Annotated in this window: 45 protein-coding genes and 2 pseudogenes (1 of these 47 only partly in view); 32 read left to right on the forward strand and 15 right to left on the reverse strand. The window is 72.1% G+C overall.

The genetic code is table 11. The annotated features are described in order from the left end of the window. Positions 1 to 571, reverse strand: the 5' end (the start) of a protein-coding gene (locus ACIRFL_RS25830; RefSeq protein WP_404032875.1) for an OmpL47-type beta-barrel domain-containing protein. Its footprint begins 1577 nt before the window's first position; the window shows 571 of its 2148 coding nt (coding positions 1-571); the start codon lies at positions 569 to 571; the stop codon falls past the left edge of the window. A 47-nt stretch (positions 572 to 618) separates the two neighbouring features. Further along, a complete protein-coding gene (locus ACIRFL_RS25835; RefSeq protein ID WP_404032760.1) occupies positions 619 to 3099 on the reverse strand; it encodes a ThuA domain-containing protein in 2481 nt (826 codons plus the stop codon). A gap of 189 nt (positions 3100 to 3288) precedes the next feature. Between ACIRFL_RS25835 and ACIRFL_RS25840 the strand changes: the two genes are divergently transcribed. Both ACIRFL_RS25840 and ACIRFL_RS25845 read left to right on the forward strand, forming a co-directional pair. After that, on the forward strand, positions 3289 to 4272 hold the full coding sequence (locus ACIRFL_RS25840; RefSeq protein WP_404032763.1) for a multicopper oxidase domain-containing protein: 984 nt from the start codon (positions 3289 to 3291) through the stop codon (positions 4270 to 4272). Between the two features lie 172 nt (positions 4273 to 4444). Continuing rightward, entirely contained in the window at positions 4445 to 5482 is a 1038-nt protein-coding gene (locus ACIRFL_RS25845; protein WP_404032766.1) for a LacI family DNA-binding transcriptional regulator, read from the forward strand. 117 nt (positions 5483 to 5599) lie between these two features. On the opposite strand, the gene ACIRFL_RS25850 is transcribed toward ACIRFL_RS25845, so the two are convergent. Beyond that, positions 5600 to 6391, reverse strand: coding sequence for a VOC family protein (locus ACIRFL_RS25850; RefSeq protein ID WP_404032878.1), 792 nt, complete (start codon positions 6389 to 6391; stop codon positions 5600 to 5602). Between the two features lie 269 nt (positions 6392 to 6660). On the opposite strand from ACIRFL_RS25850, the gene ACIRFL_RS25855 reads away from it, so the two are divergent. Both ACIRFL_RS25855 and ACIRFL_RS25860 read left to right on the forward strand, forming a co-directional pair. After that, the gene (locus ACIRFL_RS25855; protein ID WP_404032769.1) at positions 6661 to 6906 is read left to right on the forward strand and encodes a WhiB family transcriptional regulator; all 246 of its coding nucleotides are present in this window, start codon (positions 6661 to 6663) and stop codon (positions 6904 to 6906) included. A 60-nt stretch (positions 6907 to 6966) separates the two neighbouring features. Beyond that, complete coding sequence (locus tag ACIRFL_RS25860; RefSeq protein ID WP_404032772.1) at positions 6967 to 7458, forward strand: peptidylprolyl isomerase; 492 nt, start codon at positions 6967 to 6969, stop codon at positions 7456 to 7458. A 67-nt stretch (positions 7459 to 7525) separates the two neighbouring features. Here the strand turns inward: ACIRFL_RS25860 and ACIRFL_RS25865 are convergent, their stop codons facing one another. The 4 genes from ACIRFL_RS25865 to ACIRFL_RS25880 form a co-directional block, all read right to left on the reverse strand. Further along, positions 7526 to 8500, reverse strand: coding sequence for an acyl-ACP desaturase (locus tag ACIRFL_RS25865; RefSeq protein WP_404032774.1), 975 nt, complete (start codon positions 8498 to 8500; stop codon positions 7526 to 7528). 228 nt (positions 8501 to 8728) lie between these two features. After that, the gene (ddaH, locus tag ACIRFL_RS25870; protein WP_404032777.1) at positions 8729 to 9505 is read right to left on the reverse strand and encodes a dimethylargininase; all 777 of its coding nucleotides are present in this window, start codon (positions 9503 to 9505) and stop codon (positions 8729 to 8731) included. A 101-nt stretch (positions 9506 to 9606) separates the two neighbouring features. Further along, a complete protein-coding gene (locus tag ACIRFL_RS25875; RefSeq protein ID WP_404032781.1) occupies positions 9607 to 11223 on the reverse strand; it encodes an ABC-F family ATP-binding cassette domain-containing protein in 1617 nt (538 codons plus the stop codon). Between the two features lie 303 nt (positions 11224 to 11526). Further along, complete coding sequence (locus tag ACIRFL_RS25880; RefSeq protein WP_404032783.1) at positions 11527 to 11940, reverse strand: SsgA family sporulation/cell division regulator; 414 nt, start codon at positions 11938 to 11940, stop codon at positions 11527 to 11529. A 189-nt stretch (positions 11941 to 12129) separates the two neighbouring features. Between ACIRFL_RS25880 and ACIRFL_RS25885 the strand changes: the two genes are divergently transcribed. The 5 genes from ACIRFL_RS25885 (at position 12130) to ACIRFL_RS25905 (ending at position 17968) form a co-directional block, all read left to right on the forward strand. Further along, positions 12130 to 12852 carry an endonuclease V gene (locus ACIRFL_RS25885; protein ID WP_404032786.1) on the forward strand — a complete coding sequence of 241 codons (723 nt, stop codon included), beginning with the start codon at positions 12130 to 12132 and terminating at the stop codon, positions 12850 to 12852. Positions 12853 to 12984: 132 nt separating this feature from the next. Continuing rightward, on the forward strand, positions 12985 to 13131 hold the full coding sequence (gene mmpA / locus ACIRFL_RS25890; protein ID WP_404032789.1) for a morphogenic membrane protein MmpA: 147 nt from the start codon (positions 12985 to 12987) through the stop codon (positions 13129 to 13131). A gap of 101 nt (positions 13132 to 13232) precedes the next feature. Next, the gene (locus ACIRFL_RS25895) at positions 13233 to 14387 is read left to right on the forward strand and encodes a CaiB/BaiF CoA transferase family protein (protein ID WP_404032792.1); all 1155 of its coding nucleotides are present in this window, start codon (positions 13233 to 13235) and stop codon (positions 14385 to 14387) included. A 130-nt stretch (positions 14388 to 14517) separates the two neighbouring features. Then, on the forward strand, positions 14518 to 15732 hold the full coding sequence (locus tag ACIRFL_RS25900) for an acetyl-CoA C-acetyltransferase (protein ID WP_404032795.1): 1215 nt from the start codon (positions 14518 to 14520) through the stop codon (positions 15730 to 15732). 40 nt (positions 15733 to 15772) lie between these two features. Beyond that, the gene (locus ACIRFL_RS25905; RefSeq protein WP_404032798.1) at positions 15773 to 17968 is read left to right on the forward strand and encodes a 3-hydroxyacyl-CoA dehydrogenase NAD-binding domain-containing protein; all 2196 of its coding nucleotides are present in this window, start codon (positions 15773 to 15775) and stop codon (positions 17966 to 17968) included. Here ACIRFL_RS25905 and ACIRFL_RS25910 read toward each other — a convergent pair. After that, positions 17952 to 18664: pseudogene (locus tag ACIRFL_RS25910) on the reverse strand (MerR family transcriptional regulator). The gene ACIRFL_RS25905 and the pseudogene ACIRFL_RS25910 sit on opposite strands and share 17 nt — an antisense overlap. A gap of 253 nt (positions 18665 to 18917) precedes the next feature. Here ACIRFL_RS25910 and ACIRFL_RS25915 point away from each other — a divergent pair. Together ACIRFL_RS25915 and ACIRFL_RS25920 are read left to right on the forward strand one after the other, a co-directional pair. Further along, positions 18918 to 20384 carry an amino acid permease gene (locus ACIRFL_RS25915; protein WP_404032801.1) on the forward strand — a complete coding sequence of 489 codons (1467 nt, stop codon included), beginning with the start codon at positions 18918 to 18920 and terminating at the stop codon, positions 20382 to 20384. 94 nt (positions 20385 to 20478) lie between these two features. Continuing rightward, on the forward strand, positions 20479 to 21396 hold the full coding sequence (locus tag ACIRFL_RS25920) for a PfkB family carbohydrate kinase (RefSeq protein WP_404032804.1): 918 nt from the start codon (positions 20479 to 20481) through the stop codon (positions 21394 to 21396). 56 nt (positions 21397 to 21452) lie between these two features. Here ACIRFL_RS25920 and ACIRFL_RS25925 read toward each other — a convergent pair whose 3' ends face one another. Together ACIRFL_RS25925 and ACIRFL_RS25930 are read right to left on the reverse strand one after the other, a co-directional pair. Next, positions 21453 to 22946 (reverse strand): M1 family metallopeptidase, encoded by a 1494-nt coding sequence (locus ACIRFL_RS25925; RefSeq protein ID WP_404032807.1) that lies wholly within the window; start codon positions 22944 to 22946, stop codon positions 21453 to 21455. A gap of 494 nt (positions 22947 to 23440) precedes the next feature. Then, positions 23441 to 24355, reverse strand: coding sequence for an FAD-dependent oxidoreductase (locus ACIRFL_RS25930; protein WP_404032880.1), 915 nt, complete (start codon positions 24353 to 24355; stop codon positions 23441 to 23443). Between the two features lie 121 nt (positions 24356 to 24476). Here ACIRFL_RS25930 and ACIRFL_RS25935 point away from each other — a divergent pair, with 121 nt between their 5' ends. Both ACIRFL_RS25935 and ACIRFL_RS25940 read left to right on the forward strand, forming a co-directional pair. Further along, positions 24477 to 25517: an oxidoreductase gene (locus tag ACIRFL_RS25935; RefSeq protein ID WP_404032810.1), complete on the forward strand. Its 1041-nt coding sequence runs from the start codon at positions 24477 to 24479 to the stop codon at positions 25515 to 25517. A 41-nt stretch (positions 25518 to 25558) separates the two neighbouring features. Then, positions 25559 to 27199 carry an ABC-F family ATP-binding cassette domain-containing protein gene (locus tag ACIRFL_RS25940; RefSeq protein ID WP_404032813.1) on the forward strand — a complete coding sequence of 547 codons (1641 nt, stop codon included), beginning with the start codon at positions 25559 to 25561 and terminating at the stop codon, positions 27197 to 27199. Between the two features lie 146 nt (positions 27200 to 27345). Here the strand turns inward: ACIRFL_RS25940 and ACIRFL_RS25945 are convergent, their stop codons facing one another. After that, a complete protein-coding gene (locus tag ACIRFL_RS25945) occupies positions 27346 to 29748 on the reverse strand; it encodes a Tex family protein (RefSeq protein WP_404032816.1) in 2403 nt (800 codons plus the stop codon). A 169-nt stretch (positions 29749 to 29917) separates the two neighbouring features. Between ACIRFL_RS25945 and ACIRFL_RS25950 the strand changes: the two genes are divergently transcribed. Together ACIRFL_RS25950 and ACIRFL_RS25955 are read left to right on the forward strand one after the other, a co-directional pair. Beyond that, complete coding sequence (locus ACIRFL_RS25950) at positions 29918 to 30877, forward strand: GlxA family transcriptional regulator (protein ID WP_404032818.1); 960 nt, start codon at positions 29918 to 29920, stop codon at positions 30875 to 30877. Between the two features lie 102 nt (positions 30878 to 30979). Continuing rightward, on the forward strand, positions 30980 to 31630 hold the full coding sequence (locus ACIRFL_RS25955) for a DJ-1/PfpI family protein (protein ID WP_404032821.1): 651 nt from the start codon (positions 30980 to 30982) through the stop codon (positions 31628 to 31630). Here ACIRFL_RS25955 and ACIRFL_RS25960 read toward each other — a convergent pair. Continuing rightward, on the reverse strand, positions 31602 to 32357 hold the full coding sequence (locus tag ACIRFL_RS25960; protein WP_404032824.1) for an enoyl-CoA hydratase/isomerase family protein: 756 nt from the start codon (positions 32355 to 32357) through the stop codon (positions 31602 to 31604). The two genes, ACIRFL_RS25955 and ACIRFL_RS25960, sit on opposite strands and share 29 nt — an antisense overlap. A 223-nt stretch (positions 32358 to 32580) precedes the next feature. On the opposite strand from ACIRFL_RS25960, the gene ACIRFL_RS25965 reads away from it, so the two are divergent. After that, positions 32581 to 33075, forward strand: a complete 495-nt coding sequence (locus ACIRFL_RS25965; protein WP_388720664.1) for an ATP-binding protein — start codon at positions 32581 to 32583, stop codon at positions 33073 to 33075. A 6-nt stretch (positions 33076 to 33081) separates the two neighbouring features. Here ACIRFL_RS25965 and idi read toward each other — a convergent pair whose 3' ends face one another. The 3 genes from idi to galE all read right to left on the reverse strand — a co-directional run bounded on the left by idi (position 33082) and on the right by galE (position 35980). Further along, positions 33082 to 33675 carry an isopentenyl-diphosphate Delta-isomerase gene (gene idi / locus ACIRFL_RS25970; protein ID WP_404032826.1) on the reverse strand — a complete coding sequence of 198 codons (594 nt, stop codon included), beginning with the start codon at positions 33673 to 33675 and terminating at the stop codon, positions 33082 to 33084. Positions 33676 to 33938: 263 nt separating this feature from the next. After that, positions 33939 to 34871: a cation diffusion facilitator family transporter gene (locus tag ACIRFL_RS25975; RefSeq protein ID WP_404032829.1), complete on the reverse strand. Its 933-nt coding sequence runs from the start codon at positions 34869 to 34871 to the stop codon at positions 33939 to 33941. Positions 34872 to 35005: 134 nt separating this feature from the next. Then, entirely contained in the window at positions 35006 to 35980 is a 975-nt protein-coding gene (gene galE / locus ACIRFL_RS25980; RefSeq protein WP_404032832.1) for a UDP-glucose 4-epimerase GalE, read from the reverse strand. Positions 35981 to 36292: 312 nt separating this feature from the next. Here galE and ACIRFL_RS25985 point away from each other — a divergent pair, with 312 nt between their 5' ends. The 16 genes and pseudogenes from ACIRFL_RS25985 to ACIRFL_RS26060 form a co-directional block, all read left to right on the forward strand. After that, positions 36293 to 38122, forward strand: a complete 1830-nt coding sequence (locus ACIRFL_RS25985; RefSeq protein WP_404032834.1) for a DUF5941 domain-containing protein — start codon at positions 36293 to 36295, stop codon at positions 38120 to 38122. Continuing rightward, on the forward strand, positions 38119 to 38880 hold the full coding sequence (locus ACIRFL_RS25990; RefSeq protein WP_404032837.1) for a sugar phosphate nucleotidyltransferase: 762 nt from the start codon (positions 38119 to 38121) through the stop codon (positions 38878 to 38880). The genes ACIRFL_RS25985 and ACIRFL_RS25990 overlap by 4 nt, the downstream gene beginning before the upstream one ends. Further along, on the forward strand, positions 38868 to 39929 hold the full coding sequence (locus tag ACIRFL_RS25995) for an iron-containing alcohol dehydrogenase family protein (RefSeq protein ID WP_404032840.1): 1062 nt from the start codon (positions 38868 to 38870) through the stop codon (positions 39927 to 39929). The genes ACIRFL_RS25990 and ACIRFL_RS25995 overlap by 13 nt, the downstream gene beginning before the upstream one ends. Then, a complete protein-coding gene (locus ACIRFL_RS26000; RefSeq protein WP_404032842.1) occupies positions 39907 to 40686 on the forward strand; it encodes a CDP-alcohol phosphatidyltransferase family protein in 780 nt (259 codons plus the stop codon). The genes ACIRFL_RS25995 and ACIRFL_RS26000 overlap by 23 nt, the downstream gene beginning before the upstream one ends. Before the next feature lie 50 nt (positions 40687 to 40736). Then, positions 40737 to 41582, forward strand: a complete 846-nt coding sequence (locus tag ACIRFL_RS26005) for a glycosyltransferase family 2 protein (protein ID WP_404032883.1) — start codon at positions 40737 to 40739, stop codon at positions 41580 to 41582. 61 nt (positions 41583 to 41643) lie between these two features. Beyond that, on the forward strand, positions 41644 to 42573 hold the full coding sequence (locus ACIRFL_RS26010; RefSeq protein ID WP_404032845.1) for an ABC transporter permease: 930 nt from the start codon (positions 41644 to 41646) through the stop codon (positions 42571 to 42573). Next, complete coding sequence (locus ACIRFL_RS26015) at positions 42566 to 43354, forward strand: ABC transporter ATP-binding protein (RefSeq protein WP_404032848.1); 789 nt, start codon at positions 42566 to 42568, stop codon at positions 43352 to 43354. Before ACIRFL_RS26010 ends, ACIRFL_RS26015 begins: the two co-directional genes overlap by 8 nt. Positions 43355 to 43715: 361 nt before the next feature. Beyond that, positions 43716 to 44618: a squalene synthase HpnC gene (gene hpnC / locus ACIRFL_RS26020; protein ID WP_404032851.1), complete on the forward strand. Its 903-nt coding sequence runs from the start codon at positions 43716 to 43718 to the stop codon at positions 44616 to 44618. After that, the gene (gene hpnD / locus ACIRFL_RS26025; protein ID WP_404032854.1) at positions 44615 to 45565 is read left to right on the forward strand and encodes a presqualene diphosphate synthase HpnD; all 951 of its coding nucleotides are present in this window, start codon (positions 44615 to 44617) and stop codon (positions 45563 to 45565) included. The genes hpnC and hpnD overlap by 4 nt, the downstream gene beginning before the upstream one ends. Further along, entirely contained in the window at positions 45565 to 45711 is a 147-nt protein-coding gene (locus tag ACIRFL_RS26030) for a DUF6380 family protein (protein ID WP_404032856.1), read from the forward strand. Before hpnD ends, ACIRFL_RS26030 begins: the two co-directional genes overlap by 1 nt. Beyond that, complete coding sequence (hpnE, locus tag ACIRFL_RS26035) at positions 45708 to 47135, forward strand: hydroxysqualene dehydroxylase HpnE (protein WP_404032858.1); 1428 nt, start codon at positions 45708 to 45710, stop codon at positions 47133 to 47135. Before ACIRFL_RS26030 ends, hpnE begins: the two co-directional genes overlap by 4 nt. Beyond that, a complete protein-coding gene (locus ACIRFL_RS26040) occupies positions 47135 to 48268 on the forward strand; it encodes a polyprenyl synthetase family protein (RefSeq protein WP_404032860.1) in 1134 nt (377 codons plus the stop codon). The genes hpnE and ACIRFL_RS26040 overlap by 1 nt, the downstream gene beginning before the upstream one ends. A gap of 116 nt (positions 48269 to 48384) precedes the next feature. Further along, positions 48385 to 50412, forward strand: a complete 2028-nt coding sequence (gene shc, locus ACIRFL_RS26045) for a squalene--hopene cyclase (protein WP_404032862.1) — start codon at positions 48385 to 48387, stop codon at positions 50410 to 50412. Beyond that, positions 50412 to 51053 carry a 1-hydroxy-2-methyl-2-butenyl 4-diphosphate reductase gene (locus ACIRFL_RS26050; protein ID WP_404032864.1) on the forward strand — a complete coding sequence of 214 codons (642 nt, stop codon included), beginning with the start codon at positions 50412 to 50414 and terminating at the stop codon, positions 51051 to 51053. The genes shc and ACIRFL_RS26050 overlap by 1 nt, the downstream gene beginning before the upstream one ends. 5 nt (positions 51054 to 51058) lie before the next feature. Continuing rightward, entirely contained in the window at positions 51059 to 52081 is a 1023-nt protein-coding gene (gene hpnH / locus ACIRFL_RS26055; protein WP_404032867.1) for an adenosyl-hopene transferase HpnH, read from the forward strand. A gap of 4 nt (positions 52082 to 52085) precedes the next feature. After that, positions 52086 to 52226 (forward strand): annotated as a pseudogene (locus ACIRFL_RS26060) (4-hydroxy-3-methylbut-2-en-1-yl diphosphate synthase); the annotation flags it as partial.

The following is a 52226-nucleotide window of genomic DNA, read 5'->3' on the forward strand; positions in this document are numbered from 1 at the left end:
TGACCACGGGGGCGGTGTACGGCTGCCAGGCGCCCTCGGCACCGATCGCGTACTCGACGCGGTCCACGCCGGAGCCCTCGTCGGTGGCCGCGATCGACACGCTCGCCGAACCCACGTACTCGCCCTGCGCGTTGCGGGCGCCGTCGACCGTCGCCGAGGTCTCGGGCGCCGTCGTGTCCGAGCCGCCACCCTCGGTCACCACCAGGACGCCCTGCATCTGGCCGTGGCCGGGGATGGTGCAGTGGTAGAAGTAGCGGCCCGGCGTCAGGGTGACCTCGGCGGTGTGCCGGCCGCCCTGGTCGTCGAACGGGTTGGCGAGGATGTTGACCTGGACGTCGCTGTTGTACTCCGGGTCGGTGGTCACGAAGGTCAGCGTGTGCGGCATTCCGGTGGTGTTGCCGGTCGCCGCGCTGTTCTCGAAGACGATCGTGGCCTGCCCCGCGACGGCCGTCGTGGGCGCCGAGAGGTACTTGGTGATGTCGTCGCCCGCGGTCCAGGTGAGCACCTGCTCGGCCGCCGCCGCGGGGGCGTCGTCACGTCCGGCGGCGGGCGTCGCCTGGAGCCCGAGCATCACGAGGACGGCGGCCAGCAGCGCCGTCAGGATTCTTCGTGGTCGTATCACTGTGCCCCCCTGGCGAGTTGGTCGGCGGGCGGCGTCGGACCGCCGCCGGTGTACGTCACCCGCCACAGCGCCGACTTGCCGTCCGAGGTGAAGAAGCCGCGCCCGTAGTCGAGGACGTACAGCGCGCCGTCCGGACCGAACTTCCAGTCCATGAGGTTCTTGATGCCGTCGTTGCCGACCGGCACGATCTTCTTCAAGGTCTCGGAGTGCACAGGCAGCCCGCCGTCGCCCTGGGTCTTCGGATCCATGAGCACGGCGTTGCGCGGCTGGTCGGCGTCGTAGAAGTCGCCGATGAACCACTTGCCGTCCCAGTACGCGGGCCACTTCACGGCGCTGTCGCTCGTCGCGTCGTAGCGGTAGACGGGACCGTTCATCGCGGCCTGCCCGCCGCCCTTGAGCCACGGCAGCCGGTAGGTGGCCTCCTCCTTCTTGTACGAGGGGATCCCGTTCGCGTCACGCGGGTAGTCCGGGCCGCCGCCCTGGGGCGAGTACCAGACGTTGTTGCCGGTGACCGGCGGGATGTTGACGAGTCCGTCGTTGTTCGGCGACTCGTTCTTCGGGTGGTCGCAGTCGTACCAGCCCAGCGGCTTCGACGGGTCGGGCAGGTTGCGGTCCCGGTAGGGCTGCTTGTTGCCCATGCAGTACGGCCAGCCCCGGTTGCCCGCCTCGGTGATGACGGCGAACGTGTCGTACTTGGCCGGACCCCAGGTGGTCGACGGCTCGCCCGCGTCCGGGCCGACCCAGCCCGCGTACAGGATGTCCGTCGTCCTGTCGACGAAGATGCGCGCGGGGTTGCGCACACCCATCACATAGATCTCACCGCGCGTCTTGCCGCCGCCCTCGTCGGTCTCCTTGCCGGTGAAGAGATTGCCCTGCGGCAGCGTGTACGTCCCGTCGGGCTCCGGGTGGATGCGCAGGATCTTGCCGTTGAGGTTGTTGGTGTTGCCCGCGGTACGGCGCGCGTCGGCGAACGACACGCCCTTGTAGCTCGGCTGCGGGTTGTTGCCGGAGTACCCGTCGCTGAACCCGCTGGAGTTGTTGTCACCGGTGGCGATGTACAGGTTGCCCTTGGAGTCCCAGGTCATCCCGCCGCCCGCGTGGCAGCAACTGTGCACCTGCACCGGCCACTTGAGCAGCACCTTCTCACTGCCCAGGTCGAGCTTGTTCGTGGCCGGGTCGAGGGTGAAGCGGGAGACGCGCCGCTCCGCCATCTGTGTGTCGCGGTTGAGCTGCGCGTGGGGTGTGTAGTGCAGGTACACCCAGCCGTTCTGCTCGAAGCCCGGGTCCAGCTCGATTCCGAGCAGGCCTTCCTCGACCTTCGTCAGCTCGTCGCCGCCGCCCTTGTTGCCGAAGACGGTCAGCTCCCCGGCCAGGGTGACCTTCTTGGTCTTCGGGTCGTAGACGTGGATCTGCCCCTTGCCCTTGCCCACGTCCGGGTTGTTCCAGTCGGTGATCACGGGCTGCGAGGAGTCCGCGCCGCCGCGGCCGATGTACAGCACCCGGCCGTCGGGCGCGGCGACCAGGCCGTGCGGCTCGCCGATCTGGTCGTTCTGCCCGGGCTGGTTGGGCTGGGTGAGGCGTTCGGCCCGGTAGTTGGCGTTGATGGTCGCCTTGCAGTCGGCCTGGCTGAGCCGGGTCGTCCACAGCAGGGCGCCGCGCAGATGGGCACGGAAGTCGCTCTCGTCGTACGACGAGACGGTGCCGCCCATGCCGGTGTAGAAGGACCGGCCGCCGTCGTAGTCCCGGCACCAGCTGACCGGGTGGTCCGCGCCGTTGGCGCTCGCCCCGGGCTGGTACGTCGACTCGCGCACCCGGGCCACCGTGTGCACGGCGCCGGACGGGTTCTTCACCCAGTTGAACCACTGGTCCGGCCGCTTCCACTGCAGCGGCAGGTCCTTGGTGGCCGGATGCCGGCGGTCGCCCACCTCGACCGTGGCCCGCTGGACCGCCGCCGGGCTGGAGGCGGCCGGGCGCGCGCCGATCAGACCGGTGAACCAGTCGGAGTACGGCTCGGCGCGGGCCGCGTCATGGATGCCGACGAAACCGCCGCCCGCCTCCATGTAGGCCTCAAGACCCGCCTCCTGGTCCGGATCGAGGACGTCACCACCGCCGGTCAGGAAGACGACGGCGTTGAAGCGGCCGAGTTTCGTCGCGTTGGTGAACACGGCGGCGTCGTCCGTCGCCTCGACCGCGAAGCGCTCCTTCGTGGGGCCGGACAGACCGATCTTCTCGATCGCCTCGATCCCGGCGTTCACCAGCGGTGACTCGTCCCCGGCGGCTGCGGAGCCGTAGAAGAGCAGCACTTTTACGTTCGCGCCGCCCGGTGGCGACTTGATCGACATCGTTGTCAGGGACGGGTCCGGCCGCGCGCTCGCGACCGGACCCGAGAGCAGTCCGGCCGCGACGATCCCCGCGGTCACGGTGGCCGCCCAGGTCCGTCTCCTCCTGCTTGTGGCGCTCAACCCTCGTAAGTGCATGGGCACCTCCTCGGTCACGGCAACAGCGCCAAGAAAGCTAGGCCCCTTTGCATGGCTCGCCAATACCTATGACCGCAATCAAACGAACTTTGTCCTGAGAGTGGATAAACGGGCGCGGGGCAGGTACCGTCGCACAGGTTCATCACAGGTACGCCTCCGCAAAGTCCTTACCAGGGTGGGGAGTTCCGCATGGACAGACGCGCGTTCAACCGGAGGGTGCTGCTGGGTGGCGCGGCGGTCGCGACATCGTTGTCCCTGGCGCCCGAGGCGGTCAGCGCGGCCACGCCGCCGCGCACCGCACCGGCCGGCGGCGAGGTCAGACACATCAAGCTGTACGCCGAGAAGCTGGCCGACGGGCAGATGGGCTACGGCTTCGAGAAGGGCAAGGCGACGATCCCCGGGCCGCTCATCGAGCTGAACGAGGGCGACACGCTGCACATCGAGTTCGAGAACACCATGGACGTGACCGCGAGCCTGCATGTCCACGGCCTCGACTACGAGATATCCAGCGACGGCACCAAGCTGAACAAGAGCGACGTCGAGCCCGGTGGCACCCGCACCTACACCTGGCGCACCCATGCGCCCGGCCGCCGGTCGGACGGCACCTGGCGCTCCGGCAGCGCCGGCTACTGGCACTACCACGACCACGTCGTCGGCACCGAGCACGGCACCGGCGGCATCCGCAAGGGCCTGTACGGTCCGGTGATCGTGCGCCGCAAGGGCGACATCCTGCCCGACCGCACCCACACGATCGTCTTCAACGACATGACCATCAACAACCGTCCGCCGCACACCGGGCCCGACTTCGAGGCGACGGTGGGCGACCGGGTCGAATTCGTGATGATCACGCACGGCGAGTACTACCACACCTTCCATATGCACGGTCACCGCTGGGCGGACAACCGGACCGGCCTGCTCACCGGGCCCGACGATCCGAGCCAGGTGATCGACAACAAGATCGTGGGACCCGCCGACTCCTTCGGGTTCCAGGTGGTGGCGGGGGAGGGCGTCGGCGCGGGCGCCTGGATGTACCACTGCCATGTCCAGAGCCATTCCGACATGGGGATGGTCGGGCTGTTCCTGGTGAAGAAGCCGGACGGGACGATTCCCGGATACGAGCCACACGGGCCCCATGCGGGGGGCTCGGCGGACGGGGACCACTCCGCCCACTGAGCGCTCCGCTATGGGGGCCGCTGGTCCGTCGTTGTTCGTCCGCGGCTGGGTTGGGGCCGGGCGCGCAGTTCCCCGCGCCCCCTTCGGGGCGCGTATGGGCTGGGGGCGGGTGCGGGGAGAGCGCTCTCGGGGCGGGGCTATTCTGAGGTGGAGTCGCCGAGGGAGGCCCGTCGTGACCGAGACAGCGCCGCGTCCGACGCTGGAGGCCGTCGCCGCGCTCGCCGGGGTGTCCAGGGCCACCGTGTCCCGGGTGGTCAACGGCGGTGACGGGGTCAGGGAACCGCTCGTCCAACGGGTCCGGCGGGCGGTCGAAGAACTCGGCTACGTCCCCAACCGGGCCGCGCGCAGCCTGGTGACCCGGCGGCACGACGCCGTCGCCGTGGTCATCGCGGAACCGGAGGCCAGGGTCTTCGCCGACCCCTTCTTCGGCCTTCAACTCCGCGGGATCAGCAAGGAGCTGACGGCCCACGACAGTCAGCTGGTGCTGCTGCTGACGGAGGGCCGGGACGACCACGCGCGCGTGGCCCGCTATCTCGCCGGCGGCCATGTCGACGGGGCGCTCGTCTTCTCGCTGCACCTCGACGACCCGCTGCCCGGTCTGATCCGGGGCGCGGGGGTGCCCACGGTCTTCGGCGGGCGGCCCGGCTGGAGCGACGCGTCGGGCAGTTCGGTGTACGTCGACTGCGACAACCGCGGCGGGGCCAGCGCGGCCGTACGCCATCTCGTCGGTCTCGGCCGTACCCGGATCGCGCACATCACCGGCGCCCTCGACCAGACCTCCGCGGTGGACCGGCTCGACGGCTTCCGGGACGTCATGGGGGACACCGATCCACGGCTGATCGTGGAGAGCGACTTCACCCCCGCCGGCGGGGAGCGCGCCATGCGGGAACTCCTCGACCGCAGCCCGGACGTGGACGCCGTGTTCGCCGCCAACGACCTCACCGCCTCCGGTGCCCTGCGGGTGCTGCGCGAGCGCGGCCGGCGCGTGCCCGAGGACGTCGCGGTGATCGGCTTCGACGACATGCTGCCCGTCGCCGAGCAGACCGACCCGCCCCTGACGACGGTCCGTCAGGACATCGAGGAGATAGGCCGGCTGATGGCGAACCTGCTGCTGACCGGTCTGGACCGCGGCCACCGCGAGGAGCCCGCGCCGGACGCGCCACCCGGCGTGATCCTGCCGACGACACTGGTGCACCGCGGCTCGGCCTAGGTCCTGTCGTCAAACTCCCGTCGTTCGCCCGGAGGGCGGGCCCTGCGGCGAGAGTGCGTGCATGGCGTCGCGGGGCAGGCGGGGGTTTGACGACAGGGCCTGGCATCGACCGGCCGCTCACTCCGTGGGGGGCTCACCGCGGATCACCGCGAAGCGGGCGCCCTGGGGGTCGGCGAGCCGGGCGATGCGGCCGACGCCCTCCACCGTCACGGCGGGCACCCGCACCGTGCCGCCCAGCTCCAGCGCCCGCGCGACCACCGCGTCCGGGTCCTCGACCCCGAAGTAGGGCAGCCAGTACGGGCCGGCCGCCGCCTCCGTGGGGTCGTCGGCCAGCGGGACCAATCCGCCGAACATCGCCTCCTCCCCGCCCTCGGCCGGATTGACGCAGGTGTACGTGCCGCCGGGGAAGGGCACGGCCGACGTCTCCAGGCCGAGCGTGCGGTGGTAGAACGCGGCGGCCGCCGCGACATCCGGTGTGTACAGCTCGACCCAGCACAGCGAACCCGCCTGACCCGCCAGGTCCAGGCCCTTCAGACGCTGGGGCTGCCAGATCCCGAAGGGCACACCCGCGGTGTCGACCAGCACCGCCATGCGGCCCTGCCCCATCACGTCCATCGGCGGGCTGGACACCTGGCCGTGCGCCCGTTCGGCCGCGTCCGCTGTGGCCTGCGCGTCCTCGCTGCGGAAGTACACCGTCCAGGACGGCGGGCCCTGCTCCGCCGCGACGGGCGCGCCGCCGGCGACGGTCTGGCCGTCCAGCTCGAAGAAGCCGTAACCGCCGGCGTCGGGGCCCGCCGAACGGAACCGCCAGCCGAAGAGGCCGCCGTAGAAGGCGGCGGTGCCGTCGATGTCGGACGTGGTGACGTCGATCCAGTTCGGAGCGCCGTCGACGAAACGGGTGGTGAGCATCATCGCCCTCCTCGGAAGGGTCCCGTCCTGTGCACAGCCGAGTCTCGCACCGCCCACTGACAAGCGCCGCCCGGCGCCGCCGCCCGCCGGGACGGTTTCCCGGTCACCCAGCGTGAGCGGCGGCGATCCCGTTGTTTTCGTCCGGCTCCCGCGCGCCGCCGTGCGCCACACCGGGACCGTGGCGCATCATCGGGGCGGCCCAGGGCCCCGGCCGCGGCGTTGAGCCGGCGTTGATCGAACGTTTTTCGCCGGACGGCACCATCCTGGCCATGCACTTCGACACGATCACCGCGCCCGACCTGGCCTGGCAGGAGGGGGCGTTGTGCGCGCAGACCGGGGCCGACTTCTTCTTCCCCGAGCCCGGCAGCTCCGTGCGTGAGGCGAAACGGATCTGCGGCCTGTGCCCGATCCGCTCCGCCTGCCTGGACTACGCGCTGGACCACGACGAGCGCTTCGGCGTCTGGGGCGGCCTGTCCGAGAAGGAACGCCTGGAACTGCGGCGCACCCCCCGCTGACAAGCAGCCGGCGAGACCGTCGGCGCGGGTCGGGCGCCGCCGGGCGATAGATTGATCGCCATGAGTGACAACGTGTACTTCGACATCACGATCGACGAGCAGCCCGCCGGCCGGATCGTGTTCCGGCTCTTCGACGACGTGGTGCCCCGCACCGCGGAGAACTTCCGGCAGCTCGCCACCGGCAAGCCCGGCTTCGGCTACGCCGGATCGGCGTTCCACCGGGTGATACCCGACTTCATGCTGCAGGGCGGCGACTTCACCGCGGGCAACGGCACCGGCGGCAAGAGCATCTACGGCGGCACCTTCGAGGACGAGAACTTCACCCTCAAGCACGACCGCCCCTACCTGCTGAGCATGGCGAACAGGGGCCCCGACACCAACGGCTCGCAGTTCTTCATCACCACGGTCGTCACGGACTGGCTGGACGGCAAGCACGTGGTCTTCGGCGAGGTCGTCGAGGGACAGGAGATCGTGGGCCGGGTGGAGGCCCTGGGCAGCCACACCGGCCGGACCCGGGCCACCATCAAGATCGCCGAGAGCGGCGTCTGCTGAACACGGCCCCCGGGCACGGGCCGCGGACAGGGCGCACCGGCAGGCCGGTGCGCCCCGGCGGTGCCGGTCAGCCGGCCGCCCGTGCCGCCATCCGGGCCTTGCGCGCGGCCAGCTTCTCGTCGAACTTCGCGGCCTCCGCGTCCAGGCCGCCCATGAACAACCCCAGTTCCTCCTGCGCCCGAAGCCCCTCGGGGCCGAGCCCGTCGATCTCCAGGACCTTCAGGAAGCGCAGGACGGGCTGCATCACGTCGTCGTGGTGGATGCGCAGGTTGTAGACCTCGCCGATCGCCATCTGGGCGGCGGCCCGCTCGAAGCCGGGGATGCCGTGGCCGGGCATGCGGAAGTTCACGACGACGTCCCGGACGGCCTGCATGGTCGGGTCGGGCGCGATCTCGAAGGCCGCCTTCAGCAGATTGCGGTAGAAGACCATGTGCAGGTTCTCGTCGGTCGCGATCCGGGCCAGCATCCGGTCGCAGACCGGATCGCCCGACTGGTGACCGGTGTTGCGGTGCGAGATACGGGTCGCCAGTTCCTGGAAGGCGACGTAGGCGATCGAGTGCAGCATCGAGTGCCGGTTGTCGGACTCGAAACCCTCGCTCATGTGGGCCATCCGGAACCGCTCCAGCTTGTCCGGGTCCACCGCGCGTGAGGCGAGCAGATAGTCGCGCATCACGATGCCGTGCCGGCCCTCCTCGGCGGTCCAGCGGTGCACCCAGGTGCCCCACGCGCCGTCCCGGCCGAAGAGGGTGGCGATCTCGTGGTGGTAGCTGGGGAGGTTGTCCTCGGTCAGCAGGTTCACCACGAGCGCGATCCGGCCGACCTCGGTCACCTTCGACTGCTCCTTGTCCCAGGGCTCGCCGTCGGCGAAGAACCCGGGGAAGTTGCGGCCGTCGCTCCAGGGCACATACTCGTGCGGCATCCAGTCCTTGGTGGCCTTCAGATGGCGGTTGAGTTCCCTCTCGACCACGTCCTCCAGTGCGTACAGCAGTCGTGCGTCGGTCCACACGGACGGGCTGGCGAGGTGGGGAGAGGTGAGCGTCACAGGAACTCCAGGGGGACGGCGATCAGGGGGGAGTGGAACGGCTCGTGCCGGCGAGCGGCGCCGGAAACCTACGTGATCGTAGGCTACGAGACCGTAGGTTACGAAACCGTAGGTTAAGCGCGCCGTAAAGAGCGCTGCTCAGGTGCGTGTCCCGGGCAAAGGGGGGACAACGAAAAGGCTCTGGTCACCCGAAGGGCCCCGGAGCCGACGCGGTTGCGGGGCCGCGGATCAGGCGTACAACTCCCGCAGCCGCACCGACAGACACGTCACACAGCCCTCCAGTTTCTCGAACTCGCCGATGTCCACCGGGACCACCTCGTGACCGAGGTCGGTCAGCAGCTCACGGGTCTTCGGCGCACTCGACGCCATCAGCAGCTTGCCCCCGCCGAGCAGCACCACATGGGCTCCGGACTCCTCGGGCACCGCCAGAACACGGGGAAAGAGCGAGGGCCGGTCCACGTGCGGTATGTGCCCGAGCACCGTGCCGTCGGGCAGGGCGGTCACCGCGGACTTCAGATGCAGCACCTTGCTCACCGGAACGGCGATCACCCGTGCGCCCAACGGCTCGAAGGCGGCCCGCAGTTGCTGCACCCCGGCGGCGTTGGTGCGTCCGCCGCGGCCGACGTAGACCGTGTCCCCGACCTTGAGGACGTCCCCGCCGTCCAGGGTGCCGGGTTCCCAGATCCAGTTCACCGAGCAGCCGAGGCGGGCCACGGCCTCCTCCACACCGAAGGTCTCGGCGCGCCGTGACTCGGCGCCGGGCCGGGCGATCAGCGCCACGTTCCGGTACATCACCACGGTGTCCTCGACGAACACGGAGTCCGGGCAGTCGTCGGCCGGGTCCACCTCGATGGTCTCCCAGCCGTGCGCGCGCAGCGTGCCGACGTACGCCTCCCACTGCTCGACGGCGAGCCCCACATCGACCGTCGTGCGCTCGATGTGTGTCACCAGACCCTCGGCGAGGCGCGGGCCGGGGCGGCGGACGAGGGCCTTCTTGCTGGGCACGGCTGGTCTCCGTATCGGCGGGGCGGTGTTCGGTCTCCATCATGCGGCGCCGGTCCGCCATGATGCAGGACGGGGCGGCCCGGCCGACACCCCCCGTCGGGTCACCCGACGGCCTCCGGTGTGATCTCCCGGAGTTCGCCGTCCGCCAGGAGCAGCCAGCGGGTGATGCCGGCCGACCTCAGGAACGGCACGTCATGACTGGCCACCAGCAGGGCACCCTCGTACGACTCCAGGGCCGTGGTCAGCTGCCGCACGCTCGCCATGTCCAGGTTGTTCGTCGGCTCGTCCAGCAGGAGCAGCTGCGGCGCGGGCTCCGCCAGCATCAGCGCGGCCAGCGCGGCCCGGAAGCGTTCCCCGCCGGACAGGGTGGCCGCCTTCCGGTCGGCCCGGGCGCCGCGGAACAGGAACCGGGCGAGGCGGGCCCGGATCCGGTTGGGGGTGGCGCCCGGCGCGTACCGGGCCACGTTCTCGGCGACGGTCAGCTCATCGTCGAGGACGTCGAGCCGCTGCGGCAGGAAGCGCAGCGGGACATGCGCCGTCGCCTCGCCCGCGGCCGGGGCCAGCTGCCCGGCGACGGTGCGCAGCAGCGTCGTCTTGCCCGTGCCGTTGCGTCCGAGCAACGCGATCCGCTCCGGCCCGCGCACGTCGAGTACGCCGCCGACCCGTGCTCCGTACGTCAGCTCCAGGTCCCGCAGGGTGAGCACGTCCCGGCCCGGTGGTACTGCCGTGTACGGCAGGTCGACGCGGATCTCGGCGTCGTCGCGTACGGCGTCCACCGCCTCGTCGAGCCGGTCCCTGGCCTCGGCCAGCCGTTCCTCGTGCAGGATGCGGTGCTTGCCCGCGGACTCCTGGGCGGCCCGCTTGCGCGCCCCCATGACGATCTTCGGCTCGCGCTTCTGCTCGAACATCTTCTGCCCGTACCGCCTGCGGCGGGCCAGCTTCGTCCGGGCGTCGGCCAACTCGCGCCGCTGCCTGCGCACATCGGCCTCCGCGACCCGCAGCATGCGCTCGGCGGCCTCCTGCTCGGCGGTGAGGGCCGCCTCGTACCCCGAGAAGTTGCCGCCGTACCAGGTGACCCGTCCGGCCCGCAGGTCGGCGATCTGGTCGACCAGGTCGAGGAGTTCGCGGTCGTGGCTGACCACGACCAGCACGCCCGGCCAGGACGCGACGGCCGCGTGCAGTCGCCGGCGCGCGTACAGGTCGAGATTGTTGGTGGGCTCGTCGAGCAGCAGCGCGTCCGGGCGGCGCAGCAGCAGCGCGGCCAGCCGCAGCAGCACCGACTCGCCGCCGGAGACCTCGCCGACGGTGCGGTCAAGGCCGATGTGGCCGAGGCCGAGTTCGCCCAGGGTGGCGAGCGCGCGCTCCTCGACGTCCCAGTCGTCGCCGAGCGTTTCGAAGTGCCCCTCGGCCGTGTCGCCGGCCTCGATGGCGTGCAGCGCGGCCCGGCGGGCCGCGATGCCCAGCGCCTCGTCGACGCGGAGCGCGGTGTCGAGCGTGACGTTCTGCGGAAGGTAGCCGATCTCGCCCGTCACCCGGACGGCGCCGGCCGACGGGGTCAGCTCCCCGGCGATCAGCTTCAACAGGGTCGACTTGCCCGATCCGTTGGCGCCGACGAGCCCGGTCCTGCCGGGGCCGAAGGAGATGTCGAGGCCGTCCAGGACGGGTGTGCCGTCGGGCCAGGCGAAGGACAGGGAGGTGCAGGTGAGGGAAGGTGACATGGAGCCTCGCGGTTGTTCGTGCGGTCGGGGCACATGCGCATCGAGGCACCGCGGGGCGGCAACCGGGGGACCGGGGCCGTGGAAAGGCCCTGTGCCGGAGGACGGCTCGGACGCCGAGGTCGCACGCGACGCCCACACCTCGGGTGTGGAACGCGGTGACTCAGGACCTCAGACGAGCAACGTCCTTCTCCTATCGACGGCAACAGAACCGCGGGAAACGCTACGAGGGGGCCGGAAGGCTGTCAACGCGATTAAACGCGCTCCATCGCCGACGCGCCGCCGCGCGGCGCGCAGCGGCGGCGCTCAGGCACCCCGCATCAGCTCCGCCAGATCGTGGTCGAGGTCGAACTGAAGGTGCTCGAGGCCGAGCGGCACCAACGCGCTGGTGGCGTCCAGGAACCGGCGGATCTCGGCGGAGTGGACGTGCACGACGGCCGTGCCCTCGGGCGCGTGGAACTCCAGGACGGTCCGGTCGTACCCGTACGGCCGCACGCGGACGTCGCCGTGCCCCTGCGGGCCGTGCAGGCCGTCCGTGAGGAGGTCGCGGGCGAACGTCCAGCAGACCTCCACCCCCTCCAGGGTGGCCGGGGCGGGGAACGACATGCGGATGGCGAACGGGTCGCGCCGGTCGTAGTGAAGCGTGGCGGGAATGCTGGGCATGCGCGGGGCGGCGGCGACGAGTCGGGCCTGTACGGAGTGCTCGATGACGATGGACAACGCCTTGCTCCCTCGTGACGGCTGGACGGACGTCCGGGTGGACGAGACCTGGCACTGGAAGAGACGACGGAACGGCCTCAAACGTGCACAGAGAATTCGAGTGACCTCTGTCACCGCTTTCATGCACGCACGTTTCGCCCGCGACCGGCCGGTGCCCAGCCGGGGGTGGCGCGTACCCTCGTGGCCACCATGACGACCGTACCGATGCCCGGGGACCGGCCCGTGACCGAGGAGCAGGCCCGCGCCGTGCAGGACGCACTGCGCGGGCGGGTGGTGCTGGACGAGGCCGGGCCGCCGCCCGGCACGGGCCGCATCACGGGGGTCGACGTCGCCTACGACGACGAGCGCGACCTCGTCGCGGCGGCGGCCGTCACGCTCGACGCGGCCACCCTGGACGTGCTCGCCGAGGCCACCGCCGTCGGCGAGGTCGCCTTCCCGTACGTGCCCGGACTGCTCGCCTTCCGCGAGATCCCCACCGTGCTGGCCGCTCTCGACAGGCTGCCCGGACCCGCGGGTCTGGTCGTCTGCGACGGCTACGGGCTGGCCCACCCGCGCCGCTTCGGGCTCGCCTGTCATCTGGGCGTGCTCACCGGCCTGCCCACGATCGGCGTCGCCAAGAACCCGTTCACCTTCGCCTACGACGCCCCGGCGGGCGAGCGCGGCAGCGCCTCGCCGCTGCGCGCGGGCGACGAGGAGGTCGGCCGCGCCCTGCGCACCCGGGACGCCGTCAAACCCGTCTTCGTCTCCGTCGGCCACCGGGTGAGCCTCGACAACGCCTGCGCCCACACGCTCGCGCTCACCCCGCGCTACCGGCTCCCGGAGACGACGCGCCGCGCGGACGCCCTGTGCCGCCGGGCGCTTCAGGAGGCGACGGTCCGCCGCTCCTCGGCCTCGCGCTCCCCGCGGTCGTAGACGACCGGGCCGTCTCCCGGGCCGAGCACGGTGAGAGGCAGCGCGGCACGGCCCCGGAAAACCCGAACGCCGGTACGCCGTCTGAGTATGTGTACGGATGTGGCGGCGGCGCCGCACCAGCAGGCTGGGCCCATGACGACGCACCACCGCCCGCGCACCCTGGTCCGACGCCCCGGCCCCACCGGCCGTCCCGCAGCGGTCGCGCTGGCCCTCGCCGTCCTGGCGGGGCTCGCCTGGACGGCCGGAATGATCTACACCCTGCTGCGGTGGACCCTGTAACGTGGCCAAGCGCTTGCTCTTTCGGGCCTTGTGCCGGGTGGAGCGCGTTCCTAGCATCGCTGGTGTTACATCGGTTGTGTCATATCGACTGGGGGCCGCCCATGACGACGGCAGGGACGCCGACGCGGGGAGCGGGCCCGCTCACGGGCGTGCGCGTGGCGGAACTGGCCGGCATCGGCCCCGGCCCGTTCGCCGCCATGCTCCTCGCCGACCTCGGCGCCGACGTCGTCCGCGTGGACCGGCCGGGCGGTCCCGGCATCGGCGTCGACCCCGCCCACGACGTCACCAACCGCAACAAGCGCTCGGTGATCGTCGACCTGAAGTCCGCGGAAGGCCCGGCCCGCGTCCTCGACCTGGCCGAACGCGCGGACATCCTGATCGAGGGCTACCGTCCGGGCGTCGCCGAACGGCTCGGCGTCGGCCCCGAGGACTGCCACGCCCGCAATCCACGGCTGGTCTACGGCCGGATGACCGGCTGGGGACAGCGGGGCCCGCTCGCCCAGCGGGCCGGCCACGACGTGGCGTACATCGCCGTCACCGGCGCCCTCGGCATGATCGGACAGCCGGACCGGCCCCCGGCGGTCCCCGCCAACCTGGTCGGCGACTACGCGGGCGGCTCCCTCTACCTGGTCGTCGGCGTGCTCGCCGCGCTCCACCACGCGCGCGTGACCGGCGCCGGCCAGGTCGTCGACGCGGCCATCGTGGACGGCACCGCCCACCTCACCGCCATGATCCACGGCATGCTCGCCGCCGGCGGCTGGCAGGACCGCCGCGCCGCCAACCTGCTGGACGGCGGCTGCCCGTACTACGGCACCTACGAGACCGCCGACGGCGGACACATGGCGGTCGGCGCCCTGGAACAGCGCTTCTACGAGGAGTTCCTGCGGCGGCTCGGCCTCGCCGACCTGATCCCGGCCCGCACCGACCCCACCCGGTGGGGCGAGCTGCGCGAGCGGATCGCCGCCCGCTTCAAGTCCCGCACCCGCGACGCCTGGACGGCCGTCTTCGAGGGCTCCGACGCGTGCGTGGCCCCCGTCCTGTCCCTGCGCGAGGCCCCCCGCCACCCGCATCTGGCCGCCCGGGGCACCTTCACCGAGCACGCCGGCCTCACCCAACCGGCCCCGGCACCCAGGTTCTCCGCGACCCCCACCGCCGTCCGCACCGCCCCCGCGCTGCCCGGCTCCGGCACCGCGGGCGTGGCCCGCGACTGGGACGTGCCGCGCCTCATCTGCGACCCCGCCGCGGACGACGCATGATGGAACCGCTGTTCCCCCTCGACCGCGTGCCGGGCCCGGCGCGTCCGGGCGAGCGAGCCGAGGACGGGCCGTGATCCCTGGCCGCCCCGATGACCCCAGCGCCGTGAAACCCTCGTGGAAAGGCTTGCCAGTGAGCACCGAAGCGTACGTGTACGACGCGATCCGCACCCCGCGCGGCCGCGGCAAGGCGAACGGCGCCCTGCACGGCACGAAGCCCATCGACCTGGTCGTCGGCCTCATCCACGAGATCCGTGCCCGCTTCCCCGGCCTCGACCCCGCGGCCGTCGACGACGTCGTGCTCGGCGTCGTCGGCCCGGTCGGCGACCAGGGTTCGGACATCGCCCGCATCGCCGCGATCGCGGCCGGGCTGCCGGACACGGTGGCGGGCGTCCAGGAGAACCGCTTCTGCGCCTCCGGCCTCGAAGCGGTCAACCTGGCCGCCGCCAAGGTCCGTTCCGGCTGGGAGGACCTGGTGCTCGCCGGCGGCGTCGAGTCGATGTCCCGGGTGCCGATGGCCTCCGACGGCGGCGCATGGTTCAACGACCCGATGACCAACCTCGCCGTCAACTTCGTGCCGCAGGGTATCGGCGCCGACCTGATCGCCACCCTGGAGGGCTTCACCCGGCGCGACGTCGACGAGTACGCCGCGCTCTCCCAGGAACGCGCGGCCACCGCCTGGAAGGAGGGCCGCTTCGCTCGCTCCGTCGTCCCGGTCCTGGACCGCAGCGGACTCGTCGTCCTCGACCACGACGAGCATCCGCGCCCCGGCACCACCGCGGACTCGCTGGCCAAGCTGAAGCCGTCGTTCGCCGACATCGGCGAGCTGGGCGGGTTCGACGCCGTGGCCCTGCAGAAGTACCACTGGGTCGAGAAGATCGACCACGTCCACCACGCGGGCAACTCCTCCGGCATCGTCGACGGCGCCGCCCTGGTCGCGATCGGCTCCCGGGAGGCCGGCGAGCGCAACGGCCTGACCCCGCGCGCGCGGATCGTCTCCGCCGCCGTCTCCGGTTCCGAGCCCACCATCATGCTCACCGGTCCCGCGCCCGCCACCCGCAAGGCCCTCGCCAGGGCCGGGATGACCATCGACGACATCGACCTCGTCGAGATCAACGAGGCGTTCGCGGCCGTCGTGCTGCGGTTCGTCAAGGACATGGGCCTGTCCCTGGACAAGGTCAACGTCAACGGCGGCGCCATCGCCCTGGGTCACCCGCTCGGCGCCACCGGCGCCATGATCCTCGGCACCCTCGTCGACGAACTGGAACGCCAGGACAAGCGGTACGGCCTCGCCACGCTGTGCGTGGGCGGCGGCATGGGCATCGCCACCATCATCGAGCGCGTCTGACCAGCCGGCGGATCACGAGACTTCTACGGAGACCCCTCACATGACCGAGAGCACCGCCATCCGCTGGGAGCAGGACGACACCGGAGTCGTCACCCTCGTCCTCGACGACCCGAACCAGTCCGCGAACACCATGAACCAGGCGTTCCGCGACTCCCTCGCCGCGATCACCGACCGGCTGGAGTCCGAACGGGACTCCCTGCGCGGCATCATCGTCACCTCCGCCAAGAAGACCTTCTTCGCCGGCGGCGACCTGCGCGACCTGATCCGGGTGACGCCCGAGACCGCGCAGGACCTGTTCGACGCGGGCCTCGCCGTCAAGCGTCACCTGCGGCGCATCGAGACCCTGGGCAAGCCGGTGGTCGCCGCGATCAACGGCGCGGCCCTGGGCGGCGGCTACGAACTGGCCCTGGCCTGCCACCACCGGATCGCCCTCGACACCCCCGGCACCAAGATCGGCTGCCCCGAGGTCACCCTGGGACTGCTCCCCGGAGGCGGCGGCGTCGTCCGTACCGTGCGCCTGCTGGGCATCGCCGACGCCCTGCTGAAGGTGCTGCTCCAGGGCACCCAGTACACCGCGCGCCGCGCCCAGGAGAACGGCCTCGTCCACGAGGTCGCCGGCACCTCCGGGGAACTGCTCGTCAAGGCCCGCGCCTTCATCGACGCCAACCCCGAGTCCCAGCAGCCCTGGGACCGGCCCGGCTACCGCATCCCGGGCGGCACCCCGGCGAACCCGAAGTTCGCCGCCAACCTGTCCGCCTTCCCGGCCACCCTGCGCAAGCAGACCGCGGGCGCCCCCTACCCGGCGCCGCGCCGCATCCTCGCCGCGGCCGTGGAGGGATCCCAGGTCGACTTCGAGACCGCCCAGGTCATCGAGGCCCGCTACTTCGTGGAACTGGCCGCAGGACAGACCTCGAAGAACATGATCCAGGCGTTCTTCTTCGACCTCCAGGCCGTCAACTCCGGCGCCAACCGCCCCCGGGGCGTCGACCCCCGCGAGGTGCGCAGGGTCGCCGTACTCGGCGCCGGGACGATGGGCGCCGGCATCGCCTACGCGTGCGCACGCGCGGGTATCGACGTCGTCCTCAAGGACGTCTCCCTCAAGGCCGCCCTCAAGGGCAAGGCCCACTCCGAGAAGCTGTGCGCCAAGGCCGTCGCCAAGGGCCGCACCACCAAGGAGAAGGCGGACGCGCTGCTCGCCCGCATCACCCCCACCGGCGACACCCAGGACCTCGCGGGCTGCGACGCGGTCATCGAGGCCGTCTTCGAGGACCCCGCGCTCAAGCACAAGGTGTTCCAGGAGATCGAGCACGTCGTCGCCCCCGACGCGCTGCTGTGCTCCAACACCTCCACCCTGCCGATCACCGCGCTCGCCGAGGGCGTCCAGCGCCAGGCCGACTTCGTCGGGCTGCACTTCTTCTCGCCGGTCGACAGGATGCCGCTGGTCGAGATCATCAAGGGCGAGCGCTCCGGGGACGAGGCGCTTGCGCGCGCCTTCGACCTGGTCCGGCAGATCAGGAAGACACCGATCGTCGTGAACGACTCGCGGGGCTTCTTCACCTCCCGCGTCATCGGCCACTTCATCAACGAAGGCGTGGCCATGGTGGGCGAGGGCATCGAGCCCGCGTCGATCGAACAGGCCGCGGCGCAGGCGGGCTACCCGGCGAAGGTGCTCTCCCTCATGGACGAGCTGACCCTCACCCTGCCCCGCAGGATCCGTGACGAGTCGCGGCGCGCCGTCGAGGAGGCGGGCGGCACCTGGAGACCGCATCCCGCCGAGGCCGTCATCGACCGCATGGTCGACGAGTTCCGCCGCACCGGCCGCGGCGGCGGCGCCGGGTTCTACGACTACGACGCGGAAGGCGGGCGCACCGGACTGTGGCCGGGGCTGCGGGAGCACTTCACCCGGCCCGGCCACCGGATCCCGTTCACCGACATGCAGGAGCGGATGCTCTTCGCGGAGGCGCTGGACACCGTGCGGCTCCTCGAAGAGGGCGTGCTGACCTCTGTCGCCGACGCCAACATCGGCTCGGTCTTCGGGATCGGCTTCCCGGGCTGGACCGGCGGTGTGCTCCAGTACATCAACGGCTACGAGGGCGGCACCGGGGCGGGCACCGGGCTGCCCGGCTTCGTGGCACGCGCGCGTGAACTCGCCGAGCGCTACGGCGAGCGGTTCGCGCCGCCCGCCCTGCTGATCGAGAAGGCAGAGAGGGACGAAACCTTCACCGACGCCAGCTGAGCCCAACGCCCTCGCCACCGAGCGGCCCCGCTCGGGCGTCCTCGTCGTTGGGCGGCCCCGCTCGGGAGGCCGTCAGCAGGGCCTGGACTGCCAGGGGCTGCATGTGCGCGGACAGCGACCGCACGTCCCGCGCGTCCCGCTGCCCCACCTCACCGCGCAGCAGCCGCGACATCTCCCGCGCCGCCGCGCAGGCACGCTCCAGCAGGACGGCGCGCGCGGCGAGTACCGCCTCCTGGGACAGCGGTACGCCGAGCAGTTCGACGCCGAGCCGCAGCAGCCCGACGTCGACCCGGAACGCGTAACCGGCCCGCTCGACGACGTCCAGCGCCGTCACAGCCGCTCCAGGTCGGCCCGTCCAGCGGGCGCCCCGCCCGGCGCTCCAGCTCCGCGCGCGCCAGGGTGTGCGGCGCGTCCGGGCCCCACGAGGACACCACCGCGCGGTGCACGGCCAGGTCCCGCGCGGTCAGGTCCGGCGGCAGCCGGCTCAGATGGCGCTCGATCGCGGCCAGCGTCATCCCCTTGAGCCGCAGTTCCTCGATCAGCGCCAGCCGCGCGAGGTGGCCGCGCCCGTAGCGGCCCACCCGGCGCGGGCCGATCACCGGCGGCAGCAGGCCCTTGGTGCCTAGAAGCGGACCGTGACGCCTGCCCGGCCAACTCGTCGATCGTGAGGGTCGCCTCATCGGCGTCGGTCGTCATGCGCGGCAGTATCGCTGTGCCACCACCGCGGTGAAACCCGGTGCCCAGGCCGGCCGAGGGGTGATGACGGGCTTGTGCGAAATCATCGCCTTTCGTGTGAGAAGTACCGCTCTGTGAGGTGAACCACCGCATGACGGGCGGCCCGGCTGGGAAGCTGCTGCCTTGGTCTGTGCCGCGACACCACGGTGGCGTGGACCGGGACCGTACCAGCCCGGGACCCCACGCCCGGACGCGCCAGAAAGTGGAACCACCCGTGAGCAAGGACGCCGTGGCACCGGCACAGGTCGCCGCCCCACCCCGGGCGACCGGAACCCCCGCGGACGTGGGCGACGCCGGCTACAGCAAGGCACTCAAGCACCGCCACGTCAACATGATCGCCATCGGCGGCGCCATCGGCACCGGACTCTTCCTCGGCGCCGGCGGCCGGCTGCACAGCGCGGGACCGGCCCTCGCCCTGGCCTATCTGGTCTGCGGCGTCTTCGCCTTCTTCGTCGTACGGGCCCTCGGCGAGCTGGTCCTGTACCGGCCCTCGTCCGGTTCCTTCGTCTCCTACGCCCGCGAGTTCCTCGGCGAGAAGGGCGCCTACATCGCCGGCTGGATGTACTTCCTGAACTGGTCCACGACCGGTATCGCCGACATCACCGCGATCGCGCTCTACACCCACTACTGGAGCCTGTTCACCAGCGTCCCGCAGTGGCTGCTCGCGCTGATCGCCCTGGCGGTGGTGCTCGCGGTGAACCTGATCTCGGTGAAGATCTTCGGCGAGATGGAGTTCTGGTTCGCGATCGTCAAGGTCGCCACCCTCCTCGGCTTCATGCTGATCGGCATCTTCCTGCTGGCCACCCGGCACGACGTCGGCGGCAGCACCCCCGGCCCGGGCGTCATCGCCGACCACGGCGGGATCTTCCCGCACGGCCTGATGCCGGTCGTCCTGGTGATGCAGGGCGTGATCTTCGCGTACGCCGCCCTGGAACTGGTCGGTGTCGCGGCCGGCGAGACCGCCGAGCCGGAGCGGGTCGTCCCGCGCGCGGTGAACTCGATCATGTGGCGGGTCGGTCTGTTCTACGTCGGCTCGGTCGTGCTGCTGGCCCTGCTGCTGCCCGGCTCCGCCTACTCGGCCGACCAGAGCCCCTTCGTGACGGTCCTGTCCCGGATCGGCGTCCCCGCGGCCGGCGACGTGATGAACCTGGTCGTGCTGACCGCCGCCATGTCCTCGCTGAACTCCGGTCTGTACTCGACCGGCCGCATCCTGCGCTCCATGGCCATGGCGGGCTCCGCACCGAGGTTCACCGCCCGCATGAACCGCAGCCAGGTACCCTACGGCGGCATCCTGCTGACCTGCGCGGTGTGCGTCCTCGGTGTCGGACTGAACTACCTGATGCCGAGCCAGGCCTTCGAGATCGTGCTGAACGTCGCCTCCCTCGGCATCATCAGCACCTGGGTGATCATCATGGTCTGCCATCTCGTCTTCGTCCGGCGGGCCGCGGCCGGACTGGTCGCCCGGCCCGCCTTCCGGCTCAAGGGCAGCCCCGTCACGGAGATCGCCACCATCGCCTTTCTGCTGGCCTGCCTCGGCATGATGGGCAACGACCCCGAGGTCGGCCGCAAGACCCTGCTGCTCGTCCCGGTGATCGCGGTCCTGCTGGTCGCCGGCTGGTTCGGGGTGCGCCGCCGGGTGCTGCGGCAGGCCGGCCGCGAGCCGGGCGACCGCACGACGTAGCAGCGTGCCGCCACTGTCAGTGGCATCGCCTACGGTGGGTCATCGATGGGGCGCGGCGGCGCCGTGACGGTGTACGACCAGGGGAGGGCGGCGGATGAGCGCGCAGACGGACGTGCTGGTGCTGGGCGGTGCGGGAGTGGACACCATCGTCCATGTCCCCGAGCTGCCGCTCCCGTACGCCGACAGCTACATGATCGACTCCGGGATCCGCACCCGGGCCGGACAGACCGGTGACTTCGTCGCGCTGGGCCTGAGCGCCCTCGGGCTGCGCACCCACCATCTCGACCTGCTCGGCGAGGATCCCGAGGGCGACCTGGTGCGCGCGCTGCACGAGGAGCGGGGCATCGCGCTCACCGCGCTCCCGCAGCCCGCCGGCACCAAGCGCGCGGTGAACCTGGTCGGCCCGGACGGCCGCCGCCTGTCCCTGTACGACACCAGCCGCGTGCACGCCGCCGACCGATTCCCCGAGCCGCTGGTGCGCAGCCTGGCCGCGGCGAGCCGGCATGTCCATGTGACCATCACCCAACCGTGCGCCCACGCGCTGCCCGTGCTGCGCGAGAGCGGCGTGCCGCTCTCCACCGACCTGCACGACTGGGACGGCGAGAACCCGTACCACGAGCCGTTCGCGCTCGCGGCGGACGTCGTCTTCCTGTCGGCGGCGGCCCTGTCCGATCCCGAGCGGACCATGCGGCGCATCGCCGAGCGCGGCCGGGCCGAGGTGGTCGTCGCCACCGCCGGGGCCGACGGCGCCCATCTGCTGGCCGGCGGCGAGCTGACCCGTATACCGGTCGCCGCGCCGCCCGGGCCGGTGGTCGACTCCAACGGCGCGGGCGACGCCTTCGCCGCCGCGTTCCTCTTCGGCCGACTCACGGGCGAGTCACCCGCGCGCTGCGCCTGGTACGGCGCGGTGGCCGGGGCGTACGCCTGCACGGTCCCGGCCACCCGGACGGCGGCGGTGGGCCGGGCGGAACTGCTGGCCGCGGCGGCCGGGCCGGCGCCCGCCGGGCGGTGAGGGACCGGGGCCCCACCCGGCCCCCCACCTCGGGCTCATCGCCCGTGCGGGGTCGTTCAGTGCCCGTGTACGTCGTTCGTGGCCTCGATCTTCTTCCATGACTTCGGCCGGACCGGGGCCGCGGCCGCATCGGCGACGGCCGCCGCGCGGGCCGCGGCGCCCGCGGGCCTGACCGGCTGGAACAGCCAGGTGTCGAACAACGCGGCCAGCGGCTTGCCGGACACCCGCTCGGCGTACCGCTGGAAGTCGGCCACCGAGGCGTTCCCGTACGCGTGTTCCTTCGGCCAGCCCTTCAGGACGGCGAAGAACGCGTCGTCGCCGATCTCGTTGCGCAGCGCCTGGACGGCCAGCGCGCCCCGGTCGTACACGGCGGTGTCGAACTGGTTGTCCGGCCCGGGGTCGCCGGGCGCGACGGTCCAGAACGGGTCGTCGGCCGGGTGCGAGGCGTACACGTAGTCCGCCAGGTCCTGCGCGGTGCCCTCGCCCTCGTGCTCGGACCACAGCCACTGCGCGTACCGGGCGAAGCCCTCGTTGATCCAGATGTCCTTCCAGCCCTTCAGCGACACGGAGTCGCCGTACCACTGGTGGGCCAGTTCGTGCACGACCACGGAGGTGTTGGAGCCGTTCGCGAACTGCCGGGGGCTGTAGTACACGCGGGTCTGTGTCTCCAGCGCGTACCCGGTGGTCGTGTTGGGCACATAGCCGCCGGCCGAGCCGAACGGGTACGGCCCGAGGCATCCGCTCAACCAGTCGACGATCTCCCCGGTACGCTCCACACTGGCCCGCGCCGCCCCGTCGTTGTCGCCGAGGTCCTTGCTGTAGGCGTTGACGACCGGGACGCCGCCCTCGGAGGTGCTGGTCGTGATGTCGAACCTACCGACCGCGAGGGTGGTCAGATAGGTGGCCTGCGGCTTGTTCTGCCGCCAGGTGTACCGGGTCCAGCCGAGCCTGGAACTCGTCGACTGGAGTGTGCCGTTGGAGATGGCCTGGGTGCCGTCCGGGACGGCGATCGACACGTCGTAGGTGGCCTTGTCGAGCGGGTGGTCGTTGCTCGGGTACCACCACCACGCCGCCTCGGGTTCGTCCGCGGCGACGGCGCCGTCCGGGGTGCGGTGCCAGGTCGAGAAGCCGTACGCGGTCTTCGTGGACGGCACCCCGCTGTAGCGGACGACGACCGTGACCGCGGTGCCCTTCGCCAGCGGGGTCTTCGGGGTGACGACCAGTTCGTGCTCGCCCGAGGTGGCGAAGGCGGCCTTGGCGCCGTTGACCCGGACCTCGCTCACGTCCAGCAGGAAGTCCAGATCGAACCGGGACAGGTCCTGCGTGGTACGCGCCAGGATCGTCGCCGTGCCGTCCAACTCGTCCGTCGCGGGCCGGTACTGCAGCCGCAGGTCGTAGTGGGAGACGTCGTAGCCGCCGTTGCCGTAGTTCGGGTAGTAGGGGTCGCCGATGCCCGGGGCGCCGGGGGCGTAGCTCGCGGCCGAAGCGGGGACGGCCAGCAGCAGGCAGGCCGCCGCGAGCGCGCCCGGCACGAAGATTCTGCGGTGCACGAGAACTCCAAGTCGTAGGGGCACGAAGTCTGTTCGGAGCCTATTCAGTCCCCGCCCTACCTGACGTGTCCACGCCCCCCACTGTCACACGATCGCCATTCAGCCGTCATTCCGATCACCGGACGGTATGGCACGGGCCTGTGTCGGCGCCCCGAAGGGGCGCGGGGAACTGCGCGCTCAGCCACGTCAATCCCGCACCCGGCCGCCGCCGCCCCGCGCCACGGCGAGCACCGGACCTGGCCCCGATGGCATGGCGCTGAGGTGGGTGGCGCCCCGAAGGGGCGCGGGGAACTGCGCGCTCAGCCACAACAAAGCCGCACCGGGCCACCGGCGCCCAGTGCCACGGCGAGCGCCCGCCCCGTGCGAGCGCCGCCGGCACGCCGCACCCGGCCGCCGGCACGCAGTGCCACGGCGAGCGCCCGCCCCGTGCAAGCGCCGCCGGCACGCCGCACCCACCCCGCCCAAGCGCCGCAGGCCCCCGCGGCAAGCGGTACTCAGGCATCGGCCAGCCCCGCGGCCTCCCGCGCGCACCCCCAGGCCACGGTCACCCCGGCCCCACCGTGCCCGTAGTTGTGCACCAGCGACCGGCCGTCCGGCAGCGGCCGGTGCTCCAGCCGCACCGCGGGCCGCGCCGGGCGCAGGCCCACCCGGTGCTCCAGCACCCGCGCCCCGGCGATCTCCGGCAGGAGAGCCGCGCACCGGGCGACGATCTCCTCCGCGGTGCGCGGATCCGGCTCCAGGGACCACGCGTCCTCCTGCGCGGTGCCGCCCAGGACCAGCCCGCCCGGCTGCGGGAAGACATAGGCCGTGGCGCCCCCGGCATCGTCGACCGAGGTGAGCCACGTGCTGATGCCCGGGTTCCGCACGACCACCAGCTGCCCGCGGACCGGCCGCACCGCCGGATCTGGCACCAGCGAACGGGCGCCCAGCCCGGTGCAGTTGACCACGACGGCGGCCGGAACCGCGGCCAGGTCCGACACCGTCCGCTCCTCGACCAGACCGCCCGCCGCCGTCAACCGCTCCCGCAGCCATGACAGATGAGCCGGCATGTCGATCAACGGCAGCCGCGCCCGCAGCCCTTCGCCGCCGTCGGCGACCCGCAGTCCCGGCACCCGCCCGGCCCACGGCCCCAACTCGTCCAGGCGCACCCCGAGATGTACGCCCTCGACCATGCGTACGCCCGTCCGCTCCGGCCGCCGCGCCAACTCCTCGTACACCACGAGAGAGGTGAGCGCCCAGTCGCCGACCAGCGGCTCCGGCTCGATGCGGTACGGCCACCACAGCGCGCCCGCCACCGCCGAGGTCGTCCGCCCGACGGGCTCCCGCGTCCACACCCGGACCCGCCGGCCGGCCTCCGCCAGCACCACGGCCGTCGTCAGCCCGATGACCCCGCCGCCGACCACGATCACTTCGTCACTCAGCCGATGCTCCACGCGGGGACGATAAGCCCTGCACGCCCCGGCGTGGCGCAGCCGAGCGGAACATGTCATGCCGTGCGCACATCCGTCCCGCTCTGGGGATACTCACACCATGTCTGGCGCATACGCGACCTTCGCCCTGGCACCGGCGACGCGGGCGGGCGCGGTCCTGGCCGACGGCGGCTACCAGGTCCACCGGGACTTCGTGGACTTCGTCGTGGACGGTCGCCCGCTGCTGTTCCGGCTCTCCGACCTGGACGCCGTCTCGCCGCTGGCCTCCGACATGCCACCCGCGATCTTCACCGCACAGGTGCGCGGCCTGCTGCTGGAGACCGGACCGCCGCTGCCCGGCGGCCGGTACGTGGTCTACGGCTGCCCCGAGTGCGCGGACCTGGCCTGCGGAGCGGTCACCGCAGTCATCGAGCGCGACGGCGACGACTACGTCTGGCGCGACTTCGCCTGGCAGACCGACGAGCACGCCGACCTCGAATTCAACGGCTACCACGGCATAGGCCCGTTCCGCTTCCACGGCCCCGGCTACCGCGCCGCCCTCACCGCGCTCCTGGACGACACCGCGCCCCCGGCCGCGCCCCGCCGGCGCGTCCTGCTGATCGGCGCCCGCGTCGCCGTCCTCGCCAAGCTGGCCGCCGCCCTGCGCGCCATCGGCATCGGCGCCGACATCACCCGTGACGCCACCGGCGTACCGGCCGAGGAACTGCGCGGCTACGGCGCCGTCGCCTTCGGCCGCGCGGTCGGCGAACCCGAACGGGCCGCCGTGCGCGGTGCGTTCGAGCGGGCCGGGGTCGACGTGGCCTACGTCGACGGCCTCGCCCCGATCGTCCCCCTGCTCGTCGCGCAGATCGAGCAAGCCCTGGACCGCGGCCCGCGCCGGCGGCACCGCCTCACCGCGCTGGCCGCCGCCGACGGCGAGGCGGGCATCGAGGTCACCTCGCCGTGCCGGGTCAGCCTCACCGCGTACCGGCTCGACCGGCTCTACCGCAGCCACGCCCGGGAGGTGTTCGACGGCGTCCTGGAGCCCGGCCGGCACCGCATCCCGCTGGACGCCCGAGCGGTGAAGGGCGAGTCCTTCGTCGTGGCCCGCACCGCCGGAGGAGTGCTGGTGGCGGCGGTGACCCACGGCAAACCCGGCTGAGCGGCACACCGCGGGACGACAGGGCCTAGGATCGCGCTCTGATGACTGCCACCCTCGTCGCCAAGAACCTCGCCGCCGGGCACGGCGACCGCTCGCTCTTCACCGGCCTCGACCTCGTCGTCGCGCCCGCCGATGTGATCGGGCTGGTCGGCGCCAACGGCGCCGGGAAGTCCACGCTGCTGCGGCTGCTCGCCGGGCTCACCCGGCCCGAACAGGGCGAACTGCGGCTGTCCCCGCCGACCGCGACCGTCGGCCATCTGCCGCAGGAGCCCGAGCGCAGGCCCGGCGAGACCCTGGGCGAGTTCCTTGCCCGCCGCACCGGCGTCGCCCGGGCGCAGCGGCTGATGGACGAGGCCACCCAGGCGCTCGTGGACGGGGCGCCCGGCGCCGACGACGCCTACGCCACCGCCCTGGAGCGCTGGCTCGGCCTCGGCGGCGCGGACCTGGAGGAGCGGGCCGAGGAGGTCACCGACTCACTCGGCCTGACCGTCGGCCCCGACGCTGCGATGACCTCGCTGTCCGGCGGCCAGGCGGCCCGCGCCGGCCTCGCCTCGCTGCTGCTGTCCCGCTACGACGTCTTCCTGCTCGACGAGCCCACCAACGACCTCGACCTCGACGGCCTGGAACGCCTCGAACGCTTCGTGACCGGACTGCGCGCGGGCACGGTCGTGGTCAGCCACGACCGCGAATTCCTCACCCGCACCGTCACCAAGGTCCTCGAACTCGATCTCGCCCAACGGCAGATCAACCTCTACGGCGGCGGCTACGAGGGCTATCTGGACGAGCGGGAGGTGGCCCGGCGGCACGCCCGCGAGGACTACGAGGAGTACGCCGACAAGAAGGCGGCACTCCAGGAGCGGGCCCAGACCCAGCGTGCCTGGATGGACAAGGGCGTGCGCAACGCGCGCCGCAAGGCGGGCAACGACAACGACAAGATCGGCCGTAAGTTCCGCAGCGAGGCCAGCGAGAAGCAGGCCGCCAAGGCACGCCAGACCCAGCGCATGATCGAACGGCTGGAAACCGTCGAGGAGCCGCGCAAGGAGTGGGAGCTGCGCATGGAGATCGCCGCCGCGCCCCGCTCCGGCGCCGTGGTCGCCACGCTCAGGGACGCGGAGGTGCGCCGCGGGGACTTCGTCCTCGGCCCGGTGACGCTCCAGATCGACTGGGCGGACCGGATCGCGGTGACCGGAGCGAACGGCGCGGGCAAGTCCACCCTGCTCGGCGCGCTGCTCGGCCGGGTGCCGCCGACCGCGGGGCACGCCGCGCTGGGCTCGGGCGTCCTGGTCGGCGAGGTGGACCAGGCCCGTGCGCTGTTCCACGGCCCGGAGTCACTTCTGGACGCCTTCCGCACGGCCGTCCCGGACACCGACCCGGCCGACGTACGCACCCTGCTGGCCAAGTTCGGTCTGAAGGCGGAGCATGTGCTGCGCCCCGCCGCGACGCTCTCCCCGGGCGAACGCACCCGGGCGGCCCTGGCGCTGCTCCAGGGCCGCGGCGTCAACCTCCTGGTCCTCGACGAGCCGACCAACCATCTCGACCTGCCCGCCATCGAACAGCTCGAATCGGCCCTCGACGCCTACCGCGGCACGCTGTTGCTGGTCACCCACGACCGCCGGATGCTGGACGCCGTCCACGTCACCCGCCGCCTGGAGGTGACGGCCGGCAAGGTCACGGAACGCTGACCGACCGACAGCGAGCCGCCGGGCCGACCCGGGCCCACACCTGCCGGGTGAGGACACGGGAAGCCGGCATCACCCCAGGGGCCCGTGCCGGGCCCGGCTCCTGTCCGCGCGGTGCGAGGAGCGGGCCCGGACGGTTCGCCGGCGGGTCAGCGGCGGTCGTTCTTCGCGGAGTCGAGCAGGCCGGCCCGCCGCAGCGCGTCCGCCATCGCGCTGTTGGCCGGCGGCGGCGCCTGGCGTCCACCCCGGTCACCGCCACGGCCCTGGCCCTGCCGCTGGCCCTGCCGCTGGCGCTGGCCCTGCCGCTGCTGCGGCGGACGGCCGCCGCCGCGCTGCTGCTGCCCCTGCGGCGCGGCCTCGTCGTCCAGCCGCAGCGTCAGCGAGATCCGCTTGCGCGGGATGTCCACGTCGAGGACCTTCACCTTCACGATGTCCCCGGGCTTCACGACGTCCCGCGGGTCCTTCACGAACGTCCGGGACATCGCGGAGACGTGCACCAGACCGTCCTGGTGGACACCGACGTCCACGAACGCCCCGAACGCCGCCACGTTCGTGACCACGCCCTCCAGGATCATCCCTGAGGCGAGGTCGGAGATCTTCTCCACGCCTTCCTTGAAGGTGGCCGTCTTGAACGCCGGCCGCGGGTCGCGCCCAGGCTTCTCCAGTTCCTTCAGGATGTCGGTCACGGTCGGCAGTCCGAACGTGTCGTCGACGAACTCCGTCGGCTTCAGCGAGCGCAGCAGCGCCGTGTTGCCGACCAGGGCGGCCACTTCCTGACCGCTGGTCTTCACCATGCGCCGCACCACCGGGTACGCCTCCGGGTGCACGCTGGAGGCGTCCAGCGGGTCGCTGCCGCCGCGGATGCGCAGGAAGCCCGCGCACTGCTCGTACGCCTTCGGGCCCAGCCGGGCCACGTTCTTCAGCTCGGCGCGCGAGCTGAACGGACCGTTCGCGTCACGGTGCGCCACGATGTTCTCGGCGAGGCCCGAGGAGATCCCGGACACGCGCGCGAGCAGCGGCACCGACGCCGTGTTGACGTCCACGCCCACGCCGTTCACACAGTCCTCGACCACCGCGTCCAGCGAACGGGACAGCTTCACCTCGGACAGGTCGTGCTGGTACTGGCCCACCCCGATCGACTTCGGGTCGATCTTGACCAGTTCGGCCAGCGGGTCCTGCAGACGGCGGGCGATCGACACCGCGCCGCGCAGCGACACGTCCATCTCCGGCAGCTCCTGCGAGGCGAAGGCGGAGGCCGAGTACACGGAGGCGCCGGCCTCCGACACCATCACCTTGGTGAGCTTCAACTCCGGGTGCCTGGAGATGAGATCGCCGGCGAGCCTGTCGGTCTCGCGGGACGCCGTGCCGTTGCCGATCGCGATCAGCTCGACCGTGTGCTGCTTCGCCAGCCGGGCCAGCGTGGCGATCGCCTCGTCCCACCGGTTGGCCGGGACATGCGGGTGGATGACGTCCGTCGCCGCCACCTTGCCGGTCGCGTCGACCACGGCCACCTTCACACCCGTACGGAAGCCGGGGTCGAGACCGAGCGTCGCGCGGGTGCCGGCCGGCGCGGCGAGCAGCAGGTCCCGCAGATTGGCGGCGAACACGTCGACCGCCTCGTCCTCGGCGGCCGTGCGCAGCCGCAGGCGCAGGTCGATGCCGAGGTGGACGAGGATGCGGGTGCGCCAGGCCCAGCGCACCGTGTCCAGCAGCCACTTGTCGCCCGGCCGGCCGCGGTCGGCGATGTCGAAGCGGTGCGCCACCATCTGCTCGTACGACGACGGGGTCCCCGGGGTCTCGGCCGGCTCCTCCGGCTCCAGGACGAGGTCCAGGACCTCCTCCTTCTCCCCGCGCAGCATCGCGAGCACGCGGTGCGAGGGCAGTTCGGTGAACGGCTCGGCGAAGTCGAAGTAGTCGGCGAACTTGGCGCCCGCCTCCTCCTTGCCCTCGCGCACCTTGGCGGCCAGCCGCCCGCGCACCCACATGCGCTCGCGCAGCTCGCCGATCAGGTCGGCGTCCTCCGAGAACCGCTCGGTGAGGATCGCCCGCGCGCCCTCCAGGGCGGCCTGCGGATCGGCGACGCCCTTGTCGGCGTCCACGAAGGCGGCGGCAGCGGCGAGCGGTTCGATGCCGGGATCGCCCAGCAGGCCCTCGGCCAGCGGCTGAAGACCCGCCTCGCGCGCGATCTGCGCCTTGGTCCGCCGCTTCGGCTTGTACGGCAGGTAGACGTCCTCCAGGCGCGCCTTGGTCTGCGCACCGCGGATCTGCGCCTCCAGCTCGTCGGTGAGCTTGCCCTGCTCGCGCACCGACTCCAGGATCGCCGTCCGCCGCTCCTCCAGCTCCCGCAGATAGCGCAGCCGCTCCTCGACGGTGCGCAGCTGCGCGTCGTCGAGCATCTCGGTCGCTTCCTTGCGGTAGCGGGCGATGAAGGGCACCGTCGAGCCGCCGTCCAGCAGCTCCACCGCGGCCTTCACCTGCCGCTCCCGCACGCCGAGCTCCTCGGCGATCCTGCCTTCGATGGACCCTACTGCGAGGGTCCCGGGTGTCGTCACGATCCCGTACCGCCTTCTCCACTGGGGTTGCGCGGCAATTGTGGCAGGTGGCACCGACAACAGGGGCTCAGGGCGCTTGCGCCGCGCGGTCGCGTCCACCGGTCCGATGGCAGAAAAGGTGGGGAAGTCGTCATTGCGGCCATCCCCGGGTCCGCGAAGAATCGAGGGCATGGCGCAGCGAACCGTCCTCGTCGTCCTCTTCGACGGCGTGCAGAGCCTGGACGTCAGCGGCCCGGTGGAGGTCTTCACCGGGGCCGAGTCGTGCTCTGCGGGGACGTACCGGATCCGCACCGCGTCCCTGGACGGGGCAGCGGTGCGCACCTCGAGCGGGCTCACCCTGGTGCCGGACCACTCCCTCGGCGAGGTACCCGATCCGCACACGCTGCTCGTCCCCGGCGGGGCCGGCACCCGCCCCTCCGATCCCCGGCTCATCGCATGGCTGGCCGCCCGCGGCCCGCGAGCCGAGCGTCTGGTGTCCGTGTGCACGGGCGCGATCCTGCTCGCCGAGGCGGGACTGCTGGACGGCCGCCGGGTCACCACCCACTGGGCGTACTGCGAGCGGCTGGCCCGCGACCACCCGGCCGTGCGGGTCGAACCGGACCCCGTCTACGTGCGCGACGGGCCGGTCGCCACCTCGGCCGGGGTCACCGCGGGCATCGACCTCGCCCTCGCCCTCGTCGAGGAGGATCTGGGCCGGGACGTGGCGCTCACGGTCGCCCGCCATCTGGTGGTGTTTCTGCGCAGGCCCGGCAACCAGGCCCAGTTCAGCGCCCAGTTGGCGGCCCAGACCGCCCGGCGCGAGCCCCTGCGGGAGGTGCAGCGGTGGATCACCGAGCACCCGGCGGACGATCTGGGCGTCGAGGCGCTGGCCGCCCGGGCCGCGCTCTCCCCGCGTCACTTCGCCCGCGCCTTCCACACCGAGACCGGCATGACGCCCGGCCGCTACGTCGACCGGGTGCGCCTGGAACACGCCCGCCGGCTGCTGGAGGACACCGGCGACGGCATCGAGGAGATATCCCGCGCGAGCGGCTACGGCACACCCGAGGCCATGCGCCGCGCCTTCACCAGAGCGCTGGGCGCACCCCCGGCCGAATACCGCCGCCGCTTCCGGCCCACCCCACCCCCCTGACCCACCGCCCCGCCCCGACGGCTCACCGGACCCGATCCAGCCCAGTGACGCGGCCGGCCGGCGACGCGCCCCTGTGGCGTGTCCGGAAAGGAAGGAACACCCGTGCAGATCGCCATCGTCCTCTTCGACCGCTTCACCGCCCTGGACGCCGTCGGACCGTACGAGACCCTGGGGCGCCTTCCCGGTGCCGAGACCGTCTTCGTCGCCGAACGCACCGGGCCCGTCCGCGACGCGTCCGGGAACCTCGCGCTCACCGCCGACCGGACGCTCGCCGACGTGCCGGACCCCGGCATCCTGGTCGTGCCCGGCGGCCCCGGCCAGAGTTCCCAGATGGACGGCGGGGCCCTTGTGGACTGGCTGCGGGCCGCCGACGCCACCAGCACCTGGACGACGTCGGTGTGCACCGGCTCGCTGCTGCTGGCCGCCGCGGGCCTGCTCGACGGCCGCCACGCCACCTCCCACTGGCTGGCGCTCGATGCCCTCAAGGGGTTCGGCGCGCGGCCGACGGGGGAGCGGGTCGTCTTCGACGGCAAGTACGTCACCGCGGCCGGTGTTTCCTCCGGCATCGACATGGGACTCGCCCTGCTGGGCCGGATCGCCGGCGACGAACATGCGCAGGCGGTGCAGCTGATGATCGAGTACGACCCGCAGCCGCCCTACGACGCGGGCTCCCCGGCGAAGGCGCCCACGCACCTCGTCGAGAGGTTCCGCGCCGACAGCAGGTTCAGCGTGGCACCAGAACGCTCCAGGTGAACCGCGGCGCCCGGCGCTCCAGGAACGCGGCGACCCCCTCCGCGGTGTCGCCGCTGCCGCGTGCCTGCCCGGCCCAGTGACCGTCCCGGTCGGTGCGCCCGTCGGCGAACTCCTTGGCCGCGGCCTGCGTCAGCTGCGAGCGGGCCGTCAGGATCCGGCCGAACTCCGCGACCCGCTTGTCCAGTTCGCCCTCGGGCAGCACCTCGTCCACGAGACCGGTGCGCAGCGCCCGCTCCGTGTCGATCAACTCGCCCGAGAACAGCAGGTACTTGGCGGTGGCCGGACCCACCAGCGACACCAGCCGCCGGGTGGCGGACGCCGGATAGACGATGCCGAGCTTGGCCGGGGTCACTCCGAACAGCGCGCCGGCCTCGGCGAACCGCAGATCGCAGGCGGCCGCGAGCTGCGCCCCGCCGCCCACGCAGTGGCCCCGGACGGCCGCCAGCGTCGGCTTCGGGAACGCGGCCAGCGCCTCCTCGGCGGCCACGGCGAGCCGCTGCGCCTCGTCGGGCGCCTCCCGCAGGGTGGAGATGTCGGCGCCGGCGCAGAAGGTCCCGCCCTCGCCGGTGAGCACCAGCGCCCGTACGCCGGGATCGGTGGCCAGCGCGTCGAGCAGCGGGGGCAGCGACCGCCACATCGCGCCCGTCATGGCGTTGCGTTTGGCCGGGTGGTGGACGACGACGGTGGCGACCGAGTCGATGACCGAGTGCAACAGCTGGGGCTCCATGCGCCGGATGCTATCGCGCGCGGTCCGACGAGCCGTACAACCCGAAGAGTTCGCGAAGACGGCCCGCGGGCGACAGGAGCAGTCCCGCACCCGACCGGGTCATGCGCAGGTGGTCAGAAACGCTCGATACCAGCTGACTTGTGTTCAGTTCCGTGGACGGCGGCGGCGCATTGCCAACACTCGACGTGTGGTGACAATCGAGCGCAAGGGCGGCGACCGGACCATGGACGACGACGGGCGCGGGTACGGCCCGCGCCCCGAGGAAGGCGACCGGCGACCGCCGGATCCACTGCCGTACGAAGGAGTGTGGCGGTTCACCGCCCCCGCCGTCGACGCCTCGGTGCCGCAGGCACGACGCGCCGTGCGGGACCTGCTCGCCCGCCAGGGCGTGCCGGTCTGTGAGGACCTGGTCCACGGCCTGCTGCTGATCGTGTCCGAACTGGTCACCAACGCGGTCAAGCATGCGGCGCTGCTGTCGCCGATACTCGCCGTGGAGGTCGCCGTCGGCGCCGAGTGGGTGCGCGTGTCCGTGGAGGACAACCATCCCTATCGGCCGAGCGCCCTGGAGGCCGACCACGGCAGGACCGGCGGACGGGGGCTGCTCCTGGTGCGCGAGGTGGCCCGGGAGGCGGGCGGCACGGTCGACGTGGCGCACACGGCGAGCGGCGGCAAGGTGATCTGGGCCGCCCTGCCGCTCAAGCCCGTATGGACCGTATAAGGCCGCTCACCAGCCGGCGTCCGGCCCCGTCAGCTCCCTGATCGCGGGCCGGGCCGCGTCCAGCACGGTCATGAACCAGGCGGAGAAGGGATCGCGCGCGTGCCGCTCGGCCAGCTCGGCCGGGGTCACGAAGGCCGTTGCCGCGACCTCTTCGGGGTCCGGCACCACGTCGGCCTGCACCAGGCCGACGAACAGGTGGTTGTACTCCTGCTCGACCAGCCCCGAGGCGGGATCCGGGTGGTTGTAGCGGACCGTGCCCGCCTCACCGAGCAGCGAGGGGGACGCCCCCAGCTCCTCGTACGTCCGCCGGGACGCCGCCGCGAACGGCGCCTCGCCCGGGTAGGGGTGACCGCAGCAGGTGTTGGACCACACACCGGGGGAGTGGTATTTGCCGAGCGCCCGCTGCTGGAGCAGCAGCCGGCCGCGCTCGTCGAACAGGAACACCGAGAACGCGCGGTGCAACCGCCCCGGCGGCTGATGGGCGGCGAGCTTTTCCGCGGTGCCGATCGTCACACCCTTCTCGTCGACCAGTTCCAGCAAAATCGCCTCTGCGGTGCCGTTCGACGCGCTGTGCGTCGCGCTGGCAGGTGTGATCGGCATACCCATCCTTCGCCTCGGTCTTCGCGCCCCAAGTCTGCCGTACTGATCCGGCACTCCCGGAACTCCCCGGCGCGTCCGCATGTCCCGCGCCCGGCGCGGGCCGCGACCGCCCCGGGCCGGCCGCCGGGAAGGGGACCCGGTAGAAGATCGTGCCCGAGCCGTCCGGCGCAGAACCGCCCGGGGGCCTCGCACACCCGGGCGAAGGGGCCCGCCGGGCCGCCCCGCCCGGAGTCCGGCGCTAGGTCTGGCCTAAGGGGTGTGCCTCAGTGGCACAGCCGGGCCTCGTGCTCCGCGTGTCCGCCCGGCTCCAGCTGGAACGTGCAGTGCGCCAGGTCGAAGTGGTGCCCGAGGCAGCCCTGCAACTCGTGCAGCATCTTCTCGTGCCCGATGGCGCTGAGCACGTCCGAGCGCACGACCACGTGCGCGGACAGCACCGGCAGGCCGGAGGTGATCGTCCAGGCGTGCAGGTCGTGGACGTCCTCCACGCCGTCGAGCGCCAGGATGTGCGCCCGCACCCGCGCCATGTCGACGTCCTTCGGGGCCGCCTCCAGCAGCACGTCCAGGGTCTCGCGCAGCAGCTTCACGGTGCGCGGGACGATCATCAGGCCGATGACCAGCGAGGCGATCGGATCGGCCGGCTGCCAGCCGGTGACCAGGATCAGCCCCGCCGAGACGAGCACCGCGAGCGAGCCCAGGGCGTCCGCGGCCACCTCCAGGAACGCGCCGCGCACGTTCAGGCTCTCCTGCCGGCCCCGCAACAGCAGCGTGAGCGAGATCATGTTCGCGACCAGACCGACCGCGCCGAACACGATCATCAGTCCGCCCTCGGTCTCGGCGGGCGCGAAGAACCGCTGGACCGCCTCGTACAGCACATAGCCGCCGACGCCGAGCAGCAGCAGACAGTTGGCGAGGGCGGCCAGGATCTCGGCGCGCGCATAGCCGAAGGTGCGGTGCGCGCTCGCGGGGCGGCCCGCGAAGTGGATGGCGATCAGCGCCATGCCGAGCCCCAGCGCGTCCGTCGCCATGTGCGCCGCGTCCGCGATCAACGCGAGCGAATCCGCGAGCACACCACCGACGATCTCGACCACCATGACGGCGAGCGTGATCGACAGGGCGATGCGCAGCCGCCCCCGGTACGCCGCTGCCGCCGTGCCGGTCGGCGCGTGCCCGTGCCCGTGATCGTGCCCAGCCCCCATGGAGACCGCCCTTCCGTGTTCCGCCCGGGAGCACAGTGAACTACGGGTGGGGGGTATCCGGCAACGCGGCATCGAACACCGTTGTCATATGCTCTGACCTGGGCAAACCAAGCCCAGGTCAGGGCGGCTGCCGGTCAGCGTGCCAGGCGTGCGCGCCAGCCCCGCCAGGCCGACTCCACCATCTCGGGCACCCCGAGCCGCGCCCGCCAGCCCAGCGTCTTCGCGGCCAGCTCCGCCGAGGCGACCGCGCGCGGCGCGTCCCCGGGGCGCCGGCCTTCCACCACGGGCGTGCGCCGGTCGCCGGTCACCTCGCCGATGACCGCGATCAGTTCGCGGACGGAAACGCCCTCCCCGCGGCCGATGTTCACGGTCAGGTCGTCGCCGGCCGGGCTCCGCCCGGTGAGCCCGCGCGCCGCCGCCAGGTGCGCCTCGGCCAGGTCGGCGACATGGATGTAGTCGCGGACGCATGTGCCGTCCGGTGTCGGGTAGTCGGCGCCGAAGATCCGCGGGGCCTCGCCCCGGGTGAGCCGGTCGAACACCATGGGCACGATGTTGGACACGCCCGTGTCGGCCAGTTCGGGCGCGCCCGCGCCCGCCACGTTGAAGTAGCGCAGGCACACCGTGGCGATGCCGTGCGCCCGCCCCGCCGCCCGCACCAGCCACTCCCCGGCGAGCTTGGTCTCGCCGTACGGGTTCACCGGCGCGCACGGAGTGTCCTCGGTGATCAGCTCCACGTCCGGGTTGCCGTACACGGCCGCCGACGAGGAGAAGACGAACCGCTCGACCCCGGCGCCAGCGACCGCCTCCAGGAGCGTGCCGAGGCCGCCCACGTTCTCCCGGTAGTAGCGGGTCGGCTGCGCCACGGACTCCGCGACCTGCTTGCGCGCCGCCAGATGCACCACCCCGGTCACCGCGTGCTCGGTGAGGACCCGCGCGACCAGCGCGCCGTCCAGCGTGGACCCCTCGACCAGCGGAATGCCCGCGGGCAGCCGCTCGGGCACCCCGGCCGACAGATCGTCCAGGGCCACCACGCGCTCCCCGGCATCCGCCATGGCCCGCGCCACATGCGCCCCGATGTATCCGGCCCCGCCGGTGATCAGCCACGTCATGGTCGCCCAGCCTATGCCGTCCCCCGCCGCCCGTCCGCTATGCCCTCGATGCTCTGTTTCTTGGGGTTTCCCGGGTGTCCCCCGTGGGCGGGCCCCCGGGGCGCGGTTTGTGGGCCGGGCCCCCGATCACTGATGATGATCTCGGCACAGGGCGAGCAGACCGCGTCGACCGGCCCGTGAACGGCCGGTGAACAAGGTCTTCCGGCTATCCGATAACCTCTGCCGACAATGCCGCCCGGGCGCCCGGACGAGCGGCGCCCCACCCAGCAGACGACCGGCGCGCACGCGCCGGCACCCAGGGAGTGAGTTCGGTTGTCGACCGCCATCGTCACCGGTCAGCCGGTGCCCGGATCGTCACTGGAGAACGATCTGCGGTCCCTCGGCTTCGAGGTGCGGTCGGCCGCCGACGCCGCCGATGCCGCGACGCTCCTCGCGGCCGTGCCCGCCGACCGCCGGGTGGCCCTGGTCGACGCCCGCTTCGTCGGCCACCCGCACGCGCTGCGCCTCGGCCTCACCGACCCCCGCTTCCCGCTCGCCGCCGTCACCGGCGCCGTCACCGCACGGCCCGCCGGCCGCGAGGCCCTGACCCGCGCCCTGGCCCGGCAGACCACGACGGGCGGCGGCACCGCGGTGGCCGTCGACAGCCTCGCCGACCGCCTCGTCACCGCCCTCGACGCCGAGGGCGCCGAGGTGCACCGTCCCGACCTCGGCAGCCTGGTCGCCGCCGTCCCCGCCGACCCGCAGACGCGCAACGAGGCGCGGCAGGCCGTCGCCGCCGTCGACGACGAGGCCGTCCGGCTGAAGTCGGCGGTCAAGGCCCGCGACGGCTTCTTCACCACGTTCTTCGTCAGCCCGTACTCGCGCTACCTCGCCCGCTGGTGCGCCCGCCGCGGCCTGACCCCCAACCAGGTCACCACCGCCTCACTGCTCACCGCGCTGATCGCGGCGGGCTGCGCGGCCACCGGCACCCGCGGCGGCTTCGTCGCCGCCGGCCTGCTGCTCATCCTCTCCTTCGTGCTGGACTGTACCGACGGCCAGCTCGCCCGCTACTCGCTGCAGTACTCCACACTCGGCGCCTGGCTGGACGCCACCTTCGACCGGGCCAAGGAGTACGCCTACTACGCCGGTCTCGCCCTCGGCGCGGCCCGCGGCGGCGACGACGTGTGGGCGCTCGCCCTCGGCGCGATGATCCTGCAGACCTGCCGGCACGTCGTGGACTTCTCCTTCAACGAGGCGAACGCCCATGCGGCCACCGCCAACGCCAGTCCCACCGCCGCGCTGTCCGACCGGCTCGACAGCGTCGGCTGGACGGTGTGGCTGCGCCGGATGATAGTGCTGCCCATCGGCGAACGATGGGCCATGATCGCCGTCCTCACGGCCGTCACCACCCCCCGCATCACCTTCTACGTGCTGCTCGTCGGCTGCGCCTTCGCCGCCGCCTACACCACCGCGGGCCGCGTGCTGCGCTCGGTGGCCCGCCGGACGTCGGGCGCCGGGCACGCAGCGGGTACGGACCGGGGCGCGCGGGCGCTCGCGGACCTCGCCGACTCGGGCCCGCTCGCCCGGGTGCTCGCCCGCACCGCCGGGCGGGGGCTGCCCGGCCTCGCCGTCCCCGCCGTCGCGGCGGCCGGCGCGGCCGTCGTCGTCTGCGCCGCCGCGCTGTCCGGCTTCGGCGGGCCGCTGCCCGTGGCCGCCGCCGTCGTCTACGTGGTGGCCTCGGCCCTCGCCGTCGCCCGCCCGCTCGCCGGCGCCCTCGACTGGCTGGTCCCGCCCTTCTTCCGGGCCGCCGAGTACGGCACCGTGCTCGCCCTCGCGGCCCGTGCGGAGGTGAACGGAGCCCTTCCTGCGGCTTTCGGCCTGGTGGCCGCCGTCGCCTACCATCACTACGACACGGTGTACCGGATCCGGGGTGACGCCGGAGCGCCACCGGCCTGGCTGGTGCGCGCCATCGGGGGGCACGAGGGGCGGACGCTGCTCGTCACCGTCCTGGCCGCGTCGCTCACCGCCGCGCAGTTCAAGGTCGCGCTCACGGTACTCGCCGTGGCCGTCGCCCTGCTGGTGCTCGCCGAGAGCATCCGCTTCTGGGTGGCCTCCCACCTGGGGGGCGCGCCCGCCGTACATGACGAAGGAGAACCCGCATGATCGGCCTCGTGCTGGCGGCCGGCGCCGGACGGCGTCTGCGCCCCTACACCGACAGCCTGCCCAAGGCTCTGGTGCCGGTGCGTCCCGCGGGGGCATCGGGCATAGAGGACCCGGTCACGGTGCTCGACCTCACCCTCGGCAACTTCGCCGAGATCGGCCTGACCGAGGCCGCGATCATCGTCGGGTACCGCAAGGAGGCCGTGTACGAGCGCAAGGCGGCCCTGGAACGGACGTACGGTCTGCGGCTCACCCTCATCGACAACGACAAGGCCGAGGAGTGGAACAACGCCTACTCCCTGTGGTGCGGCCGTGACGCTCTCAAGGACGGGGTGATCCTCGCCAACGGCGACACCGTCCACCCGGTCTCCGTCGAGCACACTCTGCTGGCCGCCCGCGGCGACGGCAAGAAGATCATCCTCGCCGTGGACACGGTGAAGTCGCTGGCCGACGAGGAGATGAAGGTCGTCGTCGATCCCGCCAAGGGCGTCCAGCGGATCACCAAGCTGATGGACCCGGCCGAGGCCACCGGCGAGTACATCGGCGTCACCCTCATCGAGGGCGACGCCGCCCCCGAACTGGCCGACGCGCTGCGGACCGTGTGGGAGACCGACCCGCAGCAGTTCTACGAGCACGGCTACCAGGAACTCGTCGACCGCGGCTTCCGGATCGACGCGGCGCCGATCGGCGACGTCCAGTGGGTCGAGATCGACAACCACGACGATCTCGCCAGGGGACGGGAGATCGCGTGCCAGTACTGACCCGGCTCATCCCCTCGCCGGTCGTCGTGGACATCCGCCCGGGTGCCCTGGACGACCTGGCCGGCGTCCTGGCCGACGAACGCATCTCGCACTCCGGGCGGCTCGCCGTCGCCGTCAGCGGCGGCTCGGGCACCCGGCTGCGCGAGCGCGTCGCCCCCTCGCTGCCGGGCGCCTCCTGGTACGAGGTCGGCGGCGGCACCCTCGACGACGCGGTCCGGCTGGCCGGTGCCATAAAGGCCGGCCACTACGACGCCGTGGTGGGGCTCGGCGGCGGCAAGATCATCGACTGTGCCAAGTTCGCCGCGGCCCGCGTCGGCCTGCCGCTGGTCGCCGTGCCGACCAACCTCGCGCACGACGGCCTGTGCTCCCCGGTCGCCACCCTCGACAACGACGCGGGCCGCGGCTCCTACGGCGTGCCCAACCCGATCGCGGTCGTCATCGACCTGGACGTGATCCACGAGGCCCCGGTCCGTTTCGTGCGCTCGGGCATCGGCGACGCCGTCTCGAACATCAACGCGATCGCGGACTGGGAACTGGCCAACCGCGTCAACGGCGAGAAGGTCGACGGCCTGGCCGCGGCCATGGCCCGGCAGGCCGGCGAGGCGGTGCTGCGGCACCCCGGCGGCGTCGGGGACAACGGCTTCCTCCAGGTGCTGGCCGAGGCGCTGGTCCTCACCGGGATCGCGATGTCGATCTCGGGTGACTCACGGCCCGCCTCGGGCTCCTGCCACGAGATCAACCACGCCTTCGACCTGCTCTTCCCGAAGCGCGCGGCGAGTCACGGCGAGCAGTGCGGCCTCGGCGCGGCCTTCGCGATGTACCTGCGCGGCGCCCACGACGAGGCGGCGAACATGGCCGAGGTGCTGCGCAGACACGGCCTGCCCGTGCTGCCGCACGAGATCGGCTTCACGCAGGACGAGTTCGTCCGGGTCGTGGAGTTCGCCCCGGAGACCCGGCCCGGCCGCTACACGATCCTCGAACACCTCGACCTCAAACCCCATCAGATCAAGGACATTTACGCCGACTATGTCAAGGCCATCGGTAGCTGAACTGCGTACGGTCGTCCATCCCCCCGGGGTGAAGGACCGGCGCAGCGGTGAGCACTGGATGGGACGCCTCTATATGCGCGAGGTGTCCCTGCGGGTCGACCGCTTTGTGGTCACCACGCGCGTCACGCCCAACCAGCTCACGTACCTGATGACCGTCTTCGGTGTGCTCGCCGCCCCGGCACTGCTGGTGCCGGGGATCGCGGGCGCCGTGCTCGGCGTGCTCGCGGTCCAGCTGTATCTGCTGCTGGACTGCGTCGACGGCGAGGTCGCCCGCTGGAAGCAGCAGTACTCGCTCGGCGGTGTCTACCTCGACCGGGTCGGCGCCTATCTGACCGACGCCGCGGTCCTGGTCGGCCTCGGCCTGCGGGCCGCCGACCTGTGGGGGCCCGGCCGCATCGACTGGCTGTGGGCCTTCCTCGGGACCCTCGCCGCACTCGGCGCGATCCTGGTCAAGGCCGAGACCGACCTGGTGGGCGTCGCCCGCCACCAGGGCGGGCTGCCGCCGGTCAAGGAGGCCGCGGCCGAGCCGCGCTCCTCGGGCATGGCGCTGGCCCGCCGGGCCGCCGCGGCCCTGAAGTTCCACCGGCTGATCCTCGGGATCGAGGCGTCCTTGCTGATCCTGGTCCTGGCCGTCGCGGACGCGCTCAGGGGCGACCTGTTCTTCACCCGGCTCGGCACCGCCGTGCTGGCCGCCATCGCCCTGCTGCAGACCGTGCTGCACCTGGTGTCCGTCCTCGCCTCCAGCAGGCTGCGGTGAGCGCCGTCAAGGCGCCGGCCCCGCTGAAGGTCGGCGCGGTGATCATCACCATGGGCAACCGCCCCGACGAACTGCGCGCCCTGCTGGACTCGGTCGCCAAGCAGGACGGCGATCAGGTCGAGGTGGTCGTCGTCGGCAACGGCTCGCCCGTGCCGGAGGTCCCCGCGGGCGTGCGCACCATAGAACTGCCGGAGAACCTGGGCATCCCGGGCGGACGCAACGTCGGCACCGAGGCCTTCGGGCCCGGCGGCCGCGATGTCGACATATTGCTCTTCCTCGACGACGACGGGCTGCTCGCCCAGCACGACACCGCCGAGCTGTGCCGCGCGGCCTTCGCCGCGGACCCGCGGCTCGGCATCATCAGCTTCCGCATCGCCGACCCGGACACCGGCGAGACCCAGCGCCGGCACGTGCCGCGGCTGCGCGCCGCCGATCCGATGCGCTCCTCGCGGGTCACCACCTTCCTCGGCGGTGCCAACGCCGTCCGCACCCGGGTCTTCGCCGAGGTCGGCGGGCTGCCGGACGCGTTCTTCTACGCCCATGAGGAGACCGATCTGGCCTGGCGCGCCCTCGACGCCGGCTGGATGATCGACTACCGCTCCGACATGGTGCTGTACCACCCGACGACCGCCCCCTCCCGGCATGCGGTGTACCACCGCATGGTCGCCCGCAACCGGGTCTGGCTGGCCCGCCGCAACCTCCCCGCGCCGCTCGTCCCCGTCTATCTGGGCGTCTGGCTGCTGCTGACCCTGGTGCGCCGCCCCTCCCGCCCCGCCCTGCGGGCCTGGTTCGGCGGGTTCCGGGAGGGCTGGACGACCGCGTGCGGACCCCGCCGGCCCATGAAGTGGCGTACGGTGTGGCGGCTGACCCGGCTGGGCCGGCCCCCGGTGATCTGACAAGCTCGACCCAAGGGGGCGCGCGGCGCCACGACGAACTCGAAGACGAAAGTTTCCACGCGTGAGTGAGACAACGCATGACGGCACGGTCGCGGTGACCGCGGCCGCGTCGCCCGACGAGGGACTGACGGCGGCGCAGCTCGCCGCCAGGTACGGGCTGGCCGTGAGCGGCGCCCGGCCCTCGCTCGTCGAGTACGTGCGTCAGCTGTGGGGGCGGCGGCACTTCATCCTGGCCTTCTCCCAGGCGAAGCTGACGGCCCAGTACAGCCAGGCCAAGCTCGGCCAGCTGTGGCAGGTCGCCACCCCGCTGCTGAACGCGGCCGTCTACTACCTCATCTTCGGCCTGATCCTCAAGGCCAGCCGGGGCATGTCGCACGATGTGTACATCCCCTTCCTGGTCACGGGCGTGTTCGTGTTCACCTTCACGCAGAGTTCGATCATGTCGGGCGTGCGCGCCATCTCCGGGAACCTGGGCCTGGTGCGCGCCCTGCACTTTCCGCGCGCCTCGCTGCCGATGTCCTTCGCGCTCCAGCAGCTCCAGCAGCTGCTGTTCTCGATGATCGTGATGTTCCTCGTCGTGATCGGCTTCGGCAGCTACCCCGGCCTGTCCTGGCTGCTGATCCTGCCGGCGCTCGCGCTGCAGTTCCTCTTCAACACCGGGCTCGCGCTGATCGTGGCCCGCCTGGGCGCCAAGACGCCCGACCTGGCCCAGCTGATGCCGTTCGTGCTGCGTACCTGGATGTACACCTCCGGCGTCATGTTCTCGATCAACAAGATGCTCGAAGGCCGTCCCGAGTGGATCGTGCGGCTGCTCCAGGTCAACCCGGCCGCGGTCTACATGGACCTGATGCGCTTCGCGCTCATCGACGGCTACGGCTCCTCGAATCTGCCGCCGCATGTCTGGGCCATCGCCCTGTTCTGGGCCGTCGTCGCGTTCGTCGGCGGCTTCGTGTACTTCTGGAAGGCCGAGGAGCGCTACGGCCGTGGCTGAGCAGAGCACCGGGCAGACCGCCCCGACCGTCATCGCGGACGACCTGCACATCGTCTACCGCGTCAACGGCGCGAGGACCGGCAGGGGCAGCGCCACCGCGGCCCTCAGCCGCATCCTGCGGCGGGGCTCCGACGACACGGCGCGGGGTGTGCGCAAGGTGCACGCCGTGCGGGGTGTCACCTTCGTCGCCCACCGGGGCGAGGCCATCGGCCTGATCGGCTCCAACGGGTCCGGCAAGTCCACCCTGCTGCGGGCCATCGCCGGACTGCTGCCCGCCGAGCGCGGCAAGGTCTACACCGACGGTCAGCCCTCGCTGCTCGGCGTGAACGCGGCCCTGATGAACGACCTGACGGGCGAGCGCAACATCATCCTCGGCGGTCTCGCCATGGGCATGTCGCGTGAGCAGATCAGGGACCGCTACCAGGAGATCGTCGACTTCTCCGGCATCAACGAGAAGGGCGACTTCATCACCCTTCCGATGCGCACCTACTCCTCCGGCATGGCGGCCCGGCTGCGCTTCTCCATCGCCGCGGCCAAGGACCACGACGTCCTCATGATCGACGAGGCGCTGGCCACCGGCGACCGCAAGTTCCAAAAGCGCTCCGAGGAACGCATCAGGGCCCTGCGCAAGGAAGCCGGCACGGTGTTTCTGGTCAGCCACAACAACAAGTCGATCCGTGACACCTGCAACCGCGTGCTGTGGCTGGAACGCGGCGAGTTGCGGATGGACGGACCCACCGACGAGGTCCTCAAGGAGTACGAGAAGTTCACGGGCAAATAGCCCGACACGCCCGGGGCCCCGCCGGAACCTTTCCGGCGGGGCCCCGCGTCTGCAAAGGAAAAGTCAACTCGGGGTGCGCTTAGGAATCTTGACGCCAATCGGTGTGTTGTTGTGATGTGCAGGACACCCCGACGGACCTCGCTGCGTTGTACAACGTAAGCTGTAGCGGTCCCGGAAAGCGGCAAGTGGGGCGATAATGCGCGACACCCTACGCCAGGGCTGCCCGCACGGACGGCCGGGCGGCGTGTCCGAAATAGTGTGTATTGGTTCGGCAGTGTAGAACGGGAGATGTGACGGCAATGGCTACGGAAACTCCCCAGCTCAGCGCAGCATGTGCCGTCCCTGCCCCGGGTAGCGCACGGTGACGGGAACCGATACGGCGCGCCCGGCGAGCCCGGTGCGCGACACGCTCGACAAGGCCGCGGGCGAGAACTTCCCCGTGGCTCCGTTCTTCCTGCCCCGGGCCTGGCGCGAGGACCTGATGGCGGTCTACGGCTTCGCCCGTCTCGTCGACGACATCGGCGACGGCGACCTCGCCCCGGGCGGCGCCGACGCCCGGCTGCTCGGCGTGTCGCCCGAGCGGGCCGAGGACCGGCTCGCCCTCCTCGACGCCTTCGAGGCCGATCTGCACCGCGTGTTCGACGCCACCCCGCGCCACCCGCTGCTGCGCCGTCTGCAGCCCACCGTCCGCCGCCGCTCCCTCACCCCGGACCCGTTCCTCGGCCTGATCGCCGCCAACCGCCAGGACCAGCTCGTCAAGCGGTACGAGACCTACGACGACCTCCTCGCGTACTGCGAACTGTCCGCCAACCCCGTCGGCCGCCTCGTCCTCGCCGTCACCGGCACCTCGACCCCCGAGCGGATCCGCCTGTCCGACTCGATCTGCACCGCCCTGCAGATCGTCGAACACCTCCAGGACGTGGCCGAGGACTTCGGGCGCGACCGGATCTATCTGCCCGCCGCGGACATGAAGCGCTTTCATGTCCAGGAGGCGGATCTCGCCACGAAAATCACGGGCGCATCGGTGCGCGCCCTGGTTGCATACGAAGCCCAACGCGCCCACGATCTACTGAATGAAGGCGCCCTTCTGGTGGGTAGCGTCCACGGCAGGCTGAAGCTGCTGCTCGCGGGGTTCGTGGCAGGGGGGAGGGCGGCGATCCGGGCGATCGCCGCCGCCGAATACGACGTACTTCCCGGCCCGCCCAAGCCCGGCAAGCTCCAGTTGCTGCGCGAGGTGGGCGTGACTCTGCGAGGAGAGGGGTGATCCGGACCGTGGAGTCGCAAGCACACGCGTCCGCACCGGTACTCGCCGCCTACAGCTACTGCGAGGCCGTGACCGGACAACAGGCCCGTAACTTCGCGTACGGCATCAGACTGCTGCCGACGCGGAAGCGGCGCGCGATGTCGGCGCTGTACGCCTTCTCCCGGCGCATCGACGACATCGGCGACGGCGGGCTGGCGGACGACGTCAAGATCGCGCGGCTCGACGAGGCCCGGGCGCTGCTCGCCCGGGTCCGCGACGGCGCGGTCGCCGAGGACGACACGGACCCGGTGGCGGTCGCCCTCGCCCATGCCGCCGGTGTCTTCCCGATCCCGCTGGGCGGCCTCGACGAACTCATCGACGGCGTCCAGATGGACGTCCGCGGCGAGACCTACGAGACCTGGGACGACCTGAAGGTCTACTGCCGGTGCGTGGCGGGCGCCATCGGCCGGCTCTCGCTCGGCGTGTTCGGCACCGAACCCGGGGCGCGCGGCGCCGAGCGCGCCGCCGAGTACGCCGACACCCTGGGCCTGGCCCTGCAGCTGACCAACATCCTGCGAGACGTCCGCGAGGACGCCGAGGGCGGCCGCACCTATCTGCCCGCCGACGACCTCGCCAAGTTCGGCTGCTCGGCCGGGTTCAACGGGCCGAAACCACCGGAGGGCTCCGACTTCGCGGGCCTCGTGCACTTCGAAGTGCGACGGGCCCGCGCCCTTTTCGCCGAGGGCTACCGGCTGCTGCCCATGCTCGACCGGCGCAGCGGCGCGTGCGTCGCCGCCATGGCCGGGATCTACCGCAGGCTGCTCGACCGCATCGAACGCGAGCCCGAGGCCGTGCTGCGCGGCCGGGTCTCGCTGCCCGGACACGAGAAGGCGTATGTCGCCGTGCGCGGACTGTCCGGCCTGGACACCCGGCATATGGCCCGGCGGACCGTCAGGAGGCGCGCCTGATGGACACGAGGAGCCAGGAGGAGCCGGGCGAGCCGGCCGGGCACCGGCAGGCAACCCTCCGGCGCGGCGCGGCGTCCCTGACGGAGACGACCCGCCGCGCCCCGTTCGACCGGAGCGGCGGGCGGGCACGGAAGGACGCACCATGACCGACGGCACGCGGTCCGAGGGGCCGCACGCGGGCAGCCCGGAACGCGCCGGGCGCAGCGCCGTCGTGGTCGGCGGCGGACTGGCCGGAGTCACGGCCGCGCTCGCGCTCGCCGACGCGGGCGTCCGCGTCACCCTGCTCGAAGGCAGGCCGAGACTGGGCGGCCTCGCCTTCTCCTTTCCGCGCGGCGAGCTGACCGTGGACAACGGCCAGCATGTGTATCTGCGCTGCTGCACCGCCTACCGCTGGTTCCTCGACCGCATCGAGGGCGCGGAGCTTGCGCCGCTGCAGAACCGTCTCGACGTGCCCGTCGTCGACCTCGACAAACCCGAGGGACGGCGGCTCGGCAGACTGCGGCGCGACCCGCTGCCCGTACCCCTGCACCTGGGCCGTAGCCTGGCCGCGTATCCGCATCTGTCGCTCGCCGAGCGGGCCAGGGTGGGGCGTGCCGCGCTCGCGCTCAAGGGGCTCGACCTCGCCGATCCGACCCTGGACACACAGGACTTCGGCAGCTGGCTGGCCGCTCACGGCCAGTCGGCGCGTGCCATCGAGGCCCTGTGGGACCTGGTCGGGGTCGCCACCCTCAACGCGGTCGCGGGCGGTGCCTCGCTGGCGCTCGCCGCGATGGTGTTCAAGACCGGTCTGCTGTCCGACCCGGGCGCCGCCGACATCGGCTGGGCCCATGTACCGCTGGGCGAACTGCACGACCGGCTGGCCCGCAAGGCGCTCGACTCCGCGGGCGTGCGTACCGAGGTCCGTACACGCGTCACCTCCGTCTCCCATAACGAGAACGGCAGTTGGAGCGTTCAGGTTCCCGGGGAAACACTCCGTGCCGACGCGGTCGTACTCGCCGTACCCCAGCGCGAGGCGCACGGCCTGCTGCCGCCCGGCGCGCTCGACGAACCCGACCGGCTGCTCGGCATCGGCACCGCGCCGATCCTCAACGTCCATGTGATCTACGACCGCAAGGTGCTCGGCCGGCCGTTCTTCGCCGCCCTCGGCACCCCCGTGCAGTGGGTCTTCGACCGCACCCACGCCTCCGGGCTCGGCAGCGGCCAGTATCTCGCCGTGTCCCAGTCGGCCGTGCAGGACGAGATCGACCTGCCCGTGGCCGTGCTGCGCGAGCGCTATCTGCCCGAACTGGAACGGCTGCTGCCGGGCGCCCGCGAGGCACGGGTGAAGGACTTCTTCGTCACCAGGGAGCGCACGGCGACGTTCGCCCCCGCCCCCGGCGTCGGACGGCTGCGGCCCGGCGCCCGCACCAAGGCCCCCGGCCTGTACCTGGCCGGAGCGTGGACCGCCACCGGGTGGCCCGCGACCATGGAGAGTGCGGTCCGCAGCGGTGTCAGCGCGGCGGACGCCGCTCTCGGCGCCCTGGGCCGGCCCCGCCCGAGTCACCTCTTCTCGTTCGAGGAGGCGGCCTGATGCCCGATCAGCACGCGGCAGGCCCCCGCACCCCCGGTACCGCAACAAGAGGAGAGACTGTGCCCCCTGTGCCCGAGGCCGCGACGGCCGCTCAAGCGACCGCCGTGGACGTGACCGCGCTCCTGGAGCGCGGCCGGACCCTGGCCACACCGGTACTGCGGGCGGCCGTCGACCGCCTGGCCCCTCCCATGGACACCGTGGCCGCCTACCACTTCGGCTGGATCGACGCCCAGGGCAACCCCGCCGACGGGGACGGCGGCAAGGCCGTGCGCCCCGCGCTCGCCGTGCTGTCCGCCGAGGTCACCGGCGCCCCCGCGGAAACCGGCATCCCCGGTGCCGTCGCCGTCGAACTGGTCCACAACTTCTCGCTGCTGCACGACGACCTGATGGACGGCGACGAGCAGCGCCGGCACCGCGACACCGTCTGGAAGGTGCACGGCCCCGCCCAGGCCATCCTCGTCGGCGACGCCCTGTTCGCCCTCGCCAACGAGATCCTGCTGGAACTGGGCACGGTCGAGGCGGGCCGCGCCACCCGCCGGCTGACCTCCGCCACCCGGGCCCTGATCGACGGTCAGGCGCAGGACATCTCCTACGAGCACCGCGACCGCGTCAGCGTCGAGGAGTGCCTGGAGATGGAGGGCAACAAGACCGGCGCGCTGCTCGCCTGCGCCTCCTCCATCGGCGCGGTGCTCGGCGGCGCGGACGACCGTACCGCCGACACCCTGGGAAGGTACGGCTACCACCTCGGCCTGGCCTTCCAGGCCGTCGACGACCTCCTCGGCATCTGGGGCGACCCGGAGTCCACCGGCAAGCAGACCTGGAGCGATCTGCGCCAGCGCAAGAAGTCCCTGCCGGTCGTGGCCGCGCTCGCGGCGGGCGGCCCCGCCTCCACGCGGCTCGGCGAGATGCTCGCCGCCGACGCCAAGAGCAGCGACTTCGAGAACTTCTCCGAGGAGGAGTTCGCGGCCCGCGCCGCCCTCATCGAGGAGGCGGGCGGCCGCGAGTGGACCGCCGACGAGGCGCGCCGCCAGTACACCATCGCCATCGAAGCCCTCGACGCCGTCGACATGCCCGACCAGGTACGGGCCCGGTTCACGGCGCTCGCCGACTTCGTCGTAGTCCGAAAGAGATGATCACTATCGGTCGAATAACCCTCGCGTAGTCGCCGGCCGGTGTCGAGGGATGACGGACACCGGCCGACGGCGGACCCACAGCAGCACGACTCGCACGACTGCACGAAGGGGAAGCCATGACAGCGACGACCGACGGAAGCACCGGGGCACTGCCGCCCCGCGCTGCCTCGGCCAGCGAAGCCCACCTCACGACCCCCGTGGCGGCCGGGGTACAAGAAGCCGCCGCACGCGCCGTACAGCGCGCCACCGACTTCCTGCTGGCACAGCAGGACGCCGAGGGCTGGTGGAAGGGCGACCTCGAAACGAACGTCACCATGGACGCCGAGGACCTGCTGCTCCGTCAGTTCCTTGGCATCCGCGACGACGCGACGACCCAGGCCGCCGCGCTGTTCATCCGCGGCGAACAGCGCCCGGACGGCACCTGGGCCACCTTCTTCGGCGGCCCCGGCGAACTGTCCACCACCATCGAGGCGTACGTCGCCCTCCGGCTGGCCGGCGACGCGCCCGACGCACCGCACATGGCCAGGGCCGCGGCCTGGATCCGCGAGCGGGGCGGCATCGCCGCCGCCCGCGTGTTCACCCGGATCTGGCTGGCCCTGTTCGGCTGGTGGAAGTGGGAGGACCTGCCCGAACTCCCGCCGGAACTCATCTACTTCCCGAAGTGGTTCCCGCTGAACATCTACAACTTCGGGTGCTGGGCGCGGCAGACCATCGTGCCGCTCACCATCGTCTCGGCGAAACGCCCGGTGCGTCCGGCGCCGTTCGCGCTCGACGAGCTGCACGCCGACCCGGCCCGCCCCAACCCGCCCCGGCCGCTCGCCCCTGCGGCGAGCTGGGACGGCCTGTTCCAGCGGCTCGACAAGGTCGTGCGCGGCTACCGCACGATCGCCTCCCGGCGCCTGCGCAGGGCCGCGATGAACTCGGCGGCCAGTTGGATCATCGAGCGACAGGAGAACGACGGCTGCTGGGGCGGCATCCAGCCGCCGGCCGTGTACTCCGTCATCGCCCTGCACCTGCTGGGCTACGACCTGGAACACCCCGTGATGCGGGCCGGACTCGAGTCGCTGGATCGTTACGCCGTGTGGCGCGAGGACGGCGCCCGGATGATCGAGGCGTGCCAGTCGCCGGTGTGGGACACCTGCCTGGCCACCATCGCCCTCGCCGACGCGGGCGTCCCCGCCGACCATCCGCAACTGGTCAAGGCCGCCGACTGGATGCTCGGCGAGGAGATCGTGCGGCCCGGCGACTGGTCCGTGCGGCGGCCCGGACTCCCGCCGGGCGGCTGGGCGTTCGAGTTCCACAACGACAACTACCCCGACACCGACGACACCGCCGAGGTGCTGCTGGCGCTGCGCCGGGTCAGGCACCACGACCCGGAACGGGTGGAGAAGGCCATCGGGCGCGGGGTGCGCTGGGAACTCGGCATGCAGTCGAAGAACGGCGCGTGGGGCGCCTTCGACGCCGACAACACCAGCCGGTTCCCCAACCGGCTGCCGTTCTGCGACTTCGGCGAGGTCATCGACCCGCCGTCGGCCGATGTCACCGCGCACGTCGTCGAGATGCTCGCGGTCGAGGGCCTGGCGGACGACCCGCGCACCCGGCGCGGCGTCGACTGGCTGCTGGCCGAACAGGAGCCGGAGGGCTCGTGGTTCGGACGCTGGGGCGTCAACTACGTCTACGGCACCGGGTCGGTGGTACCCGCGCTCATCGCGGCCGGCCTGCCCGGATCGCACCCGGCGATCAGGCGCGCCGTCGCCTGGCTGGAGTCGGTGCAGAACGACGACGGCGGCTGGGGCGAGGACCTGCGCTCCTACGATGACGCCAAGGGGTGGAGCGGGCGCGGCGCCTCGACCGCCTCGCAGACCGCGTGGGCGCTGATGGCGCTGCTCGCGGCGGGGGAGAAGGACGCCAGGTCCGTGCGGCGCGGCGTCCAGTGGCTCGCCGAGGCCCAGCGCGAGGACGGCTCCTGGGACGAGCCGTACTTCACGGGCACCGGCTTCCCCTGGGACTTCTCCATCAACTACCACCTCTACCGCCAGGTGTTCCCGCTGACCGCGCTCGGCCGGTATGTGCACGGCGAGCCCTTCGCCGGCCAGGGCACCGGTGCGGCCGGGCAGCCCCGCGCCGACGCGGAGGCAAGCTGATGGACGCCCAGCCCGCCCCGGCACCGCTGCTGATCGCCTGCGCGCTCGGCATCGAGCACCTCGCCCTGCGCGCCGGTGAACGCGGTGGCGCGGGCGGGCCGGTCACCGTACTGCGCACCGGTATGGGGCCCAGGGCGGCGGAGCGCTCCGTCGCCCGGCTGCTGGCCGATCCCGCGCTCGCCGGGGCAGCGGTCCTCGCGACCGGCTTCTGCGCGGGACTCGCACCCGGTATGCACCCCGGCGACCTGGTCGTCGCCGAGGAGACCCGGGACCCGCGCGGCGACGTCCCCTGCGTCGGGACCGAACTGCTCGTGAAGGAACTCGTGCGCACCGTGCCGGGGCGCACCGTCCACACCGGCCCGCTCACCGGCTCCGACCATGTGGTCCGCGGCCAGGAGCGGTCCGACCTGCTCGCCACCGGCGCGATCGCGGTCGACATGGAGTCGGCCGCCACCCTGCTGAGCGCCGTCCGCGCGGGCGAGCGCCCTGTTGCGGCCGTCCGGGTGGTCGTGGATGCTCCAGAACATGAACTCGTCCGGATTGGCACGGTGCGCGGTGGGATATCCGCTTTCCGTGTCCTTCGTTCCGTACTTCCCGCATTTTTTGAATGGCACCGTTCGTTGCTGCTCCCTCGGAGGTGAGCCAGATGGCCATGCCACTGCGCCAGTCCATCAAGGTCGCTACATACCTGGCTGAACAGAAGATCCGCAAGCGGGACAAGTTCCCGCTCATCGTCGAGCTGGAGCCGCTGTTCGCCTGCAACCTCAAGTGCGAGGGCTGCGGCAAGATCCAGCATCCGGCCGGCGTCCTCAAGCAGCGCATGCCGGTGGCCCAGGCCGTCGGCGCGGTGCTGGAGTCCGGTGCGCCGATGGTGTCCATCGCCGGCGGCGAGCCCCTGATGCACCCTCAGATCGACGAGATCGTGCGTCAGTTGGTCGCCAAGCGGAAATACGTGTTCCTGTGCACCAACGCGATGCTGTTGCGCAAGAAGATGGACAAGTTCACGCCCTCGCCCTACTTCGCCTTCGCCGTGCACATCGACGGGCTGCGCGAGCGGCACGACGAATCCGTTGCGAAGGAAGGCGTGTTCGACGAGGCCGTGGCGGCGATCAAGGAGGCCAAGCGGCGCGGCTTCCGGGTCACCACCAACTCGACCTTCTTCAACACGGACACCCCGCAGACCATCGTGGAGGTGCTCAACTTCCTCAACGACGACCTCAAGGTCGACGAGATGATGATCTCGCCCGCCTACGCCTACGAGAAGGCCCCGGACCAGGAGCACTTCCTCGGCGTCGAGCAGACCCGCGAACTGTTCAAGAAGGCCTTCTCGGGCGGCAACCGGCGGCGCTGGAGGCTCAACCACTCCCCGCTCTTCCTGGACTTCCTGGAGGGCAAGGTCGACTTCCCGTGCACCGCCTGGGCGATCCCGAACTACTCGCTGTTCGGCTGGCAGCGCCCCTGCTACCTGATGAGCGACGGGTATGTGCCGACGTACCGCGAACTGATCGAGAAGACCGACTGGGACAAGTACGGCCGGGGCAAGGACCCGCGCTGCGCCAACTGCATGGCGCACTGCGGCTACGAGCCCACCGCCGTGCTCGCCACCATGGGATCCCTCAAGGAGTCGCTGCGCGCCATGCGCGAGACGGTCTCCGGGAACCGGGAGTGATCCGATGACCGCCATCTCCCTGGGCGTCCCCGAGATCCCGCCCCGGCCGGTCGCCGAGCGTCGGCGCAGCCGGCAGATCCAGGTCGGTTCGGTGGCGGTGGGTGGGGACGCGCCGGTGTCGGTGCAGTCGATGACGACGACGCGT

This window comes from Streptomyces sp. NPDC102462 (assembly GCF_044765425.1).
Lineage (GTDB): Bacteria > Actinomycetota > Actinomycetes > Streptomycetales > Streptomycetaceae > Streptomyces.

Bases quoted from the DNA above. Each gene is read 5' to 3' on its own strand.
- ACIRFL_RS26040 (WP_404032860.1), top strand. From the start codon at position 47,135: ATGCCCGATCAGCACGCGGCAGGCCCCCGCACCCCCGGTACCGCAACA.
- mmpA (WP_404032789.1), top strand. From the start codon at position 12,985: ATGACGACGCACCACCGCCCGCGCACCCTGGTCCGACGCCCCGGCCCC.
- ACIRFL_RS25960 (WP_404032824.1), bottom strand. From the start codon at position 32,357: ATGGAGCCCCAGCTGTTGCACTCGGTCATCGACTCGGTCGCCACCGTC.
- idi (WP_404032826.1), bottom strand. From the start codon at position 33,675: ATGCCGATCACACCTGCCAGCGCGACGCACAGCGCGTCGAACGGCACC.
- ACIRFL_RS25835 (WP_404032760.1), bottom strand. From the start codon at position 3,099: ATGCACTTACGAGGGTTGAGCGCCACAAGCAGGAGGAGACGGACCTGG.
- ACIRFL_RS25965 (WP_388720664.1), top strand. From the start codon at position 32,581: ATGGACGACGACGGGCGCGGGTACGGCCCGCGCCCCGAGGAAGGCGAC.
- ACIRFL_RS25990 (WP_404032837.1), top strand. From the start codon at position 38,119: ATGATCGGCCTCGTGCTGGCGGCCGGCGCCGGACGGCGTCTGCGCCCC.
- ACIRFL_RS26000 (WP_404032842.1), top strand. From the start codon at position 39,907: ATGTCAAGGCCATCGGTAGCTGAACTGCGTACGGTCGTCCATCCCCCC.
- ACIRFL_RS26005 (WP_404032883.1), top strand. From the start codon at position 40,737: ATGGGCAACCGCCCCGACGAACTGCGCGCCCTGCTGGACTCGGTCGCC.
- ACIRFL_RS25895 (WP_404032792.1), top strand. From the start codon at position 13,233: ATGACGACGGCAGGGACGCCGACGCGGGGAGCGGGCCCGCTCACGGGC.
- ACIRFL_RS25855 (WP_404032769.1), top strand. From the start codon at position 6,661: ATGCACTTCGACACGATCACCGCGCCCGACCTGGCCTGGCAGGAGGGG.
- ACIRFL_RS25950 (WP_404032818.1), top strand. From the start codon at position 29,918: ATGGCGCAGCGAACCGTCCTCGTCGTCCTCTTCGACGGCGTGCAGAGC.
- ACIRFL_RS25905 (WP_404032798.1), top strand. From the start codon at position 15,773: ATGACCGAGAGCACCGCCATCCGCTGGGAGCAGGACGACACCGGAGTC.
- ACIRFL_RS25940 (WP_404032813.1), top strand. From the start codon at position 25,559: ATGACTGCCACCCTCGTCGCCAAGAACCTCGCCGCCGGGCACGGCGAC.
- ACIRFL_RS25840 (WP_404032763.1), top strand. From the start codon at position 3,289: ATGGACAGACGCGCGTTCAACCGGAGGGTGCTGCTGGGTGGCGCGGCG.
- ACIRFL_RS25860 (WP_404032772.1), top strand. From the start codon at position 6,967: ATGAGTGACAACGTGTACTTCGACATCACGATCGACGAGCAGCCCGCC.
- ACIRFL_RS25885 (WP_404032786.1), top strand. From the start codon at position 12,130: ATGACGACCGTACCGATGCCCGGGGACCGGCCCGTGACCGAGGAGCAG.
- ACIRFL_RS25935 (WP_404032810.1), top strand. From the start codon at position 24,477: ATGTCTGGCGCATACGCGACCTTCGCCCTGGCACCGGCGACGCGGGCG.
- hpnH (WP_404032867.1), top strand. From the start codon at position 51,059: ATGGCCATGCCACTGCGCCAGTCCATCAAGGTCGCTACATACCTGGCT.
- ACIRFL_RS26030 (WP_404032856.1), top strand. From the start codon at position 45,565: ATGGACACGAGGAGCCAGGAGGAGCCGGGCGAGCCGGCCGGGCACCGG.
- ACIRFL_RS25920 (WP_404032804.1), top strand. From the start codon at position 20,479: ATGAGCGCGCAGACGGACGTGCTGGTGCTGGGCGGTGCGGGAGTGGAC.
- ACIRFL_RS25875 (WP_404032781.1), bottom strand. From the start codon at position 11,223: ATGTCACCTTCCCTCACCTGCACCTCCCTGTCCTTCGCCTGGCCCGAC.
- ACIRFL_RS26050 (WP_404032864.1), top strand. From the start codon at position 50,412: ATGGACGCCCAGCCCGCCCCGGCACCGCTGCTGATCGCCTGCGCGCTC.
- ACIRFL_RS25850 (WP_404032878.1), bottom strand. From the start codon at position 6,391: ATGCTCACCACCCGTTTCGTCGACGGCGCTCCGAACTGGATCGACGTC.
- ACIRFL_RS25975 (WP_404032829.1), bottom strand. From the start codon at position 34,871: ATGGGGGCTGGGCACGATCACGGGCACGGGCACGCGCCGACCGGCACG.
- hpnE (WP_404032858.1), top strand. From the start codon at position 45,708: ATGACCGACGGCACGCGGTCCGAGGGGCCGCACGCGGGCAGCCCGGAA.
- shc (WP_404032862.1), top strand. From the start codon at position 48,385: ATGACAGCGACGACCGACGGAAGCACCGGGGCACTGCCGCCCCGCGCT.
- galE (WP_404032832.1), bottom strand. From the start codon at position 35,980: ATGACGTGGCTGATCACCGGCGGGGCCGGATACATCGGGGCGCATGTG.